Here is a 57339-nt window from a genome sequence, read left to right as displayed (position 1 = left end):
ACCGCAGCAGGGGGCTGGCGACGGATCCGGAGCAGATCATGGTCACGATCGGCGCTCAGCACGCCATCGCCCTGCTCGCACGGGTGATGCTGGGTCGCGGCGACCGGGCGCTGATCGAAATGCCGACATACCCGCACGCGTACGAAGCGCTCCGCTCCGGGGGAGCCCGGTTGGTGTCCGTGAGTGTTTCCGCGCCCGATGCGAGTGCTGGCGAAGAGGGCGGCTGGGACGAAACGGCGCTCCTGCAGACGCTGCAGCGCAGCAATCCGGTGCTCGGATATCTGATGCCCGACTTCCACAATCCGACCGGCCAGACCATGCCCGTCGACCAGCGCGAACGGGTGCTCGCCGCTGCGGGGCGGCAAGGGACCGTTCTGCTCATCGACGAGACCATCGGCGAGTTCAACATCGACAGGGCGGGCGAGTTCCTGCCGTTCGCCGCATATGCGGACCCCGCTATGCCGGGAACAACGGTGTCGATCGGTTCGGTCGGCAAGACCGTGTGGGGCGGACTCCGCGTCGGCTGGATCCGGGCGGAGCGACCGTTGATTCGCAAGCTCGTCGCCGCCAGATCGGCGAACGACCTGGGCACGCCGATTCTCGAGCAGCTAATGGTGACCAGACTCCTTGCCGACATGCCGGCGATCATCGCGCAGCGGAACGCCCAGCTGCGCACCAACCGTGACCATCTCGAAGTCGCGCTGGCCGAGCGTTTCCCCGAGTGGAGGGTGCCGCACGTCGACGGCGGAATCACCACCTGGGTGAACCTCGGCCAGCCGGTCAGTTCGCAACTGGCGCTGGCCGCGCGCAACCACGGCCTGTTGATTCCGGCCGGGCCGCGATTCGGAATCGACGGCGCATTCGAACGCTTCCTGCGTCTGCCGTTCTGCTACCCGGCCGAAGAGACCGAGCGCGCCGTCGACGCATTGGCGCTTGCTTGGGGTTCGCTGCTACGGCATCCGTTGGCAGACACCGGCTATCTGGCCGACGTCGTCTGAGCCGGCTTGCGCGAACGGAGGAGAAGTCGACCGCAGACGGCGGATTCATCCTCCTCAGGGCGCAAGAGGAGAGATTCCTCCTCTTTTCGCTCAGTCGTCGAGAACGAACGTCACTTCGAGCGTTACGCTCCAGGCCGTGATGGCACCACCGACGACTTCGACCTTCTGCTCCTTGACCCAGGCGCCGGAGACCCCCCGCAGAGTTTTGTTCGCTCGGGCGATGCCTTGGGCGACGGCATCCTCGAACGATGTTTCCGAACGAACACTCAGTGTGGTGACGCGTGCAACAGACATGGTTCCTCCTCGTTGATGGACCGGTACTGCTTTCTGCCGAGCCTACGCGGGGCGGCCCCGGCGCGACACCCCCACTGAAATCGACGGAGATTCTGCCTCTCATCGGCCACTGACCCGTCGCAACGTGGTATCGGCACCACAATGTCCGTCGATCTCGAGAACGCGGCATTGTGCTTGGCCCGGTTCTCGGGCACAGTGAGCACATGGCATCAGCGTTGACGACCATCGGGCTCCCCGTCGCCCTCGGACTCATCATGTTCGGCCTCGGCCTTACCCTCACCGTCAGCGATTTCGCACGGGTCGGCAAACACCCGAGGGCCGTGATGATCGTGCTGGTCTGCCAGCTCATCGTCCTTCCTCTGGTCTGCTTCGGCCTGGTCGTGGCCTTCGCCCTCCCGCCGGTACTGGCGGTCGGCATGATGCTGCTCGCAGCATCGCCAGGCGGCACAACGGCGAACCTCTACAGTCACCTGTTCCGGGGCGACGTCGCCCTCAACATCAGTCTCACCGCCATCAACTCGGTGATCGCCGTCGTCACCCTCCCGATCATCGTCAACCTCTCGATCGCCTTCTTCCTGCCCGGCAATGACACCGTCGGCCTGCAACTGGGCAAGGTGCTCGAAGTCTTCGCGATCGTACTGCTCCCCGTTGCACTCGGGATGCTGGTGCGGCGTTGGCGACCGCAATTCGCGGATGCGATGGACAAACCGGTGCGCATCGCATCCGTCGTCATATTGATTGTCGTCATTGCGGGTGCCGTGGTCGCCAACATCGACATCCTCGTCGAGAACGTTGCGAGCCTGGCCGCAATCACCGTGCTGTTCTGCCTGATCAGCCTGGGCATCGGTTTTCTGGTGCCACGGATGCTGCGGGTCGGCCGGGCGCAGTCGGTCGCCAGTTCATTCGAAATCGGAATTCACAACGCAACCCTGGCGATCGTGATTGCGCAGACGGTTCTTGGCAGCGTCGAAATGTCGCTGCCGGCAGCGGTATACGGCGTGCTGATGTTCTTCGTCGCACTGGCCTTCGGATTCCTCATCCGCGATCGTAGTCGCGCGCGCGTGCCGGCCGCGGCCTGAGTTCGGCCGCCCAACGGCAGCCGCCGCCGGCCGCCGCGTTCAGGAATCGTCCATCTCCCGGCTACCGAGTGGCCACCGAGTCGACACCGCACCGTTCCCGCCGCCGGGCACTGTGAGCCTGCACGGTTCACAGTCGACGATCGAAATGGGACAGTCATGCGGATTTCCAGGGTGGCGCGCGGTTCCGCGCTTCTAGTCGGGGCGGCGCTCGCCGCCGGTGTGCTCGCAACGGGGCCGACGGCATCCGTGCCAGCGCAGGCGGACGAAGCGGGCCAGGCCTTCCACCGCACCGCGACCTACCCGGTATTCCAGAACGTGCCGGCGGGCGTCGACCCCGCCGAGCCGACCGTCGCTGAGATCTCTGCGGTCACCGCAGACGGCAACACCATGATTTACACGGACGCCCTGGGCAAGCGAATCGGATTCCTCGATATCTCGGACCCATCGGCCCCGCTCGGCGCCGGAACCCTCTCGCTGGCCGAACTCGGTCACGCAGACGACCAGCCAACCTCTGTCGCGGTATACGGCGACTACGTGCTCGTCGTCGTTGACGAGAGCGGCGGCGACTTCGTGAACCCGAAGGGCCGCCTCGACGTAGTGCGCGTCAGCGACCGCGAACGGATCGCCAGCATCGACCTCGGCGGCCAGCCAGACTCGATCGCCATCAGCGCAGACCAGGCCTACGCCGCCATCGCCATCGAGAACCAGCGCGACGAGGAGTTCACGCCCACGGGAGGCGAGGAGGGCGACCTCCCGCAGCCGCCCGCCGGTTTTGTGCAGGTCATCGACCTCAACACGGACCCCAACAGCTGGGTAGCCACACCGGTCGACCTGGTGCAGGAGAACGGTGACGCCCTCCCGGCGCTCGTCGACGCCGGACTCGATTCGCCGACCGACCCTGAGCCCGAATACGTCGCCATCAACGCCGACAACGAGCTCGCTCTCACACTTCAGGAGAACAACGGCATCGCGATCATCGACCTTGCCACCCGCGAGCTCACCCGCGTCTTCTCGGCCGGCACAGTCAGCGTCGACGGCATCGACGTCAAGAAGGACAAGCGCATCGACCTGACCGGGTCGATAACGGATGTTCCGCGCGAACCCGATTCGATCGTCTGGGTCGACGGCACCCACGTCGCGACCGCCAACGAAGGCGACTGGAAGGGCGGCAGCCGCGGATGGACCATCTTCGACGCGACCACCGGTGATGTCTCCTGGGACGCCGGCAACAGCTTCGAACACCTCGCCGTCGCCCACGGGCTCTACAACGACGACCGCGCAGGCAAGAAGGGCTCGGAGCCTGAGGGCCTCGCCGTCGCCGAGTACGACGGCACCACCTACGCCTTCGTGGCCTCTGAGCGCAGCAACTTCGTCGCGGCCTACGACCTGAGCGACCCGACGGCGCCGGTCTTCGAGCAGCTGATGTTCGCCACCAACGGACCGGAGGGCCTGCTGCCGATTCCGGCCCGCGGGCTGCTCGCCGTGTCGAGCGAGACGGACGAAGCTGAAAATGGCGTGCGCGCATCCGTCGCCCTCTTCGAACTCGGCGACGCGGTACCCGGCCAGCCCAGCATCGTGTCCGACACGGCCGCTGCGACCGATGGCGGACTGCCGATCGGCTGGTCTGCGCTCGGCGCGTTGAGCGCGGTTCCGGGCGACTCCGACCACCTCTACACGGCCAGCGACTCCGCGCTGAAGCCGAGCACGATCTTCACCGTTGATGTCAGTGGTGCCGTGACCGGCGCCCCGGCGCGCATTACCGACAGTCTCGTCGTCACTGCTGATGCCAAGCCGGCAGAATTCGACGTTGAAGGCCTCTTCGCCCGGCCGCAGGGGGGCTTCTGGCTCGCTTCAGAGGGCGCGACCGGTGCAGAGAACCAGCTGCACCGCACGGATGCCGCCGGTGCCGTCGTTGAAACCGTGTCACTTCCTGCTGACATCAGCGATCACATCGCGAAGTGGGGCTACGAGGGTGTGACGGCGATCACAGACAAGTCCGGTGCAGAGCAAGTGTGGGTCGCCCTGCAGCGTCCGCTCTGGGCAGACCCGGCGGATGTCGGTGCGACGGTCGACGGTGACAACATCACCAGGCTCGGCCGATACGACGTGACGACGCAGGCCTGGTCATGGTTCGGCTACGAACTTGACGCCACAGAGGCTGACGGAGACTGGGTCGGCCTGTCCGAAATCGTTGCCGTCGACTCCGACACCCTCGCGGTGATCGAGCGCGACAAGCTGAACGGCCCGGCCGCGGCGAACAAGCGAATCTACACGGTCGAGATTCCGGCCGACGCTGCAGGTGCCGACGCACTCCAGGTGCTGCCGAAGACCCTGGCCTACGACGTGCTGCCCGACATGCAGGCCGTGAACGGCTGGACCCAGGAGAAGCTCGAGGGCCTCACCATCGGTGCCAACGGTTCGGTGTATGCAGTGACAGATAACGACGGTCTGAAAGATGCCACGGGCGAGACCGTCTTCCTGAATCTCGGCCAGGCGAGTGACATCTTCGGCGCAGACGAGCCTGCGCCGGTCGCAACGGTGACGCTGGGTGCAGGCCAGGTCGTGCAGGGCGGAAACCTCGAGGTTTCCGGGGCCGGATTCCCGGCTGGCGACATCATGATCGTGTTGAACTCCGATCCGGTTCAGCTCGGAACAGCGACGACGGATGCAGTCGGCGCGTTCTCCGGAACGTTCGCGGTTCCGGCATCCGTCACGCCCGGTGCTCACACCGTCGTCGTGACCGGCGCGGAAGGCGTGAGCGCCGAGGCAGCGGTCACGGTCACGGCGGCGGCGCCCGGCGGCGGTGCGGGTGACGGCCAGGGCAACGGATCGGACCCCGCTGGAACGAAGCCCGGCGCGAACCTGGCATCCACCGGAGTCGACGGATTCGGCGTGTGGCTCGGTGGGGCACTCGCCCTGCTCATGGCCGGCGCGGGCATCGTGCTCTTCCGCCGCCGCGCCTCCCGCTCCTAACGGAAGCAGCGCCTAGTAAAGCAGACAGGCAGCACCCTAAGTGTCGGGTGCTGCCTGTCTGTGGATGGGGTGCGGTTTGCTCAGCGCTGTTCCTCTTGTTGGCGTGGTTATACCGAGTTATACTGGGTGTATGAAAACTGCGATCTCGCTCCCGGACGAGACCTTCGACCGTGCGTCGCGTCGTGCGAGAGATCTGGGAATGAGCCGATCAGAGTTCTTTGCGCGTGCGGCACAGCGCTATTTGGAAGAGCTGGACGCTGAATCCGTGACGCAGCAAATTGATGCTGCACTGGACAGGATTGGCGCGGTTGATGTAGCGAGTCTCGCTGCCGTCGAGGCCGGACATCGGCTCCTGCTCGATGCCCCAGACGAATGGTGACGGAGCGCGGCGGAGTGTACTGGGCCGAGTTGGGCCCAGTCGTCGGCAGCCGCCCCGCGAAGCGCCGCCCAGTCCTGGTGATCCAGTCGGACGCGTACAACTCGAGTCGGCTCGAAACCGTACTGGTCGCCGTTATCACTTCCAGCACGGCGCTCGCAACGATGCCCGGCAACGTATTCCTGCCGTCATCGTCCACAGGGCTGCCTCGCGACTCCGTTGTCAATGTGACCGCTGTCGCAACGCTCAACAAGCCTGATCTCGTTGACTACAGCGGTCAGGTCCCCGAGAGCCTGCTGGACGAGGTCGACCGCGGGCTCCGCCGCGTACTGGGACTCTAACCACTTGACGTCCCGATCATCGCTTGAAAGGTGCGCTGCCCACTGACGACAGCTGACGCAACGGCAACCGATGTCTCGCCATCATCTGCCCCCAGTTCGCACTGGCTTCTGATGTTGTGACCAGTTCGGCTGGGCGAGGGCTTCGAACGGCGCCAGCGTGACCATGCCGTTGACCGCGTGCGCAAGATCCACCTCGCCGGTCACGAACGCATCGGCCTGCAGTTGTGCGACCGCGATGTATTCTGCCCGTGGCGTGACCCAGGTGGGTGCTGCTGATTCAGCCTCAGAAATCCGGCGAGATTTCTGCACCCTCCCCTGGGCGGAGCGGGCGCAGCGTCGCCGGGGCTGGGAAGCCGAGCGAGTAGTACAGCTGCGGTACGCCACCGCACCGAAATCATCCTTCTTGACCCTGATGATGTCGGGGCTCACCTCGGCGATGCGCACCCTGAGATCGCGGCCGTCCTCGAGCGCGAGCATGTACAGGTCCGCCAGGTATCCGATGCCGAGATCCTCGAGCGTCTCCTCGGCGGTGAGCCAGTCGACCGCGTTGCTCCGTTCACGACCGAGGAGGTCAACCACCACGAAGTCTTCGCCGCGGGGAATCATCCAGCCAACGAGCTCGCCGTCGCCGCGTCGATGCTCGATCCAGTCGTTTCCCACCATGAGAGGTCACGTTAGCAGCGACGCGACAACACTGCGACTCTATGTCGCGTCGCGCATTGCGCAGGTTGAACCGGAGTACAGCATCCGTTCATCAGCCGGTGGGATACTATGCCGGTGCACTTTCTCTCCGTCCTGAGTATGAAGAACAGGGCGCTGATCGCGCTCTTCACCATTGTCGCCGCCGTCTTCGGCAGCCTGGCCCTGACCAGCCTGAAGCAGGAGCTGATTCCGTCGCTGCAACTGCCGCAGCTGCTGATCTCGACCAGCTACCCCGGCGCGTCACCAGAGGTGGTCAATGACGACGTCTCGACGCCGATCGAAACCGCCATTCAGGGCGTTGAAGGCCTCGAATCAACCTCGACAACGAGCAGTACAAACTCGTCGCTGATCAACGCGACCTTCACCTACGGCACCGACCTCGCCAAGGCCGAGTCGAAAATCAGCCAGTCCATCAACCGCATTAAATCGACGCTTCCAGAAGACATCGACCCCCAGGTCATCAGCGGCAGCATTGACGACTTCCCTGTGCTGTCGATCGCGGTCGCCGGCGGAGACACCGCCACCCTCGCTGATGAACTGAAGCGCAACGTGCTCGGCGACATCCGCGACGTCGAAGGGGTGCGCGATGCCGCGCTGGTCGGAGACATCGGCCAGCGCGTGACCATCACCCCGGATGACGCCGCCCTCGCCCTCGCCGGGCTCAGCAGCCAGTCCATCCGCGACGCCCTGCAGCAGAACGGGTCACTGATCCCGGCCGGCTCACTCACCGAAGGTGACAAGACCCTCTCCGTGCAGGCTGGCTCCAAGCTCGGGTCTGCGGAAGACATCGCCGCACTCCCTCTGGTCTCGCGCGTGCCTGGCGCATCCGTCACCACCATCGGCGACGTCGCCACCATCGCCCTCGCCGAGAACCCCGTCACCAGCATTTCGCGCGTGAACGGCGAGCCTGCGCTCACCATCTCGGTCACCAAGGTCCCGGCCGCGAATACGGTCGACGTGTCGAAAGCCGTCCGCGCCCTGCTGCCCGACTTCGAGGCGGCCGTCGACGGGGCCACCTTCACGATCGTGTTCGACCAGGCGCCGTTCATCCAGCAGTCCATCGACGCGCTCACCCAGGAAGGCCTCCTCGGTCTCATCTTCGCCGTGCTGGTGATCCTGGTCTTCCTGCTCTCTGTTCGCGCCACCCTGGTGACCGCGATCTCGATCCCGACGTCGGTGCTGATCACCTTCATCGGCCTGCAGGCCGTCGGCTACTCGCTGAATATCCTCACCCTCGGCGCGCTCACGATCGCGATCGGGCGCGTGGTCGACGACTCGATCGTCGTCATCGAGAACATCAAACGCCATCTCATCGCCGGACGCGATCGTTCCGAGACCATCGTCGCCGCTGTGCGCGAGGTGGCCGGGGCGATCACCGCCTCGACAATCACGACCGTCACAGTGTTCTTGCCGATCTCCTTCGTCGGCGGTTCCACCGGCGAACTGTTCCGGCCGTTCGCCCTCACCGTGACGATCGCGCTGCTTGCCTCGCTGCTGGTCTCCCTCACCATCGTGCCCGTGCTGGCGTACTGGTTCCTGCGCACGCCGAAGCCCGCTGCGCACACTGCCGCGCTCGAGGCGGCCGCCGATGTTCGCGAGCCTGTCGAAACCAACACCGCAGGAGCCGATGCCGCGGTAACCAGCTCGACCGAGTCGCAGGCGGCAACGGATGCCGAGGCCGGCCAGGCAGGCGAAGTAACGTCCAGGCGCACCAGGCACGCGGCATCCGTCGCAGTCCAACTCGACGAGCTCGAGCATCCGAGCCGGCTGCAGAAGGGGTATCTGCCGGTCATCCGCTGGACCCTGAAGCACGCCGTCGCGACCCTGTTGCTGTCGGTGTTGGTGCTGGTCGGAACCGTGGCGCTGGTGCCGTTCATGAAGGTCAACTTCCTCGGGTCCACCGGCCAGGACACATTCCAGGCGACCCAGACGCTGCCCGTCGGCACCAGCCTTGCGGCGCAGGACGACGCGTCTGGCGCCGTGGAAGACGCGATCAGGGCCATCGACGGCGTCGATGTCGTTCAGGTGTCGATCGGTGGCGGCGGCGGCATGGCCGCGGCGTTCACGGGCGGCGCTCCGTCGTCGAGCACCGTGACCTACTCCGTCACGACCAGCGATGACGCCGACCCCGACAAGGTGCAGGAGGTCGCCCGCGAGGAGCTGGCCGACATCGACGACGCCGGCGAGATCTCGGTGTCAGCGGCCAGCGGGTTCGGCGCGTCGAGCGACATCGAGGTCGACATCACGGCGGCGTCGAGCGAAGACCTGACGACGGCGACGGATGCGGTGCTCGCCAAGGTGCAGACGCTCGATTCCATCACCGAGAGCACCAGCAACCTGGCGGCATCCCGCCCGTACATAGCGGTGACGATCAACCGTGACGCCGCGGCGGAGGCAGGGCTCAGCGAACTCGCCCTCGGTTCGCTGGTTTCACAGGCGATGCAGCCGAGTGCGATCGGAAAGATCGTCATCGAGGACGCGAACCTGTCGGTCTACCTGCAGGATGCTGCGCCTCCTGCGACGATCGCTGAACTGGCCGCGCTGCACGTGCCGAGCGCTGCCGGGCCGGTCGCGCTCGACACGCTGGCGACGGTAGAGCAGGTCGACGGACCGTCGACCATCACCACCATGAAGGGGCTGCGCACCTCGACCGTGTCGGCAACGCCGAACGGTGACGACCTCGGCACGGCCAGTGCCGAAATGTCCGCGGCGCTCGCCGAGACCGACCTGCCTGCTGGTGCGACGGCGTCGCTCGGCGGCGTCACGGCCGACCAGACCGACGCCTTCCAGCAGCTCGGCATCGCAATGCTCATTGCGATCCTGATCGTCTACATCGTCATGGTGGCGACGTTCCGCTCGCTGCTGCAGCCGCTGCTGCTGCTGGTGTCCGTGCCGTTCGCGGCGACCGGGGCGATCGCCCTGCAGGTGATCACCGGCATCCCGCTCGGCGTGGCCTCGCTGATCGGCGTGCTGATGCTGATCGGAATCGTGGTCACCAACGCGATCGTTCTGGTCGACCTGGTGAACCAGTATCGACGGCGGGGAATGAGTGTGGGTGAGGCGCTGGTGCACGGCGCATCGCGCAGGTTGCGGCCGATCCTGATGACGGCGCTTGCCACGATTTTCGCGCTGCTGCCGATGGCGGTGGGACTGACAGGTCACGGCGGGTTCATCTCGCAGCCGCTCGCACTGGTGGTGATCGGCGGGCTGGTCTCGTCGACCGTGCTGACGCTGGTCGTGCTGCCGGTGCTGTACTACCTGGTCGAGGGTGCGCGCGAGCGTCGCGCCGGCCGGCGCGAGAAGCGCGCAGTCGCGGTCGGCGCTCCCGAGCCTAGGGCCGGCTGATGGCCACCCCCGACTTCGTCCTGGAACTGCGCAAGAAGATCGGGCACGCACCGCTCTGGCTGAGCGGCGTGACCGCGGTCGTGTTCCGGGGCGAGGAGGTACTCCTCGTGCGCCGCGCAGACTACGGCACCTGGACGCCGGTCACCGGCATCATCGACCCGGGCGAGGAGCCGGCGGATGCCGCTGCCCGCGAAGTCCTGGAGGAGGCCGGCGTTAACGCCGAGGTTGAGCGCCTCGCCTGGGTGCACGTCATCCCGTCGCTGGCCTACCTCAATGGCGACCAGGCCCAGTACCTCGACCTCGTCTTTCGCTGCCGCTGGATCAGCGGCGAGCCCTATCCCGCCGATGATGAGAACACGGATGCCGCCTGGTTCCGTCTTGACGCCCTGCCAGAACTGCCCGGAGACCACGCCGAGCGCATCCGTCTCGCCGCAGATGCCAGCGGTGCCGCGCGCTTCGACCGCCGCCAGTAGTCCGAGGCCACGTGAGGTGCCAGCTTTTGCTAGTCCCGCGGCGGGCAAAGTCATACGGAAAGTTGACCCCTCACAGTGCCAGGGTCCGGGATGCGAGACAGGAAACCCGGCGAACGCGAGGTTGGGGAGCGCGGGGTTGATACTGTCGGTCTCGTGACCGACGCGACGCTGCCCCATGACCCGCTCTGGCCAAGGATGGGCGGCTGGCGGACGGCCGATTCGCTGCCAGACGACATACGGCTCGACCTCGCACTGCTCGGGGTGCCGACCTGGCGCACCTCCATCTCGACGACCGGCGCGGGCGAGACGCCCGCCGCCATTCGAGCCGCCCTTCGGCGGTATTCCGGCGGCATCATGGCCGACCGCGGGGTGCGCGATCGCCCCGGTTCCATCGACGATCTCACCATCGCCGACTTCGGTGACGTGACGGAGCCAGACGGCGAGGAGGGTGAGGCCCGAGCGCGAAAAGCGTCGGCGGCGGCATCCCTTCGCTCGCGCGTTGTTGTCGCCCTCGGAGGCGACAACTCGCTCACGGTACCGGTCGCGCTCGGCGCCTGGGGAGAGCGGATGCCGGCGGCTGGGTTGATCACGCTCGACGCGCACTACGACCTGCGCGACGGCGTTTCGAACGGCAGCCCGGTGCGACGACTGATCGAGGCCGGGCTTGACGGCAGGCGCATCGTGCAGATCGGGATCGCTGACTTCGCCAATTCCCGCGAGTATGCAGAGCGCGCCCTGGACCATGGGATCACCGTCGTGCACCGCGACGAGCTGCACCGCAGGCCGATGGACGATGTGTTCGCCGAGGCGTTGGAGATTGCGGGTTCGGCCGGCGGGCCGATCCACGTCGACCTGGACGTCGACGTCTGCGACCGTTCGGTGGCTCCCGGATGCCCCGCTTCGGTTCCGGGCGGAATCTCGGCTTGGGAACTGCGCCAGGCCGCGCGCGCTGCCGGCGCCGACCCGCGAGTGCGTTCGGTCGACCTGGCCGAGGTCGACGCGACGGCTGACGTGGCGGACGGCCGCACCGTGCGACTCGCCGCGCTCTGTGTGCTCGAGGTTGCCGCCGGGGTGCTCGTGAGGCCAGACGGCACCCGCTGAGCGAACGTTCGCGACCGAGCTATCGCCGCCGCGCTATCACGACCGAGCTTTCACTGACCGTCGCCGAGACGCCCGAATATGCTCTTCCCGCGCGGGCTTAAGAACGTATTTCGTCCTCTCGACGAGCGAGCACACCATTTTTCCACACTCGCTCTACCAGCGGCACGCCGGGGCGGTAGGCGAGGTGCACGTACGAATCGGCGGTGAGTTGCACGAGGTCGGCCTTGGCGCCCGGCTCGATGCGCCCGATGTCGTCCCTCCGAAGGGCGGCGGCTCCTCCGGCGGTCGCCGACCACAGTGCCTCGGCAGGCGCCATGCCCATGTCGCGCACCGCGACGGCGATGCAGAACGGCATCGACGACGTGAACGACGAGCCAGGGTTGCAGTCGCTGGCGATGGCCACGGTGACGCCGGCGTCGAGCAGGCGGCGCGCATCCGGATACGGCTGCCTGGTCGAGAATTCGACGCCGGGCAGGAGCGTTGCGACGGTCGTCGACCCTGCCAGCACCGCGACATCCTCGTCGGTCAGGAACGTGCAGTGGTCGACGGATGCTGCGCCGAGTTCCACAGCCAGCCTCACGCCGTCGCCGGGGCCGAGTTGGCTCGCGTGCACACGCACACCGAGACCGCGAGCGGCACCGGCGGAAAGTATGCGCCGACTCTGTTCCACAGTGAAGGCGCCCGTCTCGCAGAACACGTCGATCCACTTCGCTTCTGGCGCGCAGGCGTCCAGCATCTCGCCGACGACCAGGTCGACATAGTCATCCGGTCGGTCGGCGAACTCGGCCGGAATCACATGCGCCCCGAGGAATGTGACCTCCTCGGTGACCTCGACTGCGAGGCGAACCAGGCGCGCTTCGTCGGCAACGGTGAGTCCGTAGCCGCTCTTGATCTCCACGGTTGTTGTTCCCTGTGCCAGCATCTCGGCGAGCAATCCACTGGTTCTGGCGCGCAGATCGTCGTCGGAAGCCGTTCGCGTGGCCGCAACCGTTGAACGGATGCCGCCGGCGGAATACTTCTGACCAGACATCCGTGCTTCGAACTCGGCCGCCCGGTCGCCGCCGAACACGATGTGGCTGTGACTGTCGACGAAGCCGGGAATCACGCAGCGACCCTGCGCGCCAGTGACGGTCTCTGCGGGTGATACGGCAGGGGCATCTGTTGCCTGGCCGACCCAGGCGATACGTCCGTCGTCGATGAGCACCGCCGCGTCGCTGATGATGCCCAGCCGGTCGATGCCGGTCGCGGCGTCGCCGGCGGCAGCGTCGCCGGCACTCGCGTTGGTGACCAGCTGGCCGATGTTCGTCAGCAGCTCGCGAGTCATAGCGTCGCAGTGCCTTCCGTCGCAGTACCTTCTGACGCTGCGCCTTCCGACGCAATACCTTCTGACGCAGTGCCTTCCCACATCGGCACGCGCAGGCCTCGTTCGCGGGCCACCTCCGCGGCGCGGTCGTAGCCGGCGTCGACGTGGCGCATGACGCCCGTGCCGGGATCGTTGGTGAGCACGCGTTCGATCTTCTCGGCGGCGAGCGGGGTGCCGTCGGCAACGATCACCTGACCGGCGTGGATTGACCGGCCGATGCCGACACCGCCGCCGTGGTGGATCGACACCCAGGTCGCGCCGGAAGCGGTGTTCAGCAGTGCGTTCAGCAGCGGCCAGTCTGCGATGGCATCTGAACCGTCTGCCATGGCCTCGGTCTCCCGGTAGGGGGAGGCGACGGAGCCGGAGTCGAGATGGTCGCGGCCGATCACGATCGGAGCGCTGATCTCGCCAGAGGCCACCATTTCATTGAACTTCAGCCCTGCGAGGTGCCGCTCCTTGTAGCCGAGCCAGCAGATGCGAGCCGGCAGCCCCTCGAAGTGCACCTTCTCGCCAGCGGCGGTGATCCAGCGGCGCAGGTGCTCATCTTTCGGGAAGAGTTCGACGATGGCTTTGTCGGTGGCCGCGATATCGGCCGGATCGCCGGAGAGGGCGGCCCAGCGGAAGGGTCCCTTGCCCTCGGCGAACAAGGGGCGGATGTAGGCGGGCACAAAGCCGGGGAAGGCGAATGCCCGGTCGAAGCCGCCGAGTTCGGCCTCGGCACGGATGGAGTTGCCGTAGTCGAAGACTTCGGCGCCGGCGTCCTGGAAGCCGACCATGGCCTCGACCTGCTTCGCCATCGAGGCTCGGGCGCGGTCGGTGAAGCCGGCGGGGTCGGATGCCGCGAAGCCGCGCCACTCGTCGACGGTCACGCCCTCAGGAAGGTAGGCGAGGGGATCATGCGCTGAAGTCTGGTCGGTGACGATGTCGATCGGCACCTTGCGGCCGAGCAGGTCGGTGAAGACCGTGGCGGCGTTCCCGACCAGCCCCACCGAGAGCGGGCGGCGCTCTGTTTTTGCGGCCAGCACGCGCTCGACGGCGTCATCGACATCGGTCGCCAGCTCGTCGAGGTACCCCTTGTCGACGCGGCGCTGCAGGCGACTCTGGTCGACGTCGACAATGAGCACGACGCCTTCGTTGAGGGTGACAGCCAGCGGCTGGGCACCGCCCATTCCGCCGCAGCCGCCGGTCAAGGTGAGCGTTCCAGCCAGCGTGGCCTCGATCTGCCCCTCTGGCGCACCGTTGCGGGCGGAGAGTTTCGCGGCAACGGCTGCGAACGTCTCGTAGGTGCCCTGAAGGATGCCCTGGGTGCCGATGTAGATCCAGGATCCGGCGGTCATCTGCCCGTACATCGTCAGCCCGAGCGCTTCAAGTCGGCGGAACTCCGGCCAGGTTGCCCAGTCTCCGACGAGGTTCGAGTTGGCGATCAACACGCGTGGCGCCCACTCGTGGGTGCGGAAGACACCGACCGGTTTGCCCGACTGTACCAGCAGGGTCTCGTCTTTCTCCAGGGTGGTGAGGGTGCGCACGATGGCGTCGTAGGCCTCCCAGTTGCGGGCCGCCTTGCCCGTTCCTCCGTAGACGACGAGCTCCTCAGGGTGCTCGGCGACCTCGGGGTCGAGGTTGTTCATGAGCATGCGCAGCGGCCCCTCGGTCTGCCAGCTCTTCGCGGTCAGGGTGCTGCCGCGCGCGGCACGAACGGTGCGTGGTTCAGTCATACTGCGATTGCACACCACCCCGCGGGCGTGGGCAACCTGCTTCTCCCGCCTACTGTCTGGTATCCAAGACGCGCGGATGCTGTCGCCTCGCCCGCGCCACGGCATCCGTTCCCCGTTGTGCCTGTTCTCTCGGTGAGGTGGTTCCGCCGTCTCCCGGGGGCTAACTCAGGAGAGTCAGTGCGCTGCGATGGGGACACTGCATGATTACGCGGGTCACGCTGACCTCGGCGCGGGATCTCCTGAGTTAGCCACACAAACAGGATGCGAGTGGTAGGCAGTTTCGCGGCGACGGTGGATGGAGCTAGCCGCCGAGGACTACGCCGCGCTGGGCCATGAACGGCTCGGCGTCGACGCGAGTACCGTCGATTCGCACCTCGAAGTGCAGGTGGCAGCCGGTGGATGCCCCGGTGCTGCCGACGCCGGCGATGACCTGTCCTGCCGCGACGGCATCACCGACCGAAACGAGAGTGGCGCCGTCGGCGATGTGCGCGTAGCCGGTTTCGACACCGGCACCGTGGTCGATGAGCACCCAGTTGCCGTACGACCCATTAGGGGCGGCAGCCTCGACCACGCCGCCGGTGGCGGCGTAGATGGCCGACCCGCACGGCGCGGCGATATCGGTCGCATAGTGGAACGGATTGACGCCGGCGATCGGCTGGTTCGGCCTCGGTCCGAATCCATCCGAGATCGACCCCCCGGCCACCGGATTCGCCCAGCCCTGATCGCTGAGCTGACCGGTGTCGGCGTTGAGGAGATTCGAGATCGGGGTGACCGACTCCGCAGCAGCGGATGCCGCCTGCAATTCGGCCAGGCGATCGGCGGCCGCGTCGTAGACGACCTTTGCCGCCTCCATCTCGACCCGTGACTGCTCAAGCGGAATGCCGTTCACGACCGCGATGGCGTCTTGCTCCTGGGCGAGGAGGGCCTCGGCTCGGGCTTGGTCGGCGTCGGCTTTGTCCCGTACGGAGGCGACGTCACCCGTCAGTTGCGAGAGCTGGTCGAGTGTTCCGAGCTGGGAGAGGAGATCGTCTGCTGCCTGATTATCGAAGAGTGCATCGACGGTCGCGGTGCCATTGCTCTGTTGTGCCAGGGTGCGCGCCAGGGAGCCGACGATGCGCTTGGACGCGTCGGCTTCGACGACGGCATCAGCGGCGAGCGAATGCAGGTGATCAGCGCGGGCATCCGCGGAATTGTATTGCTCCTGGAGGGTCGCGTTGGCGCGCTTGGCGTCATCCCATGCCGTCTTGGCCGCCGCGAGAGTGGACCTGGCCGCTGCGATGGCTGCGGCCTCCTGCACGATCGCCGGCCTCGTGGTGGGTGTGGTGCTCCCCCGTGGTGCAGGGGCGGTGACAGGGGCGGGATCCGCTGGAGGTGCGACGACGGGTGGCTCCGTCGGGACGACGGGTGGCTCCGTCGGTTCGGCCGGTGGGACTGTGGGCTCGACGGGTGGTTCGGTGGGGTCGACCGGTGGATCGGTAGGGGTCGGCGTCGGTGTGGGGGTCGGCTCGACGGGCGGCTCGGTCGGTGGGTCGGTGGGTGTCGGCCCCGGGGTCTCCGCCGGCGGCGGTTCGTCTGCGGGGGGAGTCTCGGCAGGGGGGTCGGCAGTCGCTTCCGCAGGGGGCTCGGTGGGAGCCGAGGTGGGAGTCGAGTTGTCAGTGGTCGACGTGCCGTCCGCTGGCGCCTCGTCAGCGAAGGCGGCGGAGGGAACGCCCGTGAACACGAGTCCGAGCGCCACCACAAGCGAGAGCGGGGCCGCCACTCTGCGCGGAGACTTCTCACCTCGAGGGTGCACTAAATGATCTATTTTCGGCTTTGAAAACATACTGTTTACGCAATCCATCTTCGGGTTATGGATAGCCGGCTCAGCAGGGTCAGCGTTTGGTCAGTATGGCATGCGGCAATCGGGCGCACAAGCACTCGAACAGAGGCGCACAGGGCACTCCCAGCCCGGTGCCATGCGGCCCATTGCCCGTCAGTGAAGCGGTCCGGTGACGGATGCCGCAGCATCCGTCACCGCGCCCGTCGCGACCAGCGTGACGATCGCCTCGATCTCTGGCGAGAGAAAACGGTCATGGCCAGGTCCATCGGCAACGGTGCGCACCAGGTCGCGCACGGCGCCGGTTGCCTGTCCGGGAATCAGGGGCGCCCGCAGATCGAGTGAGCGTGCCGCTGTCATGATCTCGATGGCGAGCACGCGGCCGAGACCGTCGATTGAACGTCGTAGCTTTCGTGCCGCGGACCACCCCATCGACACGTGGTCCTCCTGCATGGCAGACGAGGGAATCGAATCGACGGATGCCGGCACGGCCAGACGCTTCAGCTCTGACACGATTCCGGCGGCCGTGTACTGCGCAATCATCAGGCCGGAATCGACCCCGGCCTCGTGGGCGAGGAACGGTGGGAGGCCCTTGTTCCTGGCCACGTCGAGGTGCCGATCGGTGCGGCGTTCGCTCATGCTGGCGACATCCGCCGCCACGATCGCGAGAAAGTCGAGCACGTAGGCGATCGGGGCGCCGTGGAAGTTGCCGTTCGATTCGACGCGGCCGTCCGGGGTGACGACCGGATTATCGACGGCGCTGGCCAGTTCGCGGCCGGCGACGAGCGCGGCGTGGGTGGCGGTGTCCCTGGCGGCTCCGTGCACCTGCGGTGAGCAGCGCAGGGAGTAGGCGTCCTGCACGGTGGTGTCTTCAGGGCCGGCATGGCTGGCGACGATGGGGGAACCGTCGAGCAGCGCCCGCAGGTTCGCCGCACTATCTGCCTGGCCGGCCTGCGGCCGAAGCGCCTGAAGGTCGGCGGCGAACACGGCGTCGGTGCCGAGCAGGGCCTCAACGCTCATGGCAGCGGAGATGTCGGCCGTCACCAGCAGGGTGGCGAGGTCGTCAAGGGCGAGCACCAGCATCCCGAGCATGCCGTCTGTTCCGTTGATGAGGGCGAGCCCCTCCTTCTCGGCGAGCACAACGGGCTCGATGCCGGCCGCCTTGAGGGCGTCACCGGCGTTCATGAATGTGCCGGCGGCATCCCGCACCTCGCCCTCTCCCATCACGGCAAGCGCGCAATGCGCCAGGGGAGCCAGGTCGCCGGAGCAGCCGAGCGAGCCGAACTCGCGCACGACCGGCGTGATGCCGGCGTTCAGCACCGCGGCGTAGGTGCGGGCGGTGAGCGAACGGATGCCGGTGCGCCCGGTCATCAGCGTCGAGAGTCGCAGCAGCATGAGGGCGCGCACGACCTCGCGCTCGACCTCTTGTCCGCTGCCGGCCGCGTGCGATCGCACCAGGCTGGCCTGCAGTTGGGCGCGCCGGTCGGCGGTGATGAAGGTGGTGGCGAGGGCGCCGAAGCCGGTGGAGATTCCGTAGTGCGGGTCGACGTCGCTGGCGAGGGAGTCGATGATGCCGCGCGTCGCGTCGACCCCGGCGATGGCATCGGTGTCGAGCTCGATGCGGGCATCATGCCTGGCAACCGCGACGACGTCGGCGAACGAGACCGGGCCGGCGCCGACGGTCACGGTGCCGGTGCCGGTGCCGGTGCCGGTGACGGTGCCAGTTTCGGGGGTCTTGTCTGTTGAGCCCCCGCCGGCAGCTCCGCTGGTTGAGCTTGGCGAAACCGAGGTGTCCTCAGCGGACGAGTGTGCGGGGTGAAGCGATTCGGGAGAGACCATACCTCGATTGCAGCGCACGCAGCACGCGGCGGCAACGCCCCGAGACTCGGATCTGTCCGGTATCGCAGACGAAGCGCTGCGCGTGGAAGCGCTGCGTCAGGGGGTTTTCGCCACCGTCAGCAGGATCACCGAGTTTTCCAGCGCGTCGAGCGTGTGCGCGGCCTGTGGCACGATCAGCAAATCGCCGATCCAGCCCGACCAGGAGTCATCCCCGGAAGACAGAAGCACTCTCCCCTGAAGCACGTGCACGGTTGCTTCGCCCGGATTGTCGTGTTCGGCCAGACTCTCGCCGGCGCGCAGGGCGACAATGGTCTGACGCAAAACTCGCTGATGGCCCCCGTAGACCGTCTTGGCGCTGCGGCCGCTGGGCCGGCCGGTCGCGATCTCCAGTTCATGCCGTGCCAATGCCGTGAGGGACGTCTTTTCCATTGTGGTCTCCTGGGTGTTGCGCCGGCGCCGTCGTCGTGAGCGCTGAAGTCCGCGCATGTCGGTGTCCCTCCCAACCTAGGCGCTCGCCGCCGTCGCGGCGCGTGCTGTCTCGATTGTTGCGCCCCCCCGATTGTTGGCATCGCGGTCGCGAAGGGGACCCGCGATTCTCCTGCCGCGCAGGACTTCCTCAACCAACATCGGCGCACCGGTAGCGCCCGTAGACTCGGACTTGTCCGGTATCGCAGACGAAGCGGAGAATGCTCGGCGGGATGGAGTGTACGCGTGTCACAGTCGAAGGTGCCGGCGGCCGACAACACTCTGCGCATCCTGTCGCACCTCGCGTCTCAGCGTGGGCCGGCCCCGGCATCCGCCATCGCCACGGCACTCGGCCTCCCGCGATCGAGCGTCTACCACCTGCTCGCCGTGCTGGTCGAGCGCGGATTTGTGGTGCACATCCCCGAGATGCGCCGCTACGGTCTCGGCGTCGCCGCGTTCGAGCTCAGCACCGGGTTCTCGCGTCAGCAGCCCCTGTCGAACCTCGGTCGGCCGCTCGTCGCCGCGCTGGTCGACCGCCTCGGCGAGAGCGCACACCTCGCTGTGCTGCACGGGCGTGACGTGATCTACCTCGTTGAGGAGCGCGCGCCCAGGCGGCCGTCGCTGGTGACGGATGTCGGGGTGCGGTTGCCGAGTCACCTCACCGCCAGCGGGCGCGCGATGCTTGCCGCGCTGCCCGCAGCGCAGCTGCGTGCGCTGTACCCGAACGCTGCCGCCTTCGAGTCCCGTGACGGGCAGGGACCGTCGAGCTACGCCGAACTGCGCCGGCTGCTGGAGCAGGTGCGGTTGGACGGGTTTGCGGTCGAAGACGGCGAGATCACCGCCGGGATGGCATCCGTCGCCGTCGCTGTGCTTGACCACGCCGGGTGGCCTGCCGCGGGGATCGCGGTCACCTTCCCGCGCGAGACCGTGGCCGACGCCGACCGGGCAGCGCTCGCCGAGCGCATCGCCGGCACCGCTCGGGAACTCTCCCGTCGCATCCGCGGTCGCGCTTGACCGACGGCAGCTCGTGCCGGGTCGCGCACACGAGCGGGAGTTCGGAGTGGTGGCATGATCGACGTCATGCCGACTTTCACCACGCCTGACGGAACAACGCTCGCGTACCACCTCAACGGATCCGGCAACCCGCTGATCTGCCTACCTGGTGGTCCGATCCAGGACTCCGCCTACCTCGGCGATCTCGGCGGTCTGTCAGAGCACCGCCAGCTGGTGCTGATCGACACCCGCGGCACTGGCGAGTCAGCGAACCTGACGGATGCCGGCTCCTACCGTTGCGACCGGCTGGTCGACGATGTCGAGGCGCTGCGCCTGCATCTCGGCCTTGAGTCGATCGACCTGCTCGCCCACTCGGCGGGCGCGAACCTGGCGACGCTGTATGCCGCCCGGTTTCCCGACCGGGTCGGCAGGCTCGTGCTGGTCACCCCAAGCACCATGGCCGTCGGAATCGCAGTCACCGGAGAGGACCGGCTCGCGCTTGCCAAGCAGCGGTCGACCGAATCCTGGTACCCGGCGGCGTCGGCGGCGCTCGAAAGAATCGTGGCCGGCATCGGCGGCGATGCCGACTGGGCAGCCGTCGACCCGTTCTTCTATGGGCGATGGGATGCTGCGGCGAAGGCCCACCACTCGGCTCAGGACGGTCATCGCAACCCCGACGGCGCATCCGTCTTCGCCGCCGACGGCGCGTTCGACCCCGACGCGACCCGCTCAGCGCTCGCCGAGTTCACCTCTCCGGTGCTGGTGATCGCCGGAGAGGTCGACCTCAACTCGGTTCCCACTGTGGTGGCGCAGTTCGCCGAGTTGTTCCCCAACGCTGAACTCGTCATCCAACCGGGAGCAGGTCACTTTCCGTGGGTCGACGACTCAGCCCGGTTCGTGGCGGCGTCTGCGGCCTTCCTCGGCTGAGGAGTGTGCTGAAAGGAGGAAAAGTCGTGCGTGAGAGCGCGATCCGTCCTCCGTTCGGCACTCCGGCGACGGTTCTTCCTATTTGTAGCCGCAGGTGGGCAGCGAGCTGGTGCCGGTTAGCCGAGATGAGCGTGCAGGAAGGCGGCGACCTGTGCGCGCATGCCTTCGTCGAGGATGCCGATCGAGTGCAGCACACCCGGTACGGCCTGGAGCTCGTGAGGGATTCCGAGCTCGGCGAGTGCCGCGGCGTAGCCGGAGGACTGTTCAAGCGGGATGAACTCCTCCGTCGAGGCGCCGATGAACACCGGCGGGTCGGTCGGGTCGAGGGCGGTGATCGGGGAGGCGTCGTGCGCCTGTGCGCAGTCGTCGAAGCTCGCACAGCCGAGGTAGTCGAGCACGATCTTTCGTAGCCCGGGTGATGCCTGCCCCGCAATGAGGGAATCGAACTCCAGGTCGACAGGTCCTGACAACTCGGCGACGGCGGCCACACGTGCTCCTTCGGTCAGCGACCCGCTGCCACGTGCGCCGAGAAGCGCGGCCAGGTTGCCTCCGGCCGAGCCGCCGAACGCGCCGATCCGGTCGGGGTCGATTCCGAAACGCGCTGCGTTCTCGGGGTCTCGGATCCATTCAACGGCCAGTGAGACATCGTCGATCGCTGCCGGGAAAATGGCGTCCGGCACCAATCGGTAGTTCAGAGAGAAGGCGACAAATCCTTCGCTGGCGAACCACTCGCAGACGCCGCGCCAGTCGCTGTTGCCCTTGTCTCCGCGCGCCCAGCTGCCGCCGTGGATCGAGACGACGGCAGGGCGAAGGACGTCTTCGACTGCCACTGCGGCTTCGGCCGCCGTGACCGACACCGTGGCGTCTGCGCCGGAATCGACCGCCAACGCGGGAGCCTCTGGCGGGGAGCAGATGTCGAGCGTCAGCATCGCGCCGTCTTCTTTGGTGCCGTAGACGGCATCCGTTTCAACACGGATGTCTGCCGGTGGCGTGAACGTGCGAATTCCAACGATCTGGGTGGTCTCCAATTCGCTCTCGGCTGCGCCCGGTTCGTCTGGCGTGACCGAACGGAGCCCCGTGTGGAAGCCGGACAGGAGGATGGGCGCAATGATCGCCAGGGCGGCGGCGCAGGCGATGGCCGCGACGCGGACAGGCCGCACGCGACGCCCCTGTCGACGGGTGCCAGGGATCACGGGTGCTCCGGGTGGTGTTCGGGAAAACTGTATGGCTGAGTTGAGGATAGTTCGCGGTTGCCTTACTGGCGAATCCGGCTTCAGAACGGCTTCGTACCGTCAGTCTCCTGTTGTCGGTGAATTAAAAGGACTAGTCTGCAGTTAAAGCCGTGCACGTTCATCCAAACCGCATCCAGGGAGACCAATGACGTATGTGATTGCGGAACCCTGTGTTGACGTGATGGACCGCGCCTGCGTGGACGAGTGTCCCGTCGACTGCATTTATGAGGGCGCCCGGACGCTCTATATCCAGCCGGATGAATGCATCGACTGCGGAGCTTGCGAGCCGGTGTGCCCGGTTCAGGCGATCTTCTATCAGGATGACGTGCCAGCGGAATGGACCGAGTACACGGAGGACAACGCGCGCTTTTTTGAAGCGACCCTGCCGGGACGCGCTGCCGGGGTCGGCTCCCCCGGTGGTGCGGCCAAAGCGGGCCCGATCGGCGTCGACACACCCCTGGTCTCCAGCCATCCGCCGCGCGACGTTGCGAACCAGACCGGCGGGATGCCATGACCGCAACGTCCCAGGCGGGTCCCGTCGCACCCGTTCCGAATGCCCCGACGATCGAGGAGGGGCGCTAACCCATGAGCACCACCACAGCGCCGGCCCCGACGCCGGCCCCCGCCGCTCCTCCGCTCGGCTCACCGAATGCGCAGCGTAAGGGCAACATCCTGGTCAAGTGGGTCACCTCGACCGACCACAAGGTCATCGGCTACCTGTACCTGATCACGTCGTTCATCTACTTCTGCCTCGGCGGGGTGATGGCACTGATTATCCGTGCGCAACTCTTCGAGCCCGGCCTCGAGATCGTGCAGACCAAGGAGCAGTACAACCAGCTGTTCACGATGCACGGCACGATCATGCTCCTCATGTTTGCCACCCCACTCTTTCTCGGGTTCGCGAATGCGCTGATGCCGCTGCAGATCGGCGCGCCAGACGTGGCGTTCCCGCGGTTGAACGCCTTCTCGTACTGGCTGTTCAACTTCGGCAGCCTGATCGCGGTCGCCGGGTTCCTGACTCCGCAGGGCGCGGCATCCTTCGGCTGGTTCGCCTATCAACCGCTGGCCAGCACCACGTTCTCTCCAGGGGTCGGCGGCAACCTCTGGATGGTCGGCCTTGGGCTGTCTGGATTCGGCACGATTCTCGGTGCGGTCAACATCATCACAACCGTGATCACTTTACGTGCACCGGGTATGACCATGTTCCGGATGCCGATCTTCACGTGGAACGCGCTGCTCACGTCGGTTCTCGTGCTGATGGCGTTCCCGGTGCTCGCCGCTGCACTGCTCGCCGCGGCCGCCGATCGAATTTTCAACGCGCATATCTACGACGCAGCGACCGGGGGAGCGATCCTCTGGCAACACCTGTTCTGGTTCTTCGGGCATCCGGAGGTCTACATCATCGCCTTGCCGTTCTTCGGCATTGTTTCAGAGGTGTTCCCGGTCTTCAGCCGAAAACCGATCTTCGGCTACAAGACGCTGATTTACGCCACCATCGCCATCGCTGCATTGTCTGTGAGTGTCTGGGCGCATCACATGTATGCCACCGGTTCCGTGCTGCTGCCGTTCTTTTCGTTGATGTCGATGCTGATCGCGGTACCGACCGGTGTGAAGATCTTCAACTGGATCGGCACCATGTGGCGGGGATCGATCACGTTCGAAACCCCGCTGCTGTGGGCGCTCGGCTTCCTCGTCACTTTCACCTTCGGGGGCCTGACCGGGGTGATCCTGGCGTCGCCGCCGCTGGACTTCCATGTGACAGATACCTATTTTGTGGTGGCGCACTTCCACTACGTCGTGTTCGGCACCGTGGTGTTTGCCATGTTCAGCGGGTTCTACTTCTGGTGGCCGAAGTGGACCGGAAAGATGCTTAATGAGAGTCTCGGGAAGTGGCACTTCTGGCTATTGTTCATCGGATTCCACACGACGTTCCTGGTGCAGCACTGGCTCGGCGTGTCCGGGATGCCACGCCGTTATGCCACGTACTCGCCCGATGACGGATTCACCTGGATGAACCAGCTCTCGACGCTCGGGGCCATGCTCCTCGGCGTATCGATGATCCCGTTCTTCCTGAACGTGTACATCACCGCTCGCAGGGCGCCGAAGGTGACGGTGAACGACCCGTGGGGATACGGCGCCTCCTTGGAATGGGCGACGTCCTGTCCGCCGCCGAGGCACAACTTCACCTCGATTCCCCGGATCCGTTCCGAACGGCCGGCCTTCGAGTTGAATCACCCGGAGACGGGAGCACGAGAGCCCGAGCTGCCGGTGCGCTCTGATATCTGAGCGTCACCGGCGTTCCGGAGACCGACCAGCGCGGAGCGCATGCGGTGCGTGCATTGTGCGAAGTTTTGGACGATGACGCGTGACAAAGTGCATGGCATCGGGTAACGTAGACAAGTCGGCTCTTGACACCGCGCGGTTTTCACGTGTGCGCGGATGGGTTTGTAAGTCAGGTGGGCCGGTTTCCCAGCAGTTCTGCTGGTGAAAAATCACAGTATGTGAACGGTCCCGGCCATTGACTGCCCGGGTTCTCAGGTTGCGTCGCTTGTGCGGCGTTGTTCTGCCATGTACCTCAATACAACCCAGGAATATGTCTATGCCCAAGAGCAAGAAGCCCGCCGCCGGTAGAGCGGCCAAGAATTTCGATCCCGGCTACGCCACCGGCGGGCCCCGTAAGGGTGCGCCGAAGTCCGGCAGCAAGAGCCCTGGTCACCGCGGATTCCGCGCTGACGAAGGTGCGCCGAAGAAGCAGCGTTGGAACGCCGACGAGCGTGCATCGCGCGCCGCCGGCCGCTCGGCCGGTGACCGCAACGAGCGTCCGGCATACGGCGACCGCGCAGACCGCAACGAGCGTCCGGCATCTGGTCAGCGCAATGAGCGCCCGGCATATGGACAGGGCAGCGAACGTCCGGCTCGGGGAGAGCGTCCCTCGTACGGAGACCGCCCGAACCGCGGAGAGCGCACCGAACGACCCTCCTACGGTGATCGTGCACAGCGCACCGAACGCCCCTCATACAACAACGACCGCCCGAATCGGGGCGAGCGCACCGAGCGCCCGTCGTATGGCGACCGCCAGGACCGTGCCCCGCGCACCGAGCGCCCGTCATACGGTGACCGCCCGAATCGCGAACGCCCGTCGTACAGCGACCGTGCCCCCCGCACGGATCGCCCATCGTATGGAGACCGCCAGGACCGCGCACCGCGCACCGAGCGCCCCTCATACGGCGACCGTCCGAACAGCGACCGCCCGAACCGCGAGCGTCCGTCTTACAATGACCGCGCCCCGCGCACGGACCGCCCGTCGTATGGCGACCGCCCGAATCGGGGCGAGCGCACCGAGCGTCCGTCATACGGCGACCGTCAGGATCGCGCACCGCGTCGCGACTTCGACAACGATCGCCCGCGCCGCAATTCCGACGAGCGTCCTCCGCGCCCGGACTTCGACCGCGACCACCGCGCGCCGCGCAGCGAAGGCGGCGACAGCAAGTTCTACCCGAGCCGTGAAGAGAAGGGTCGCTTTACCCCAGAAGACGACGTTGTGCTCGAGCGCCTTGAGGCCGACGCCATCGAGGCGAAAGACGTCGAGGGTGTGAGCTTCGGAGACCTCGGCCTCGGCGGCAATATCGTGCGCGAACTCGGACTGCTCGGAGCGGCAAGCCCGTTCCCGATCCAGGCTGCCACCATTCCCGACGTGCTCGCCGGTCGCGACGTACTCGGCCGCGGCCGCACCGGTTCAGGCAAGACCATCGCCTTCGGCGCTCCTCTCGTTGAGAAGCTGATGGAGAACGACGGTGGCAAGAATCGCCAGCAGGGCCGCAAGCCCCGCGCGCTCATCCTTGCGCCGACCCGCGAGCTGGCGCTGCAGATCGACCGCACCGTGCAGCCGATCGCCCGCAGCGTCGGCCTGTTCACCACCCAGATCTACGGCGGCGTTCCGCAGTACCGCCAGGTCAGCGCACTCCAGCGCGGTGTGGACATCATCATCGGCACGCCCGGTCGTATTGAAGACCTCATCGACCAGGGCCGGCTCGACCTCAGCGAGATCACCATTACCGTTCTCGACGAGGCCGACCACATGTGCGACCTGGGCTTCCTCGAGCCGGTGCAGCGCATCCTGAAGCAGACCAAGGACGGTGGCCAGCGGCTGCTGTTCTCTGCGACGCTCGACAAGGGTGTTGCCACCCTGGTCAAGCAGTTCCTCACCAACCCGAGCGTGCACGAGGTTGCGGGCGAAGACCAGGCGTCTTCGACGATCGACCACCGGGTGCTGCTCATCGAACACCGCGACAAGGGCGCCATCATCGAGCAACTCGCGAACCGTGAGGGCAAGACGCTGATCTTCAGCCGCACCCGTGCATTCGCCGAGCAGCTCGCCGACCAGCTCGAAGACGCCGGAATCCGGGCGACCAGCCTGCACGGCGACCTCAACCAGTCGCGTCGTACGCGCAACCTCGGTCTGCTGACCAGTGGTCGCGTCAACGTGCTGGTGGCAACGGACGTCGCGGCCCGCGGCATCCACGTCGACGACATCGACCTGGTGATCCAGGCCGACGCGCCAGACGAGTACAAGACCTACCTGCACCGCTCGGGCCGCACCGGCCGCGCTGGCAAGCAGGGCACGGTCGTGACGCTCATCCCGAAGCAGCGTCGTCGTCGCATGGACGAACTTCTCGGCCGCGCCGAGATCGAGGCGAGCTTCGCAAACGCAACACCGGGCGGCCCGGCCGTCACTGAATTGGCCAGCATCTAGCAACCGCTGAATCCGAAAAACAGGGGCATCCACCGTTCGGTGGGTGCCCCTGTTGCGTTTCGCGGGCGGATCACCCGCGACCCTGCCGTGTGCGGCGGTAGATCGAACAGGTTTGTCACCCAGGGGTTGACAACGGCAAAACGTGCAGAGATACTGGATTTATGAGTAGTAAACCCCGGGGTGACAGAGCGCAGGTGAATCCGAGCCTCCACGCAGAATGGACGCGTGCACTCGAGCACCGCTCGCCCGACGCTCCGGGCTTCGACGAGGTGATCGAGCGCTTGGTCGCCAGTGACATCGCGCCGAGCCAGTTGCAAGAAGTCCTCGCCGACGGCGGCGACGCGCTCTACGCCGCCGCGGCATCCGGCGAACCGAACTGGACCGACGCGTTCGGCGGCCCACTGGCCGTCGCCCTACTGGCAGCGGAGGTCAGTGCCCTGGCCGCCCACCTGAATTCGAGGGCATCCGGAGTGCGCTCCGTTGCCGTCGACCAGCTACTCGACGAGTACAGCGCGGTCACGGTTGCCGTCGAACTCGGTGTCTCGCGCCAGAAGGTGTATGAGATCGCCAGAGGCGGCCTCAAGCCCCCCTATCTAGACACAGTTCCCTGGAGAAAATCATGAAGACCATTCGCGAGGCAGTCGACCTGCCTGATGCCGCGACGCAGCCTCTGGTGCATCCGCTCGACCTCCCAGAGGCCCGCAGGCCCTTCGTCGTTACGTGGTGGCTTTCGGTCCTGACCCTTCCCACGGTGTTCTTCGCGCTCGCCGCGATCCTGTGGTCAGTCAGCAACAACTACGTCACGCCGATTCTGGTTCCCGTTGTTCTCATCGGCGGCTCGATCTTCGCGCGCAGGCACCTGGAGTCTGAAGCGTGGGCTCACATCCCGCGCAAGCGGCAAGACCGAGGCCGGCGGATGCCGGTGGTCTGGTCGATCCTGAAGGCCGCGATCTCCGCACTCGCGCTGCTCATCGGGTTGATCCTGATCATCCTCTGGCTGGTCGGTCGCGATCTGCAGGCGGAGGTGACCGCCTACATGGCGGGGATGGGTGCCGGGGTTGTGGTGGTCATGCTCGTGACTCTGCTGTGGACCCTGTTCGCCCCGGCCAGGTTGACCGGGGAACTCGGCGGTTGGGCGCCCCAACTGGTCAGCCTCGTCGTCGTCGCTGCGACCCTCTGGTATGGCTACATCACGCTCGGAGAGGTCAGCGGTGCCGACCAGTGGGCGGCCGCCGACGTCGTGAGCGGAGCGGCCATCATCATCGGCGTCCAGGTGCTCTGGTCGCTGTTCAAGCTCTGGTCGGCGCGCAGAAGCGCTCGGGCAGAGCCGACCACCTCCGACTGACCGTCACTCTCACCCGGCTGCGCTGACGCCACACAAACAGCGCGCCACTATCCATTGATCTGCAGGCGCTGCAGCCTGCCTGAAAGGCGCCAGCATGCCCATTATCGAAGCGCGCAACCTGCGCAAGACCTTCGCAAAAACCATTGCCGTCGACGACGTCAATCTCAGTATCGAGGAGGGCGAGATCTTCGGAATCCTCGGCCCGAACGGAGCAGGCAAGACCACCACAGTGGAATGCCTGACCGGCATGCAGAAGGCCGACAGCGGACACCTTCGGGTACTCGGCCTCGACCCGGCCACGCACGTCGCAGATCTCCGCCGCCAGGTGGGGTACCAACTTCAGTCGACAGAACTGCCAGACGCCATGCGTGTCGGCGAGGCGATTGATCTCTTCGCGTCGTTCTATCCCGAACCGCTGCAGCCGGCAGAGTTGTTGGACACCGTCGGGCTGAGCCGGCTTCGAAAGAGCGCATTCGGCACACTCTCGGGCGGCGAGAAGCAACGGCTGTCTATCGCTCTCGCTCTCGTCGGCGACCCGCGCATCGCCGTTCTGGACGAGTTGACCACCGGTCTCGACCCGCAGGGCCGGCGCGACATCTGGCGACTGATCGACGGCATCCGTCACCGCGGTGTCACGGTTGTGCTTGTGACGCACTTCCTCGATGAAGCGCAGGCACTCTGCGACCGGCTTGCCATTGTCGACCAGGGTCGCACCATCGCCACCGGCACCCCGCCCGAGCTCATCGCCCACGCGGAGATGAGCGCACCGGGAATCAGCCAGGACGCACGCCCAGTGAACCTCGAAGACGCCTATCTGGCGATCATCGACAGCACTGTCGACGCCCCGGAATGGAAAAAAACATCATGACGGCACTTATCGCGCTCACTCGAAGTGAGGCAACACTGCTCTCCCGCAATCCCACCGCGATCTTCATGGCGCTGCTCTTTCCCGCGGCCCTGTTGTTGATGCAGGGCCTAGTGATTCCAGGAACGGATGCGCTGATCGGCGGCGATGATCCGATCTTCGCGCGCCTCCGAACCATCGACCTCTTCGTACCGATTGCGCTCACCGTGGCGCTCGGCAGCGTGAGCCTCACCAACTTTCCGTCCGCCATCGGCGGCTATCGCGAGAAGGGAGTTCTTCGACGCCTGGCGACAACACCGGTCGGACCTCACCGCGTGCTCTTCGCGCAGGTGATCATCAGTGGCCTGTCGCTCGTCGCCGGCGCGGTCATCGCTGTGTTGGCGGCCATGGTGCTGCTGCACGCCCAGGCACCTCAATCCGCCCTCCTCGTCACCGGCATATTTGTGCTCGCCGCAATCCAGATGCTCGCCGTGGGGTCGCTGATCGCTGCGAGGGCGAGTTCAGCCCAGAATGCCAACGGCATCGGGATGCTGGTGTTCTTCGCCTCCCTGTTCACCGCGGGTGTCTGGACGCCGGGGCCGATGATGCCGGAGCCGCTGCAGCAGATCTCCGGATTCACTCCCCTCGGCGCTGCATCGCAGGCGCTGACCGCGGGCTGGTACGGGCAACCGGTGCCCCTGGTGCCGATCGTCGCCATGTCGCTGTGGACGATCGTGCTGATCCTTCTGGCCGTTCGCACCTTCCGCTGGTGTTGAGCGCAGGTCGTGACGAGCGCGGTCGACGGGAGTGCGGAGGGTGCAGCGGTCAGCGGCTCCGCAGAATGGTCACGGCACTCACCGTCGCGTAGCCGCGCCACTCGAGTGCAGCGGCGGGCGACGCCGACGCGAAGCCCACCGGCCAGCCGCCGTCCGCCTGCTGCAGGCGTGCCAGCCGCTCGAAGTCGGCCTCGATGACGTCGTTCGAGAAGAGGTCTCGCACCGCACCGGGCGCCGGCGCGAAGTCGAGGGGATGCAGTACTTCTCCATCGATCCCGCCTTCGACCGGAAGCGGACCGTCGGCGGGCAGGTACTGGCCGAGGTGCGCGTCCAGGCCCTCGGCATCCGTCACCGTATCGCCGGCGGCATCGAGAAAACGCAGCGCGAACAGCAACTCGTAGGCGTGCGGCCGGTGGTCGATCTGCCGGATGGCGTCGACACAGTAGGCCGTCGCCGGCGCGAGCCACGGATGTTCGGCGACCATGGGCAGGTGCCGCGCGAGGATGTGCGCGTTCGCGACGACCTGCGTCGTCATCTGCAGCGACGAAACCGTCGGGTCTGCCTGCACCCAGAACGGCGCGCAACCGGCCGTTTGTGCGATCGGCAGCGCGAACGGAAGGCCGCCGTCGGCAAGAGTTCGGTCGTCGAGCCAGTCGCAGAGGATCACTGCTTCTTCGCTGATGTCCGGCACCTCCTGGGCGACCTCGACGAGTACCTCGAGCGCATGCATGGCAGCCGCCGGCTGGCTTTCGGATGCGCGGAGGTCGGGTTCGAGCCCCCAGCCGTAGCCGCCGTCGTGATTGCGATACGCGCCCAGTGCCGCAATCACCTCGGTGGGGCCTCCGTGGCCGAGCAGCCGCTCAAGTCGTCGGCGGTCGAGAACCCGGCCGTGCGTGGCCAGGAATGATCGGGCTGCCGGGGCATCGATGTCCATTTTCACAGCGTATCTGGCGTTCAGCTCGGGCAGGATGTCGTCGCTGGTCAGCCGTGTACTGTCTCGCCGCGCTCCAGCATCCCGACGAACTTCTCGATGCGCCGGGCGCGCGTCTCCTCGCGCTTCGCCTCCTGCACGCGGTAGTAGATTGCGTACCGGTTCTGACTGCTGAGGGTGGTGTAGAACTCGGATGCCGCGGGATTCTTCGCCAGCGCTTCCAGGAAATCGGGGTGCGGCTCGGCATTCTTCGGCCCTTCGTAGGCCCGCTCCCATCGTCCGTCGGCCTTCGCGCGCTCGACTTCTGCGAGGCCTTTCGGGGCCATCCGTCCCTCGGCGATCTTCGCCTCGACGATGGAGCAGTTGCGAACGGACCAGGGGCTCTGCGGGCGGCGCGGGGTGAATCGCTGCATGAAGGCCTTCTCGTCGATGCGGCGGGATTGGCCATCGATCCAGCCGTGCTCCAGCGCCGCATCGACGGCTTCGGCGTAGGTCACGGTCATCAGCCCTGAGTCTTTCTTGGCGACGGCCACCCAGAGTCCGGTCGAGGATTCGTCGTTCTCCAGCAGCCAGGCGCGGAAGGCATCCGCTGTATCGAACCACGTCGGTTCGGGAGCGACGGGTGTGGTGTCAGCTGGCATTGCCCAACACCTCCAGGTAATGCGCGTTGTACATGACGCCCAGTATGTTGCCGAACGGGTCGATGACGGATGCGGTGACGAAGCCGGGTCCGCGTTCGGTCACCGCCTCGTGCTCTGTGGCGCCGAGTGAGATGAGCCTCGCGAATGCCGCCGTGACATCGTCGACGGCCCAGTATGCGACCACTCCGCCCGCAGCATCCGTCGCCGGTGTTGGCGCATACCGGCTGTCGATGAGGCCGAGTTCGTGTTGGTAGTCGCCGATCCGAAACTCGACGTACGCCGGCGGTCCGACCTCCGGTCGCACGAAGTATGGCGCCGTCTCGAGGAGGTCGGAGTACCACTTCGTGGCGGCCTCGACGTCGTCGGCGAAGTAGTTGATGGTGGTGAGTCCTCGCAACATGATGTGCCTTTCGATGGGTGTTCGTCTCGAGTGTTTGTTGGTGATAAATCCATACTGCTCCTCTAAAGTGCTCATCCAGTGACTACTTTGTGGGGAATACTGGAAATATGCGCGCCGACCGTCTTGTTGCCACCCTGCTGCTGATGCAGGCGCGCGGTCGCGTGACCGCCGGTGAACTTGCCTCCGAACTTGAAATCTCCGTCGCGACCGCTCGGCGTGATCTGGAAGCGCTGTCGTCTGCAGGCATCCCGGTGTATCCGCGGCCCGGCCGTGGTGGAGGGTGGTCGCTGCTCGGCGGCTCCAGAACCGATCTCAGCGGACTGAACTCGAGCGAGGCTCGCGCTCTGTTCCTGCTCATCGGGCCGGCGGCATCCGTCAACCCTGAAGCGAAGTCTGCACTTCGCAAGCTGGTGCGTGCGTTGCCAGAGACCTTCAGGGCCGACGCCGAGGCGGCGGCGGACGCCGTCGTGATCGACCCGACGCGCTGGGGTGCGCGCGACCCTGAGCCTTCGGGTCTGGTGGATCTGCTTCAGGATGCCGTCGTGCGCCGACGCCGGGTGCGGTTGACCTACGCGGCGTGGAATCGCGAACCGACCGAACGGCTCGTCGACCCGTGGGGTATGGCAGAGAAGAACAATGTCTGGTACCTGATCGGGGGAACGGATGCCGGCCAGCGCACCTATCGGGTCGACAGGGTGACTGCTGTGTCGGTCACGGATGACGCGGCGGAACGGCCGCACGACTTCGAGCTGGGCACGGCCTGGGATCGCGTGGTCGGCGAAATCGAGGAGCAGCGCTCGGGCGTCTGGGCGCTGGTTGTCGTCGATTCCGCCTGGGTGCCGACGCTGCGCAAACAGTTCGGTCGGCAGTTTGTCATCGACGATGAGGTCGACTCCGGGCGCACCCGCGTGAGGGTCGCCGCGTCGACGGCCGGCGTTCTCGCCAGGCAGATCGCCGGCTGGGGTGCTCACGCTGAGGTTCTCGAACCCGAGTCGGTGATCGCCGAACTCGCGACAATCGGTGCGCAACTAGTCGCGAAGTACGGGGACTGATCGCCTGCCGTCGCCCCGCGGCGTAGACCTGTGCCGGCTTGGTCAGTGGGCGGGAACCGAACGCGAGGAATCCTGACTTAACGCTGGCAGAAATGACCCGGCATACGATGGGAGTGTCACGCCCGATTCTTCGACGGGAGTCGTCATGGTTCAGGTTCGCATTCTCGGTGTTGCCCTCGATGCCCTGCAGCAGCACATCGTCCTGCTCACACCGTTGCCCGAGGAATCGGACGAGGCGCGAGTGCTTCCGATCTGGATCGGCGAGCAGGAGGCGACCTCCATTCTCATCGGCCTCTCGGATGGGCAGGCACCTCGGCCCCTGTCGCACGACCTCATGAAGACGCTGCTCGACACGCTGGGGGCACAGGTCGAGCAGATAGAGGTGACGCGCATCGAGGACGGCACCTTCTACGCCGAAGTCACCTTGGCGACACCCTTCGGACCGCGAACCGTCGATGCTCGACCGTCGGATGCCATCGCTCTCGCCGTTCGGTTTGCGGCGCCCATCTTCGTAGCGGATCAGGTTCTCGATGAGGCAGGGATTCCCGCCGCGATGGTCGACCGGGGCGCGACGCAAGACGAAGCGGAAGACGAGCAGCGTCTCGATGAGTTCAAGCAGTTTCTTGAGAACGTGGATCCAGAGGACTTTCAGGGCTGAAGTACTGCCGGAGCCTGCAAAGCGACTAGATCGACGTTCGGTGGCTGGTGACATGTTCGAAGGGTTCACGACGGAGCCCATCTGAGCAGCGGTAAGACTGAGCAGCGGTAAGACTGAGCAGACGGTAACGTGGAACCGTCACCTGCGAGGAGAAACTATGACCACACGCTGGGCACGCTTCGCCCGCGGCTGGGTCGTCGCCGGAATCTCCACTTTTGTTGCTGCTCTCTCGCACACGTTCGGCGGTGGCGCAGCCCCTGGCGCACTTGCCGTCATTGTTTCGCTCGCCTTCGCCGGAATCGTCTGCATCGGCCTGTCCGGCCGCACGCTTTCGCTGTGGCGCGTCATCATCTCGGTGCTGACCAGCCAGCTGATCCTCCACGGGCTCTTCTCGTTGGGCGCGCCAGGCGGCCTTCTCCAGCCCGGCACAGCAGCGGCAGCGGCAACGGCAACGGATGCGGCCGCGACGGGCGCGCACCAGCACGCGACCGTCACCGGCACGCTCGTTGACGGAGCCCTGGCCGATGGAGCGATCGCTTCCGCGCACGCCGCGGGCAGTCACGGTGCAAGCATGTGGCTTGCGCACCTCGTTGCCGCCGCGGTCACGATTGTTGCGCTTCGCCACGGTGAAGCAGCCTTCTGGAGTCTCTTCGCCAACGCGCGCCTGGTCATCCGTTCACTTTTTGCGCCGGTGCTCACGGCCATTGCTCCGGCCTCAATGCAACGTATTCCGAACACGGCATGTGTATTCGAACCGCGCGATCTCGGGGTGTTGCTCTCCACGATGCGGCACCGTGGGCCACCGGTGATTTCTGTCGCCTGACCTCCCGGCGACGGCTTCACCAGACCATTTTCCCCACCGCACCGAATCACCTCGCAGGCGTCGTCCTGCCGGCGCACGAGACACGGCGCTCGGTGCACCCACACGTTGAAGGACAAACCATGAAATTCCAAAAGACCACACTCGCCGCATCCGCCATCGCGGCCGGCGCCCTGCTCGCCATTTCCGCCCCGCTGTCGGCCAGCGCCCACGTGAGCGTCGGGCCATCATCCACGGCCGCTGGCTCGTACACCGTGCTCACGTTCTCACTCGGCCACGGCTGTGAAGGCGCGGCCACCACCGCGCTGACCATCGACATCCCGGAGTCGATCGCCAGCGTCACTCCCACCGTGAACCCGAACTGGGACGTCTCGAAGGTTGACGTCGACCTCGACGAACCGCTGAAGGATTCCCACGGAAACGAGATCACCACCCGCGTCGGCCAGATCGTCTACACCGCCAAGACGCCTCTCGCCGACGGGTTCCGCGACACTGTTGAGCTCAGCCTCCAGCTGCCGGCGGACGCCGCCGGCGAGACACTTGCCTTCCCGGTGCTGCAGTCCTGCGAAGTCGGCGAGACGAACTGGAACGAGATCGCCGAAGAGGGCGCGGAAGAGCCGGAGAGCCCCGCGCCTGTCATCACTGTGACGGAGGCGACCGATGACGCACACGGTCACGACGCGAGCGCAGACTCCGGAGAGACCGTGGCGGAGAATGCGGCCGAAACGGATGCCGCATCCGGTGACGTTCTCGCCCGCGTTCTCGGAATCGGCGGCCTGGTGGTCGGGGCTGTCGGCATTGTGCTCGCGGTCACCGCGCGCCGCAAGACGAGCGCGTAGGCTGCCGCCATGCGACGCATAACCTCTCGAACTCCGCACCAGAACCTGGGCGCCAGTTTCGGCCTGGCCGCGTTCGGGGCGATCGTGATTGTCGCCGCGCTTGGGCTCTCCGCAGCCCCGGCGTCGGCGCACAACTACGTCGTCTCCACCTCGCCTGAGGCCGACTCCGTCGTCACCGTGCAGCCGGCGACCTTCTCGGTGACGACGAACGACAACCTGCTGGATCTCGACGGCGCAGGCTCGGGCAGCGCCATCCAGGTGCGTGGGCCGGAGGGTGCTCCGGAGCCGCTCTACTACGGCGACGGCTGCGCGAGCGTTTTCGGCCCGACGGTCGAAACCGAGGCGCAACTCGGCGAAGCGGGCGTCTACACGGTGGTCTGGCAGGTTGTCTCGACGGATGGTCATCCGGTGTCTGACGAGTACACGTTCACCTGGCAGCCAGACGCCGCGCAGGAGCAGGCGGAGGGGGCGACGACCCCGCCGGACTGCGGCGGTACTGGGCAGGACTCTGCCGGTGACGATTCGGCGGGGCAGGCAGGCGACAGGCAGGCCGGCGACGGGCAGGCCGGCGATCAGGCGACGGATGCTGCCGGTGACGACGCATCCGCTCCCACCGGTGCTGCGCTGGCCGACGTCGTCTGGATCGGCATTGCACTCGGCGCTGTGGTGCTCGCGGTGCTCGGTACCCTGCTGGTGGTGTTGCGCAAGCGCCCGACGCCCCCTGCTGGCCCGCCTGCCTCGGGTGCCCCTCCGCGCGAGTAGCCCGGGGTAGCCGAGTGCCCGAATCGAGCCACGGATTCTCGTTGCGTGGCCTGTCCTTCATTGGCGACGCGCCAATTACGCGCGAATGCGCCACGCGCGCATGGTGCATTCGCGCGTTACTGGCGCGCACCACGGAATGCCTCGCGATGCTCGCGGGGGGAACGTCATGCAGCGGGCGAGCGGCGTGCTGCACGGGGAGTCACCGTCGGCGGCCGCGGGTAGGCTTGCCCGGTGAGTTGGAACGCCGAAATGCCGTGGGACCCAGACGAACTCGTGCCACCAGAAGATTTGGACGCAGCCGAGTTCGACGCCCCGCCGCCGCCCGACTACGACCACCACTCTGGCACTGGCACAACCGCGCGGCCACCAGCAGGCACCCCGGTCCGCACCTCGGCCACCACCCAGCCCCACCCTCCGACCGCAACTCCCCGGCGGGCAACCGCGAAGTTCGCCGCCCCGGCCGAGGCACTCCACACAGTCTTCGGCTACGAATCCTTCCGTGGCGAGCAGGCCGAGATCATCGACCAACTCGTCGGTGGCGGAGACGCCGTTGTGCTCATGCCGACCGGCGGCGGCAAGAGTCTGTGTTACCAGATCCCGTCCCTCGTGCGCGAGGGAACCGGCGTCGTCATCTCGCCGCTGATCGCCCTGATGCAAGACCAGGTCGACGCCCTCACGGCGGTCGGCGTGCGCGCTGCCTTCCTCAACTCCACGCAAGACGCCGCCACCCGAGCCCAAGTGGAACGCGACTACCTCTCCGGCGACCTCGACCTCCTCTACGTCGCGCCGGAGCGGCTCTCCTCCGAGGCCACCAAGCGCTTCCTCGAACGTGGCACCATCGCCCTCTTCGCCATCGACGAGGCGCACTGCGTGTCGCAGTGGGGCCATGACTTCCGCCCCGATTACCTGGCTCTCTCCGAGCTTGCAGACCGTTGGCCAGACGTTCCGCGCATCGCGCTCACCGCCACGGCGACGGATGCCACGCACAAGGAACTGACCACCCGGCTGCAGCTGGGGGAGGCGAAGCACTTCGTCGCGAGCTTCGACCGGCCGAACATCCAGTACCGCATCGTCGGCAAGGCGGAGCCGCGCAAGCAGCTGCTCTCCTTCATCCGTGCAGAGCATCCGGATGACGCCGGCATCGTCTACGCGCTCAGCCGCAAGACCGTGGAGGCCACGGCCGAGTTCCTGCAGGCGAACGGGCTCAATGCGCTGCCGTACCACGCCGGACTCGACGCCGGTCTGCGGGCGCGCACCCAGGCCAGGTTCCTGCGCGAGGAGGGCGTGATCATCGTCGCCACCATCGCGTTCGGCATGGGCATCGACAAACCAGACGTGCGCTTCGTTGCGCACATCGACCTGCCGAAATCTGTCGAAGGCTACTACCAGGAGACCGGGCGTGCGGGCCGCGACGGCCTCCCGTCGACGGCTTGGCTGACCTACGGACTTCAAGACGTCGTGCAGCAGCGCCGCATGATCGATGAGTCGCCAGGCGATCTCGCGCACCGCCGCAAGCTCTCCGCCCACCTCGATGCCATGCTCGCCCTGTGCGAGACCGTCGACTGCCGCCGGGTCAACCTGCTTCGCTACTTCGGCCAGGCCAGCGAGCCGTGCGGCAACTGTGACACGTGCCTCGTGCCGCCAGAGGCCTGGGACGGAACGGTTCCAGCACAGAAGCTCCTCTCCACGATCGTGCGCCTGCTGCGCGAGCGCAACCAGCGGTTCGGTGCCGGGCACCTGGTCGACATCCTCCGCGGCAAGGTCACGCCGCGCACCACCCAGCATGGCCACGATCGGCTTTCCACCTGGGGCATCGGCCAGGATCTCAGCGACCAGCAGTGGCGCGGCGTCGTGCGCCAGCTCCTCGCGCAGGGGCTCCTCGCCACCCACGGCGAGTACGGCACGCTGACGCTGACGGATGCCGCGGCAGAGGTGCTCTCCGGCCAACGGAACGTGCAGCTGCGAACCGAGCCTGATCGCCCGGTGCGGTCCGGCGGGTCAAAGAGCGCGGCGAAGGCAAAAGTCGCCGACCTCAGTCCGGCGCAGGAGGAACTGTTCGAGGCTCTTCGTGCCTGGCGTTCTGGCCAGGCGCGCGAGCAGGGCGTGCCGGCTTACATCATCTTCGGCGATGCGACCCTGATCGCGGTGGCGCTCGCGCGTCCGGCATCCGTCGCCGCCCTCGACGGCATCAGCGGAATCGGCGCCAAGAAGCTCGAGGCCTACGGGGAGCAGTTGCTTGAGGTCGTGGCCTCCGGCGCCTCGGCGACGGTCGAATAGGCGCGTCGAATAGGCGCGTCGAATAGGCGCGTCGAATAGGCGCGTTGACTAGCGCGAGGTCAGCAACTTCTGCAGGGTCCGGAGATTGCGTGTCGTCGTGGTCGCCTTGTGCCGGGCTTTGGCCGTCTGCTTGGCGAAGACGCTGCCGAGGGTGTTGCCCCGTTCGACGGTCCAATAGATGACGCCATCGCTGCCACGGATGCTTTCCTCCGCCTCGCCGAGGGAAGCCTGCAGAGCGAGCAATTCGGCGGCGAGCACCGGGTCGAGCGTGAAGATCACGTAGGGGTGCCAGCCCTCGCGCTCGGCGTCGAACGGAAAGGCGTCGACGATCTTCTCGATGGCCGCGAGGCCCAGCACGTGCACCCAGGCCTCGTAGCCGAACCGGTCGCGCATGGCCGCCTCGATCTTTGGCTTCAGAACGGATGCCGCGGCATCCGAATCGAAGAGCACGTTGCCGCTGGCGAGCACCGTTTTCACGTTCTCGAGGCCGGCGTTCTCGAATACCGTCTTCACGTCGGCCATCTTCAGATTGATGCCGCCGACATTCACGCCTCGCAACAACGCCGCATACCGAGTCATCCCGCGAGACTACCGCGCCGCGTCGACCGTACCGCGCCCCTCAAACTCGCCCCTCAAACTCGCGCCCCTCAGCCTCGCGCCCTATCTCGTGCCTTCCGATATCGACGGACATTCCCGAGTGTTGCCCCTCATCCGCTCGAAATCAGTCCCTTTCGGGCATGATCTCCGTCGAATTCGGATGAAGCGGCGGGATTTGTCGACGACAGCATGCCGGAACTAGCTCCGCCTGTGGAAACCTACAGAACGGATGCGGACCCGGCATGCTCCTTTGTAGCCGGTTCACGCACTATTTCCACACCTGAGCGTCCGCCCCTAGCGTGGAGGCAGACCCCCGTATTCGCGCGACAGAAGAGGACCGACGATGGTTGACACCGCCCAGCGCTCCGGATCGAAGAAGACGCCGGCAAGCAAGACGCCGGCAACGACGCCCAGCCCGAGCACGGCCGGTGGCAGTTCCACCTCGCTCGACCCGAGCGTCGACACCGGCCCGATCAAGATCGCCGGCGACCCGACGGCTCCCCGCGTCGATCTGCCATCGCTCGGCCGCCAACTCCTCGGAACCTGGGCAGACATCCGTATCGCGGCGCGTGAAGTCAGCGCGCGGCCGGACATGCAGCGCATCGACGGCCTGTCGATGGAAGACCACCGCGCTCGCGTGTTCACGCAGCTCCAGACGCTTGCCGACAACGGCCATGTGCACCGCGCCTTCCCGAAGGAGCTCGGTGGAGCAGACGACCACGGCGGCAACATCGCCGGGTTCGAAGAACTGGTGATCGCCGACCCCAGCCTGCAGATCAAGGGCGGAGTGCAGTGGGGCCTGTTCGGCGCAGCCGTGCTTCACCTCGGCACCGAGAATCACCACAAAGCCTGGCTGCCAGACATCATGAGCCTGAAGACGCCTGGGGCGTTCGCGATGACCGAGATCGGCCACGGGTCGGATGTCGCCAGCATCGGCACGACGGCGACCTACGACACAGAGACCGAAGAATTCGTCATCCACACCCCGTTCACCGCGGCGTGGAAGGAGTTCCTCGGCAACGCGGCGAACGACGGCATCGCGGCTGTGGTCTTCGCGCAGCTCGTGACCCGGGGCGTGAACCATGGTGTGCACGCCTTCTACGTGCCGATCCGGGATGCCGCCGGCGAGTTCCTGCCTGGCATCGGTGGAGAGGACGACGGACTGAAGGGTGGCCTGAACGGCATCGACAATGGCCGTCTTCACTTCACGAACGTGCGTATTCCACGCGAGAACCTGCTCAACCGCTACGGTGACGTCGCGGTCGATGGCACATACAGCAGCCAGATTGAGAGCCCGGGCCGGCGCTTCTTCACGATGCTCGGAACCCTGGTGCAGGGCCGGGTGTCACTCGACGGCGCCGCCACCGCGGCATCCGCTCTCGGCCTCACCATCGCGATCACCTATGGTGGCCAGCGTCGCCAGTTCACGGCCGGAAGCGACACCGACGAAGAGGTGATCCTCGACTACCAGCGCCACCAGCGCCGCCTGCTGCCGCGCCTGGCGACCACGTACGCGCAGACCTTCGCGCACGACGAATTCCTGGTGAAGTTCGACGAGGTCTTCAGCGGCAAGGCCGACACGGATGACGATCGTCAAGACCTCGAGACGTTGGCAGCGGCCCTCAAGCCGCTCTCCACCTGGCACGCGCTCGACACTCTGCAGGAGGCGCGCGAGGCCTGTGGCGGAGCCGGCTTCATGGCGGCGAACAGGCTGGTCGGGCTGCGAAGCGACCTCGACGTCTATGTCACTTTTGAAGGCGACAACAACGTGTTGCTGCAGTTGGTCGCGAAGCGTCTGCTCACCGATTACAGCAAGCAGTTCGCCAAGGCCGACGCAGGCGCACTGGCTCGGTACGTTGTGAAGCAGGCGGCGGATCGCGCGTACCACGGCACTGGCCTTCGTCGTCTGACGCAGACCGTGGCCGACTTCGGTTCGACGGCTCGTTCGGTCGAGGCGCTACGCGAGACGAATGTGCAGCGGGAGTTGCTCACTGACCGCGTCGAGACGATGATCGCGGAGGTGGCGGGAGAGCTTCGAGCCGCAAGCAAGCTACCGAAACACGAGGCAGCCGACCTGTTCAACTCCCACCAGAACGAGCTGATCGAAGCGGCCAGGGCGCACGGTGAGCTGTTGCAGTGGGAGTCATTCACGCGGGCAGTCGAGAGCACGGACCACGCGGGCACCAAGCAGGTACTGACCTGGTTGCGCGACCTGTTCGGGCTCGGCCTGGTGGAGAAGCACCTGGCTTGGTACCTGATCCACGGGCGGCTCTCCGCACAGCGGGCACAGGCCATCACCGCGTACATCGACAGACTGATCGCCCGCATCCGGCCGCACGCGCAGGATCTCGTCGACGCGTTCGGTTACACGCAGGAGCACCTGCGCGCCCCGATCACGAGCGGCATCGAGCGCGAGCGCCAGGAAGAGGCGCGGGAGTACTACCGGGCGCAGCGGGCATCCGGCACCGCGCCGGTCGCCGAGAAGTCCGCGCGCAAGAAGTAGCCAGTCTCGTAGCTCCTGCGGCGCAGTCCCTTTGCGTCGACCTGTTCATCGACCCAGTGTGGCTAACTCAGGAGATTTCGTGCGGCATCCGCTGGGCGCCGCACTGGTTCGCGGATACGCCGGCCGGCCGGTGCCGGATCTCCTGAGTTGGCCACCGGCGCCGGCGCTCGCACGGCCGTGCCACCACCGCAGGACCGCACTGCCGCGTCATTGTCATACCTGGGTATGAGGCGACGCCCGGCACAAACATCCTCGCGACGGACGCGCCGCGTCATCCGTCACTCGTAACGTCATGAGTGGGGCCGCTGGCAGGCTTCCCAGCCGGCCCCACCAGAGCCAATCACCAGCGACGTGAAAGAGGAAAACGGATGATTCAGGCACAGTCCCTGACGAAGACATACGGCAAGAAGACGGCGGTCGACGGCGTCGACTTCACGGTGCAACCGGGAAAGGTCACCGGCTTCCTTGGCCCGAACGGCGCGGGCAAGTCGACGACCATGCGCATGATCGTCGGGCTCGATCGTCCGACCGAGGGCGAGGTGACAGTCAACGGCAAGCTTTACCGCGAGCACCGTGCCCCACTTCGCGAGGTCGGTGTTCTGCTCGATGCCAAGGCCGTGCACACCGGCCGCTCGGCAAACAATCACCTGCTGGCGATGGCGGCGACCCACGGCATCCCTGCCAGCCGCGTCCGCGAGGTCATCGAACTCACCGGCCTCGAATCGGTCGCCCGCAAGCGGGTCGGCGGCTTTTCGCTCGGAATGGGCCAGCGCCTCGGCATCGCCGCTGCACTGCTCGGTGACCCGGCCACCCTGATTCTCGACGAGCCGGTCAACGGACTTGATCCGGAAGGCGTGCAGTGGGTGCGCCACCTGGTGCGCCAGCTTGCCGCCGAAGGCCGCACGGTGCTGCTCTCCTCGCACCTGATGAGCGAGATGGCCCAGACCGCAGACCACATCATCGTGCTGGGCCGCGGCCGGGTGATCGCGGATGCCCCGGTCGCCGACATCATCAGCCGCGCCACCAGCAGCACGGTACGGGTGCGCAGCCCACACTCCAAACACCTGGCCACCCTGCTCGCCCGGCCCGACGTGACGGTCACCAATATCGAGCAGGACCTGCTTGAGATCGTTGGCGTCACTGCGCCCGAGATCGGCGACCAGGCCGCCCGCGCCGGCATTGTGCTGCACGAGCTGACCACCCTCTCCGCTTCGCTCGAAGAGGCATACATGAACCTGACCCAGAACGACGTCGAGTACCGCACCGGGCAGCCAGCTGCGTTGGCTGGTGCCGCGGCGACGGATGCGACGGGCCCAGCATTGCAGGAGGTATCACGATGACCACGACAACACACTCACACTCGGCAGCACCGGTTCCGGCGCAGGCGAGGGCCTCGTTCATTCCGGCGGGCTCCCGCTCTGGTCTGACCTTCGGCGGGATCCTCCGCTCAGAGTGGATCAAGCTGTGGAGCGTGCGCTCGACTGCCTGGTCGTACGCCATGGTTGTGCTCATCTCACTCGGCATGGCCGCCATCATGTCGATGGCGCTCGACCTGCAAGGCGGTGCGTCGCTGGCCGTCGACGAGCAGGCCGGTCTACTCGTTCAAGCGTCGACGTTCGGTGTGTTCTTCGGGCAGCTGGTCGTTGCCGTGCTCGGTGTGCTGGTGATCAGCGGCGAGTATTCCACCGGAATGATCAAGTCGACGCTCACCGCCGCACCAGGGCGGCTCGGCGCGCTCTGGGGCAAGGCTGCGGTGCTGTTCGTGACGACGTTCGTTGTTGGGGTGGTCGCAACGGTCGGGTCATTCCTGGTGGCCTCGCCGATTATGGCGCAGGATGGCCTGAGCGCCAACCTGTTCGACGGCGCGGTGATCCTGCCACTGCTCGGTGGGGCGCTCTTCCTCGCGCTGCTTTCCGTCGTGTCGCTCGGAATCGGTACGATCCTTCGGTCGAGCGCCGGTGGCATTGCAGCCGCACTCGGTGTGGTGCTGCTGCTTCCCATCGTCCTGGGAATGATCCCGGCGCAGTGGGCCATGGACCTGCTGCCGTACACGATCTCGAATGCCGGTATGGGCATCATGGGGCTGGGCGGAATGGGACCGGAGTCGTTCGAACCATGGCAGAACCTGCTCATCGTGCTCGGCTGGCTGGCCGTCAGCCTCGCCGGGGCGGCCATTCTGTTGAAACGACGCGACGCATAAGCACCGGCCCAAGCACGGGGTGGCGTGCGCCTCAGTCACCATCCGAAGCACACAGTAGAGTCCACACCATGACGAAGCCCAGAATCTCCCCCGAGCGACAGGCGTCGCCCGGGGGAGACCTGCGCCTGCCCACGCCTCCAGGGGTGATCCGGCGGTTCTGGGCGCGGCATCCGTGGCTGGCAGACTCAATCGTCGCCGGCCTGTATTTCGTGCCGATGATGGTCGGCCTCCTCTCGGCGCTGTCGGTGGGAGAGGTCAGCGGTCCGCTAGAGGTGCTGCTGGATGCTGTGCTGATCTGTGTTGCCGGTGCGGCACTGCTGTTCCGCCGACGCAGACCGGTGCTCGTCTTGGCGATCACCTGGCTTGGTCTTGTGTTCGGCTTTCAGGCGGAGTCACAGAACGGGTTCATTCCCGTCATGATTGCCCTGTATTCGGTCGCCGTATACGTCGGCGTCCGCAGCGCCTGGATCGGCCTCGCGGCATCCGTTTCGTTCGGCATCATCGGTTCCGTCGTCAATCAGCCGGGGCCAGGCGATCCGTGGCCGGCCGTGTCGATCCAGTATGCGATCGCGCTGCTGATTGCCACGCTGATCGGCATCAACATCGGCAACCGCAAGCGCTACGTCGCTGCCATCATCGACCGCGCGTCCCAGCTCGCCAGGGAACGTGACCAACAGGCGCAGCTCGCCCGCATCACCGAGCGCTCCCGTATCGCCCGCGAGATGCACGACATCATCGCGCACAGCCTCTCGGTGATTGTGGCGCTCGCCGACGGTGCAGACGCCATCGCCGTCAAAGACCAGGAGCGGTCTCGCGCGGCGATGCGCGAAGTGGCCCAGACCGGCCGCAGTTCCCTGGCCGAGATGCGCAGGCTGCTGGGTGTGTTGAGCGACGAACCGGTGCCGAACACGTCGAATGCAGCCACTGACGAGGCCACTGACGAGGCCACTGACGAGGCCACTGACGAGGCCGCCGACGAGGCCACTGACGAGGCCGCTGACGAGGCCACTGACGAGGCCGCCGACGAAGGCCGCCCCGCGGCATCCGTTGCCGAACCCGTATTGCTCGCCCCGCAACCGGGCACGGCAGAGCTCGCCGACCTCGTCGAGTCGTTCCGGTCCGCGGGATTGCCGACCAGGATCGAGTCGACTGGCCGCATGCCGGAGAGCCCCGGCATCCAGCTGACGATCTACCGCATCGTGCAGGAGTCGCTGACTAATGCGCTGCGCTATGCCGACCAGCCGACGCAGGTCACCGTGCGGGTGAATGCGCGAAAGGGTGACGTCTCCGTGACCGTCGCAGACGACGGTCGCCGCCGCGTTGGCGTGCCATCGCACGGTTCCGGTCGTGGCCTCATCGGCATGAGGGAACGCGTCGCGCTCTATGGCGGCACACTGGAGGCCGGTGCCGCACCGGGCAGGGGATGGCTGGTGAGGGCGACGCTCCAGATCGAAGACGACCCCGATCCGCACGATGAAGGAGAACTCGACGAATGAGCGCAATCCGGATCATGCTGGTCGACGACCAGGTGCTGCTGCGAATGGGCTTTCGCATGGTGCTCGACGCCGAAGACGACCTCGATGTGGTCGCCGAGGCCGGCAACGGCGCAGAGGCGATCGCGCTTGCCGCCAGGGAGCAACCCGATGTGATCCTGATGGACGTGCGCATGCCGGGCATCGACGGCATTGAAGCCACCAGGCGCATCACCGCGGAGCGGCCGGAGAGCAGGATCATCATCCTCACCACGTTCGACCTCGATGAGTACGCGTTCGGCGGGTTGCGAGCGGGTGCGAGCGGGTTCCTGCTCAAGGATGCGAAACCGGCCGAACTCATGGCCGCCATCCGCGCGGTCGGCTCCGGCGAGGCATCCGTCTCACCACGGGTGACCAAACGGATGCTGGAGCTGTTCGGTTCGAAGCTCCCCTCTCCGGTTTCGACAGAACACGAGACCGATCGGCTCGCGGTGCTGACCGAGCGTGAACGCGAGGTGTTCCTGGCAATTGCCGAGGGGCTTTCGAACACCGAACTGGCCGGGCGGTTCTTCCTCTCAGAGTCGACGGTGAAGACCCACGTCGGGCGCATCCTGGCGAAGCTCGAGCTGCGCGACAGGGTGCAGGCGGTGATCCTCGCCTATCAGCTCGGTCTCGTCGGCGGCTGACCCAGCACCGCGCTGACGAGCCGTTCTGCGATTCCCGGCTCGGCCGGGGCGCGGCTGAGCGCGCGGAGGATGACCGCACCGACCAGCGCCTCGCCCATTTCGTCCAACGGTGCATCACTGCGGAGCTGGGAGATCTCGACAGCGGACTGCAGACGTGCGGTGACGGAAGATTTCGCGCCGAGGCTCTCGTGCAGTCTCCGTCCAACGTCGGCGTTCTCTGCCGCCGCCGCGATGAGTGAGCGGATCAGGCCCTCTCCGCCCGGTTGCTCCAGGACAGCGAAGACCTCGCCGAGCCAGGCGACGAAGTCCGCGTGCACGTCGCCGGTGTTCGGAGGAGTGAGCCGATCGGGGAGCAGGAGGCCTTCCAAGAGGCAGTCGGCGACAAGGGCACCCTTCGACGGCCACCAGCGGTAGATGGTCTGTTTCGAGACCCCGGCTTCTGCTGCCACCCCTTCCATCGTCAGGTTGTCATATCCGCGCACTCCGAACAGGCGTGCGGTCGCCTCGAGAACGGCGACCCTGGCCGCTTCACTGCGAACCGGACCCTCTCGATGCGCGGACATGGTTCACATCCTATGTTCACTTTCGTAGACGAGACGTTGCGTATGATCAAACTGCTGATCGAGAGGATGTCATGGCCGAGTTGCTGTACCGTTTGGGCACGTTTGCCGCACGACGAGTGTGGACGGTGATCTGTGCGTGGATGGTTGTGCTGGCTATCGCGGTCGGCGGCTTCCTGGTGGGATTCACCGGACTGACCTCGAGCTTCGACGTTCCAGGCACCGCCTCGGGAGAAGTGACAGACGAGCTTCAGGAGAAACTCCCCGACTTCAGTGGCGCCTCGGGGACCGTGGTCTTCACGACGACGGATGGATCGGCATTCAACGCTGGCCAGACTGCGTCGATCAGAGCGCTCGTGGCCGACGGGGAAGACCTGTCGGATGTGGCCAGCGTCGTCGACCCATTCGACACAGAGGAGGACCGCAGGGCCCAGGCGGCCCAGCTTGAAGGAGGTCGAGCGCAGATTACTGACGGCCGGTTGCAGCTCGATGCCGGACAGGCGCAGCTCGATGCCGGTCGTGCGTATCTCGATGAACAGACGCTGAGCGAACAGCAGGCCGTTCTCGATGCGTCGCGTGAGACGCTCGAGGCGCAGAGCGACAAGCTCGAACTCGGAACGACGCTGATGGATCTCGCCGACGGCATCCGTTTGATCTCAGAGGACGGATCGACCGCCTTGGTGAACGTGGCGTTCACTGAGCCGAGGCTCGAACTGTCTGAAGACTCGAAACAGGCCGTGATCGCCCACTTCGAATCGGATCCGGTCGACGGGGTGGAGGTGGCGTTCTCCACCGATATCGCCCAGGGCGTTCCGCAGATATTCGGTGTCGGCGAGGTGATCGGCGTTGTCTTTGCCGCGATCGTGCTGCTGGTGATGCTCGGCGCGCTGATGACGGCCATGCTGCCGATTCTCACCGCCATCGTCGGAGTCGCCATTGGTGTCGTCGGAACGCTCGCCTTCTCCGGAGCGGTGCAGATGGCATCCGTCACCCCCGTGCTCGGCGTCATGCTCGGTCTCGCGGTAGGCATCGATTACTCGCTGTTCATCATTAATCGTCACCGCAAGCAGCTCCTCCAAGGAGCCACCGTGCGCGAGTCGATCGGCCTCGCCAACGGAACGGCGGGCAACGCTGTCGTCTTCGCCGGCGCAACGGTTGTGGTGGCGCTGCTCGCTCTCAACGTGACCGGCATCCCATTCCTCGGCCTGATGGGCACGGTCGGCGCCGTCTGCGTTGCGATCGCTGTGCTTATCGCGATCACCCTGACTCCAGCGCTGCTCAGCCTGCTGGGGGAGCGGGTGCTGACTCGGCGTGCGCGAGCCAGGATCGGGCGGGAGCGGGAGCGGGCCACGAAGCGCCGCGCCGCTCGCCCGATTCCCACTTTGCGCGCGATTGTCACGGTCATCGCTAGCGTTGCCGTGCTCATGATCGTCGCCGCGCCGGCACTGTCGATGCGGGTCGGCCTCCCGGATGGATCGTCTGAACCAGAAGGGTCTGCCTCGTACCGCGCCTTCACCATCACCGATGAACAATTCGGTGGGGGCGCCAACGGAACGCTTCTCGTCACCGCACAGTTGCCTGCCGGGCTTGATGACGACGAGGTGCTCGAGAAGCAGGTACTCGTCGCCCAGACGATTGCCGACCAGGATGATGTCGTGGCGGCCCTGCCGATCGCCGTTTCAGATGACAATCTGCTGGCCGCATTCCAGGTTGTTCCAGAAGATGGCCCGAACAGTCTGTCGACCGAACAACTGGTGCGCGACCTTCGCGACCTTCCGGCGCTGGATGGAGGCATCACCCTCGGAGTTGCCGGTCAGGCCGCCATCAACATCGATATCTCTGAGGGTCTTGCGGACATCCTGCCGATCTACCTTGTTGTGGTCGTCGGCCTCTCGCTGCTCATCATGATCCTGGTCTTCCGTTCGATTCTCGTGCCGCTGATCGCGACAGGCGGCTTCATTCTTTCGTTGTTTGCCACCTTTGGCGCCATTGTCGCGGTGTTCCAGTGGGGCTGGTTTGGAAGCGTGCTCGGTATCCACAGCACGGGGCCCATCCTGAGCTTCCTTCCGGTCATCCTGACCGGCATCCTGTTCGGTCTCGCCATGGACTACCAGCTGTTCCTGGCATCGGGGATGCGGGAGGCGTACGTGCACGGAGCGCCGGCACGTCTCGCGGTCGTGCAGGGAGTGCGCGCCGGCCGATCGGTCGTGATCGCCGCCGGACTGATCATGGTCGCCGTCTTCGGCGGGTTCGTCTTCTCCGAATCGACCATGATCAGGTCAATCGGGTTCGGGCTGGCGTTCGGCGTGCTCGTCGATGCGTTCATCGTGAGGCTGCTGCTGATGCCGGCGCTCATGCACCTTCTAGGAACGTCGGCGTGGTGGCTGCCGGGCTGGCTCGACCGCGTGCTGCCCAATGTCGACGTTGAAGGTGCCGCGCTAGAGCGCAGGCATCACCTCTCCTGAGGCCGCGGGGGAATATGCTGGCCGAATGCGAGACTTCTTCCCAGAAATAGAGCCGTACGAGAGCGGGATGCTCGACGTCGGCGACGGTCAGAGCCTCTACTGGGAGGCCTCGGGCAACCCAGACGGCAAGCCTGCGGTCTACCTGCACGGTGGCCCAGGCGGTGCGTCGAGTGCCAACCAACGCCGGGTCTTCGACCCCGAGAAATACCGAATCATTCTGTTCGACCAGCGCGGATGCGGGCAGAGCACGCCGCACGCGAGCGAAGCGGATGTCGACCTCAGCGTCAACACCACCTGGCACCTGGTCGACGACCTGGAGAAGCTGCGCACGCACCTCGGCATCAAGAAGTGGCTCGTGTGTGGTGGGTCATGGGGCAGCACCCTCGCCCTCGCCTACGCAGAAGCCCATACCAAGCGCGTCACGGAACTGGTGGTGCGCGGAATCTTCACGCTGCGGCCGATCGAGCTCGACTGGTTCTACGAGGGCGGTGCTGCAGCGATCTACCCCGACCTGTGGGAAGAGTTCATTGCACCGGTGCCGGTTGAGGAACGCTCCAGGCTCATTCAGGCGTACGGTCGACTGCTGCACGACGCAGACCAGTCGGTGCGCGAACGTGCGGGGGTGGCCTGGTCGACGTGGGAGTCGTCAACCATCACCCTGTTGCAGCAGCCGGACACCATCGCAAAGTTCACCGAACCGGCTTTCGCGGTGGCCTTCGCGCGCATCGAGAACCACTACTTTCAGAACAATGGCTGGTTCGAGCCGAACCAGTTGATCGAGCGCGCCGGCACGCTGAAGGATGTCCCCGGCGTGATCGTGCAGGGGCGTTACGACATGTGCACGCCGGCCTTCACCGCCTGGGACCTGCACAAGGCCTGGCCCGAAGCCGAGTTCATCCTGGTTCCCGATGCCGGCCACGCGTTCGACGAGCCGGGAATCCTTAACGCGTTAGTCGAGGCGACAGACCGCTTCGCGGGGTAGTTTCTCTACTATGACGTTCAACGACAACGCGAACATCAGCGGCGGGAAGGTCTCCAGGCGCGGCCGGAACACCGGAATCGCCATCGGCGGTGGGGGCCTCGGCGTCATCGTGCTGTTCGTCCTGTCGCAGTTCCTCGGCGTCGACCTGACCGGGCTGGCCGCCGGAACAGCGCCGCAGCAGGACTCCGGCACCACCTCCGCGATCGAGAACTGCGACACCGGCGCGCAGGCGAACGCGAACGTCGACTGCCGGATGAAGGGTGCGGCCGCATCCCTGGATGTCTTCTGGTCGTCTGCCCTGCCGCCGCTCGGCGCCGAATACCACTCACCGACTGACCTCGCGCTCTTCACTGACAGCGCAGGAACCGGCTGCGGAACCGCGTCGAGCGCGACCGGCCCGTTCTACTGCCCGCCAGACGAGACGATCTACATCGACACCGCTTTCTTCGACGAGCTCAGCAGTCGGTTCGGATCCAACGGTGGACCGCTGGCTGAGATGTATGTGGTCGCGCACGAGTGGGGCCACCACATCCAGAACATCACCGGCATCCTGGAGCGTTCGCAAGACGGGCAGACCGGCGCGGGATCGAACGCGGTCAGGGTCGAGCTGCAGGCCGATTGCTTCGCCGGGGCGTGGGTCGCCGCCGCGTCGCAGACCAAGGACGAGAGCGGGGTGCCGTTCCTGAAAGCGATCACGCAGCAACAGATGCAGGATGCCTTGAGCGCGGCATCCGCTGTCGGTGACGACCGCATCCAGGAAGCGACGCAGGGGCAGGTGAACCCAGAGGGCTGGACCCACGGCTCGAGCGAACAGCGGCAAGGCTGGTTCATGACCGGGCACGACCAGGGTGCGGCCGCCTGCAATACCTTCGCTCCTGACGACTCGCAACTCTGACGCACGCAACTCTGACGCACGCAGCGCTGACGGTACCGAGCCACGCAGTGCAGTCAGGACCTGGAGCGTGCAGCCCGCGCGCGAGCGAAGGTTCCCCTGGCAGTTCGCACGAGCGCGAGCGGATGTGCCAGCCCGAGTCGGGCGAGCCGGAACCCGCTGAACCTCGGCACCCGGGAACCGGTCAGCATCGTTCCGGCCAATCGGCCGAGCAGGGTTTCCCGGCGCTTCCTGTGCGTGGGTTGCACAGCGGCGAGGTCGGCGATGTCGATGGGCCGCACGATCAACACACCGGCAGCGATCGCATTCTCGACCGCCTCCCATCCGCGCCGAGTCCGAGCGATCAGGGCGCTGACCCCCTCGCCCTCTGCGAACACGGGAGAGCCGCCCTCGTCCGTTTTCCACAGGTCTGCCGCCGAGATGTCCGCGCTCTCGCCGACGCCGTCCGGGCACAACTTGCACCGCCACTGGATGGTCGGACCAAGGTGTTCCCCCCACGAGTCGGCGTACGGCGAACTGACGGATGTTCCGTCTTCTCGAACAGCGGTGAAGCGACCCGGCCACCCCCTTCCGCGGTACCACAGGTCGCGCAGGGGCAGAGCGGGGTCTACGCCGAGGGATTCGAGGAGCTGGGTCGTCGCGCTCTGGCGTGGTGTGCCCGCGCAGTAGAACGACAGCAGAAGCGGCGGCTCCTCCCCTCGTGCTTCCGCGAGCGCGCGCAGGGCAGAGATCTCACACGGCTTCCCAACGACTGAAGAATTCGGGTCGATGGCTGCCGGGTTGGCGGCAACGGATACCGGTGCGTACCGTGATCCCGCCGATCGGAGCGCCTCATCCCTGGACATGATCGTCACGCTCACCGTTCTTCGCGGATTGGCAGGCTCCGCTCCGGCCGCGACAACGCGCGTGGAGGAGCCGGACGCAACCAGCCACTCAGACAACGCGGTGAGTGCCCCGCCGCTGCTGCCGAGTCGACGCACCTCGGGGTCTTTCGCCCACGCTGCCCAGATTCCGGTCACCGGGCCCATGGTGGGATGCCACGTGGAACCGTCAGGGCGCTGGGCGGCGACGCGTTTTCCAGGGCAAGCGTTCCTGAATCGATCGAGTGCATCGGCGTCTCGCTTCCCCGACGCTGTCCTGGTCGGTCTGCTGTACCCGTCGCCGGTGATCTGCATCGTCAGGCCGCTGTCGAGGATGGCACACATTCCACAGCCAGAGCAGTTGCCAGAACGTACAACGGAGCCGACTTCAGCATCCATTTGCTGTGACGTGATGTTCCGTGAATTGGTGTCGCTTGACGTGGTGCTGCGCGGTGCAGGCCCTGGAGGCTTCGGCAGGCTGGACACGACGGCATCCTCTCTCTGGCGGCGACAGAAATCGCGGCAGTGGGTGTGAGAACGTGCACCGATGCTAGCGGCGCTGCCCGTGGTTATGAAGAGACAGGGAACGGATCACCCCTATTCGGGGGAGCAAATCCGAGGTGCCCGCCTACCCGCCTGCTCTTCCCTGTGCACTCTTCCAGGCCTAGCATGGGGCCATCGTCGGCCAACCCGGGGCCGGTCGACCAACCGCGTTGGGTGGTGTTCGATGACCGTCTCCCGGCCGCTCACGATTTCGGTGGCGATGCGCGTCTACAACAGTTCCCGGTTTGTCGGCGAACAGCTGGCATCGATCCTCACCCAGTCGTCACCGCCGGAACAGATCGTCATCGGCGACGACGGATCAGACGACAACACACTTGCGCTGATCACCGCCATGATCGAGACAGAACAGCAGGCTCGGCCGTCCTGGAAGACCGAGGTGACGATCCTTTCGTCTGGGCACGTCGGCATCACGGCCAATATCGAGCGGACCATCGCAGCGTGCACGGGGGACATCGTCATCATCTGCGACCACGACGACCGGTGCGCGCCCACGCGGTTCGAATGGATTCGTGCCGCCTTCGAGCAGCAACCCGAACTCCTGTTCATCCACAGTGACGCGACTCTCATCGATGAGGGTGGTGATCCGCGCGGTGTGCTCCTCACCGAGCGGCAGCTGGTCACCGGGTGGGAGCGCGAGCGCTATCGTGGCGGCGCGGCATTTCCGGTCTTGATTCGCCGCAATATCGTCACCGGTGCAACCGCGGCCTTTCGGCGGGAACTCGTGTCGCACGCCGTCCCGTTTCCACGCAGCTGGGTGTACGACGAGTGGCTCGGCATCGTCGCTGCCGGCATGGGAAGGCTGTCGTTTCTCGAAGAGCCGCTGCTTCAGTATCGGCAGCACAGTTCGAACAAGCAGGGAGTACGGCGCCGCAGCGCGCGGGAGAAAGCGGGGATGCTGCTCGCCGTGGGAAATGGTCGAAACGAGCGCTTGCAGGCCAGGGCTGCTGTGTTGGTCGAACGACTCAGCGGCCTCGGTGCGCTCGTGCCGCCTCAGAATCTCACCCTAGCGAACGCGAAACTCCGCCACGAGAGTGCCCGCGCGCGACTTCCCCGGAACCGCTTCCTGCGGGCGCTTCCGGTGTTGCGGGCGGCGGGCTCTGGGGCGTACGCGCGTTTTGCCCGTGGCCGGAAAGACATCGTGCTCGACCTGATTCAGCCGCGCGACTGAATCAAAGGCGGATGCCACGACCGGGGAGCGTGGCCGCGGCGGTTTCACGGGCGAACGCCTGCGGAAAGGGCAGCGCCCTGCAACGATTCGAGGTTTTCGAGGGCGCGGCGAAGTGCCGTGCTCGAGGTGTGCACCGTGTACGGGAAATACACGACCTCCACACCGACTTTTGCAAACCGTCGTTCCAGTCGAACACCGCGCTCTGTGCCCCGCCAGTCATCTCCCTTGAAGAAAACGTCGAACCGCACGTCCCGCCAGGTTTCCAGCTTGTCGGGTACCACCTCGGCGCGGGCCTCGTCCACGAACGCGATGTTCCTCACGATCTCCAGTCGCTCGGCCAGAGGAACGATCGGCAACGAGCCCTTCGCCTGCAGGAGCATGTCGTCTGAGACGATCCCGGCGATGAGGTAGTCGCACTCGCGCCGCGCCTGGCGCAGCAGGTTCAGATGGCCGACATGAAACAAATCGAAGGCACCGGCGGCATAGCCGATCCGCAGCGATGAGCGGGGCGAAGCAGTTGGCATCGTTCGGGTTCCTCTCTGCCGGCGGCGAATTGCCATCGGATCGGATGTGAGAGATCCTCAGATAGTAGCCGCTCCGATTGCGCCTGGCTAGGGCTGGGGTTCATCCAGGGGAAATACCGTCAGCTGCGCCCGACCGACGAGATCGGCGATCTCGGGACGATCCGGCGTCTCGGCAATCATCGTGAACTTGCCGTCGTCGCGTTGGTAGAGACCGGCACGTGGACCCATTCCCGGGATGCGGGAGTTGTCCACGATCAGCAGGTAGGCGCCTTCTGTAAGGCTTCCGAGGAGCGTCTGGAGCGCCGAGACGATCACCTCGTCGCTGAAGTAGAGTCGCCGCAACAGGTTCGCGACTTTCACGACGGTCGGCGCCGGGCCGTCCCACGGTGTGAAGATGTCGTGCACCCGGTAATTGATCCGCTGGTCGCGGCGCATCAGTTCCCTGGCTGCCGGGCCCAGCAACAGGGCGCGCTTCTGCGGCATCCCCGGTCGGCGGGCGCGGCGCTCTGAGCGGCCGAACACCAGGCGCACCAGTGCTGAGTCGGCCGGCCAGGCGAGAATACGGTGGCCGACCGTCAGGATCCAGTTGCCGTCGTTATCAAAGAACACACTGTGCCTGCCCACCTCGACCACGTCGATCTCGAAGAAGAGGTCGGCCATGATGTAGCGCGCGAAGTCGTCGAGTTTTCGGATCAGGTCAACGGAGGTCGAGCCATCAGACGCCCCGATGTCGACGATGGTCGCGCCGGAGAGTTCGACGTTCTCGATGAGGAGGTCGTCGGCGACGGGATGGCGGTCCCTGCCGGTGATCTTGATGGTGTCTCCGACGTGGATGGCCGACATGGCGGCCCGGAAGTCTTCTTCGGAGACGTCGTCGCGCAGGATGACCAGGGGGTCAGACCAGACGAACCTCGAAAACCACCGTTCCAGGGGCCGCGGCCAACTCCCCTTCAGGAGCCTGATCGGGAGCAACATCTGCTCAATATAGCCTTCAGCGCCAAAGCCGTCACCTGGGCGGTCACCTGCGCCGGGTTCGCAGGTGAGGGAGCAGCCGCGCGATCCCGACCACTGCCGTGATGTCGCGTCGGATCGGCGGGACCAGATATCCCAGGCCATAGGTCAGGAGTCCGGCCCCGAAAGCAACGAGCACCTGCACCAGGGCATGCTCGGTGTCCACTGCGAGGGTCGCTGCCCAACCCGCCCCGGCCGCGACCCCGACGACCAGCAGGATTCGGAACGCACCGGCATAGAGTCGACGGGTCGGAATATCGGTGCGGCGGGAGAGCCAGGTCAACGAGATCGGCCAGGCCAGCGCAGGCGCCAGGGCATACCCGGCGGCCACCCCGACGATCCCGAATGAGGCACCGATCACGATGCAGGTGATCTTGATTGCCGACGTGACGAGGGTGTATCGAAAGAGATCGGCCGTCAGGCCGCGCGAGAGGTAGATCCAGTAGCCGACATAGGCGATCGTCTGGAAGATCCCGGCAATCGCGAGGAGTCGGAGGATGGGCGCAACGGCCGTCCACTGGTCTCCGAGCAGGATCGCGGTCAGCGGCTCCGCCGCCGCAATCACCAGGCCGAGCCCGGCAACCAACGTGTAGCCGAGCGCCTGCTGGCCGCGCACCACGAACTCGCCGAACCGGGAACGGTCGTCACTCAGGCGCGACAGAACCGGAAGGGCGATCCGGGTGGTCGGTGAACGCACTTGGCCGAGCGGCTGCATCAGGAGCTGGAAGCCGCGATTGTAGATGCCGAGCTGGGCGGCCCCGAATCGTGTGCCGATGATGACAGAGTCGATGTTGTTGCTGACGTAGCCGATGAGCTGGGTTCCGACCAGGTGCCCCCCGTAGCGAAGCAGACCCGACATCGGCGCGGAGCGATCCGGCAGATGCGGAAGCCAGCGGGCACTGGCCACCAGAATGACGAGCCCGACCACGCATTGCACCAGTTGTTGAACCGCCAGGGCCCAATACTCCCAGCCGGCCACTGCTGCGGCGACCGCGCAGCCCAGTCCGATCACGGCGGCGGCGATGTCGCTGACAGCGAGGACCGTGAACTTCATGGTTCGATTTCGGTCGGCCCGGTACTGCGTTGTCAGGCCGTTGATCACAAAGGTGATCGACAGCAGCTGGGTGAGGGGCACGAGCTCGGATTCGCCATACAGCAGGGCAATCAGCGGTGCGCTGAGGAAGACGATCAGCGAGAGGACGAGTCCGATTCCGGCGTTCAGCCAGAACAGGTTGTCGCGCTGGCCACGCGAGAGGGTGGGAGCCTGGATCGCGGCGGATGACAGGCCGAAGTCGCGGAAGATCTCGCCGATGCCGACAACCGTCAGAACCATCGCCAGCAACCCGTAGTCGTGTGGGGAGAGGAGGCGCGCCAACACCACCACCGACACCACCTGAACGCCGATCCGGGCACTCTGTCCGGCCAGGGTGACGGCAGCGCCTCGCGCCGCCCGGGTTCCCAGCCCATCGGACGCTCGCTGCGGCGGCTCGCTCATACCAGCGCCCGGAGGCCCAATCTGGCACGCTGCAGCGAAACAGCGGCACGCTCTGTCACATCACTCACGCCGGATGCGAGACCGGGAGCGTCCAGGTAGGCGAGGACTTCACCAACAGGGTCCTCTGCCGTGCGCATGTCGACGGTGGCGGCCCAGCCGAGGTCCTCGAGGAGCGGGGCGAACTTGCGCGAGTAGGCCAGGGGAATCGCGGGGACGCCGACCGAGAGGGCATTCAGGCACGCGTGCATCCGGGACCCGATCACAACGGATGCCGAGGCGACGACAGCTCGAGAGCGCTCGAGCGACGTCGGCTCAATCACCTCCACTGAGCTCCCGGCACTCTCGGCCAGGGAGCGAACCGCGTACAGATCGTTGTCCGACGAGGGGGAATCCAGTACGTGAGCCAGGAGGGAGACCTCGCGTCCGGATTCGAGGAGTGTGCGCAGCAGCCGGCGGATCGTGTGCCGGTACCGTTCGGAATCGACGTGCGAATTCTCCTGCCAGAGCAGACCAGAGGCATTGAGGACGACATCGCGCGTGTGGGCGACAGAAGGAACCGGAATCGCGAAGACGACATCCGTTGTCAGGGTGTCAACTGGTCGTCCCAGTTTCACGGCATAGCGAGCGCTCTCAGAATCGCGTGCCATGACCAACGCGGCTCGACGGAGTGAGAAGCCGGCGAGCCGTCGACCTCGCCGGCTGTCGAACGGGCCGATCGTCTGCGGTCCGAGCACGACGGGGGTTCCGGCCTCGGTTGCGCATTCCGCGACGGCACACATCATTGACAGTCGGCGCAGGCCGTAGATGTCGGTGAAGCTGTCACCTGAGCGGGTGTCGATAACAACGTCGAAGTTGCCGAGCCAGCGCTGCATTCCGTGGCGACCCGTCACGCGCTCCCGCGCAAGTGACCGGAAACGTCCGACCGGCAATTGGCGAATCGGCCGACCGAAGTTGTGGAACACAATTTCACAGCCAGGCCATACCTGTGCCACGAGCGCGGCAGTCCCGGCCGCGAGACTGCGCACCCCCAGGTTGGGAGAGTGGGAATCCGCCCACAAAACGAGCGCCTTCATGCACGAGAGACTATCCGCTGCCACCCTCCTCGAATAATCTTCATTTTTGCGTTATCGGAATGTGACATTTGCTTCTCGACCGGTTAGGGTCCCTTGATACCCCCGAACTAGTCACGTCCCCACGTGCTGACAGATCGCGCCCCTACGCGTGTCAAGC

The 57339-nt window shown here is 66.1% G+C and carries 50 protein-coding genes (1 of these 50 only partly in view); 32 read left to right on the top strand and 18 right to left on the bottom strand.

Annotated elements, in window-relative coordinates; translation table 11 throughout:
- Window positions 1-998, top strand: partial view of a MocR-like transcription factor YczR gene (gene yczR, locus K323_RS0101400; RefSeq protein ID WP_022883501.1) — the 3' portion only. 460 nt of this gene lie to the left of the window's left edge; only the last 998 of its 1458 coding nucleotides appear in the window; the start codon falls outside the window, past its left edge; the stop codon is at window positions 996-998.
- 90 nt (window positions 999-1088) lie between these two features.
- Here yczR and K323_RS0101395 read toward each other — a convergent pair whose 3' ends face one another.
- Window positions 1089-1292, bottom strand: a complete 204-nt coding sequence (locus K323_RS0101395) for a dodecin family protein (RefSeq protein WP_022883500.1) — start codon at window positions 1290-1292, stop codon at window positions 1089-1091.
- 170 nt (window positions 1293-1462) lie between these two features.
- Between K323_RS0101395 and K323_RS0101390 the strand changes: the two genes are divergently transcribed.
- From K323_RS0101390 to K323_RS0101375, 4 genes are all read left to right on the top strand, one after another.
- Window positions 1463-2371, top strand: coding sequence for a bile acid:sodium symporter family protein (locus K323_RS0101390; RefSeq protein ID WP_022883499.1), 909 nt, complete (start codon window positions 1463-1465; stop codon window positions 2369-2371).
- Window positions 2372-2527: 156 nt separating this feature from the next.
- Window positions 2528-5344, top strand: a complete 2817-nt coding sequence (locus K323_RS23610) for an esterase-like activity of phytase family protein (RefSeq protein ID WP_022883498.1) — start codon at window positions 2528-2530, stop codon at window positions 5342-5344.
- A 130-nt stretch (window positions 5345-5474) separates the two neighbouring features.
- A complete protein-coding gene (locus K323_RS0101380; protein ID WP_022883497.1) occupies window positions 5475-5723 on the top strand; it encodes a ribbon-helix-helix domain-containing protein in 249 nt (82 codons plus the stop codon).
- Window positions 5717-6061, top strand: a complete 345-nt coding sequence (locus tag K323_RS0101375; RefSeq protein ID WP_022883496.1) for a type II toxin-antitoxin system PemK/MazF family toxin — start codon at window positions 5717-5719, stop codon at window positions 6059-6061. The genes K323_RS0101380 and K323_RS0101375 overlap by 7 nt, the downstream gene beginning before the upstream one ends.
- 81 nt (window positions 6062-6142) lie before the next feature.
- Here K323_RS0101375 and K323_RS28345 read toward each other — a convergent pair whose 3' ends face one another.
- A complete protein-coding gene (locus K323_RS28345) occupies window positions 6143-6724 on the bottom strand; it encodes a hypothetical protein (protein ID WP_342662990.1) in 582 nt (193 codons plus the stop codon).
- A 114-nt stretch (window positions 6725-6838) separates the two neighbouring features.
- On the opposite strand from K323_RS28345, the gene K323_RS28670 reads away from it, so the two are divergent.
- The 3 genes from K323_RS28670 (at window position 6839) to K323_RS0101350 (ending at window position 11682) form a co-directional block, all read left to right on the top strand.
- Window positions 6839-10108, top strand: coding sequence for an efflux RND transporter permease subunit (locus tag K323_RS28670; protein WP_051147159.1), 3270 nt, complete (start codon window positions 6839-6841; stop codon window positions 10106-10108).
- Window positions 10108-10581, top strand: coding sequence for an NUDIX hydrolase (locus tag K323_RS0101355; RefSeq protein ID WP_022883493.1), 474 nt, complete (start codon window positions 10108-10110; stop codon window positions 10579-10581). Before K323_RS28670 ends, K323_RS0101355 begins: the two co-directional genes overlap by 1 nt.
- A gap of 195 nt (window positions 10582-10776) precedes the next feature.
- On the top strand, window positions 10777-11682 hold the full coding sequence (locus K323_RS0101350; RefSeq protein ID WP_051147158.1) for an arginase family protein: 906 nt from the start codon (window positions 10777-10779) through the stop codon (window positions 11680-11682).
- A gap of 97 nt (window positions 11683-11779) precedes the next feature.
- Here K323_RS0101350 and hutI read toward each other — a convergent pair whose 3' ends face one another.
- The 5 genes from hutI to K323_RS0101320 form a co-directional block, all read right to left on the bottom strand.
- Entirely contained in the window at window positions 11780-13006 is a 1227-nt protein-coding gene (hutI, locus tag K323_RS0101345; RefSeq protein ID WP_022883491.1) for an imidazolonepropionase, read from the bottom strand.
- Window positions 13003-14760, bottom strand: coding sequence for a urocanate hydratase (hutU, locus tag K323_RS23590; RefSeq protein ID WP_022883490.1), 1758 nt, complete (start codon window positions 14758-14760; stop codon window positions 13003-13005). The genes hutI and hutU overlap by 4 nt, the downstream gene beginning before the upstream one ends.
- 301 nt (window positions 14761-15061) lie before the next feature.
- Entirely contained in the window at window positions 15062-16519 is a 1458-nt protein-coding gene (locus K323_RS0101335) for a M23 family metallopeptidase (RefSeq protein ID WP_022883489.1), read from the bottom strand.
- 213 nt (window positions 16520-16732) lie between these two features.
- Complete coding sequence (hutH, locus tag K323_RS0101325; RefSeq protein WP_022883488.1) at window positions 16733-18415, bottom strand: histidine ammonia-lyase; 1683 nt, start codon at window positions 18413-18415, stop codon at window positions 16733-16735.
- A 96-nt stretch (window positions 18416-18511) separates the two neighbouring features.
- Window positions 18512-18844, bottom strand: a complete 333-nt coding sequence (locus K323_RS0101320) for a cupin domain-containing protein (RefSeq protein WP_022883487.1) — start codon at window positions 18842-18844, stop codon at window positions 18512-18514.
- Window positions 18845-19126: 282 nt separating this feature from the next.
- Here K323_RS0101320 and K323_RS0101315 point away from each other — a divergent pair, with 282 nt between their 5' ends.
- Window positions 19127-19894 (top strand): IclR family transcriptional regulator, encoded by a 768-nt coding sequence (locus K323_RS0101315; protein ID WP_022883486.1) that lies wholly within the window; start codon window positions 19127-19129, stop codon window positions 19892-19894.
- Window positions 19895-19948: 54 nt separating this feature from the next.
- On the top strand, window positions 19949-20800 hold the full coding sequence (locus K323_RS0101310) for an alpha/beta fold hydrolase (RefSeq protein WP_022883485.1): 852 nt from the start codon (window positions 19949-19951) through the stop codon (window positions 20798-20800).
- 116 nt (window positions 20801-20916) lie between these two features.
- Here K323_RS0101310 and K323_RS28665 read toward each other — a convergent pair whose 3' ends face one another.
- Window positions 20917-21960: an alpha/beta hydrolase gene (locus K323_RS28665; protein WP_022883484.1), complete on the bottom strand. Its 1044-nt coding sequence runs from the start codon at window positions 21958-21960 to the stop codon at window positions 20917-20919.
- 217 nt (window positions 21961-22177) lie between these two features.
- Here K323_RS28665 and fdxA point away from each other — a divergent pair, with 217 nt between their 5' ends.
- The 7 genes from fdxA (at window position 22178) to K323_RS0101270 (ending at window position 29750) form a co-directional block, all read left to right on the top strand.
- A complete protein-coding gene (fdxA, locus tag K323_RS0101300; protein WP_022883483.1) occupies window positions 22178-22546 on the top strand; it encodes a ferredoxin in 369 nt (122 codons plus the stop codon).
- 71 nt (window positions 22547-22617) lie between these two features.
- Window positions 22618-24318 carry an aa3-type cytochrome oxidase subunit I gene (gene ctaD / locus K323_RS0101295; protein ID WP_022883482.1) on the top strand — a complete coding sequence of 567 codons (1701 nt, stop codon included), beginning with the start codon at window positions 22618-22620 and terminating at the stop codon, window positions 24316-24318.
- Between the two features lie 313 nt (window positions 24319-24631).
- Entirely contained in the window at window positions 24632-26785 is a 2154-nt protein-coding gene (locus K323_RS0101290; protein WP_022883481.1) for a DEAD/DEAH box helicase, read from the top strand.
- A gap of 161 nt (window positions 26786-26946) precedes the next feature.
- Complete coding sequence (locus K323_RS0101285) at window positions 26947-27408, top strand: hypothetical protein (protein ID WP_157509311.1); 462 nt, start codon at window positions 26947-26949, stop codon at window positions 27406-27408.
- Entirely contained in the window at window positions 27405-28130 is a 726-nt protein-coding gene (locus tag K323_RS0101280; protein WP_022883479.1) for a hypothetical protein, read from the top strand. The genes K323_RS0101285 and K323_RS0101280 overlap by 4 nt, the downstream gene beginning before the upstream one ends.
- Before the next feature lie 94 nt (window positions 28131-28224).
- Window positions 28225-28998, top strand: a complete 774-nt coding sequence (locus tag K323_RS23580) for an ABC transporter ATP-binding protein (RefSeq protein ID WP_051147145.1) — start codon at window positions 28225-28227, stop codon at window positions 28996-28998.
- Entirely contained in the window at window positions 28995-29750 is a 756-nt protein-coding gene (locus tag K323_RS0101270; RefSeq protein ID WP_026851083.1) for an ABC transporter permease, read from the top strand. Before K323_RS23580 ends, K323_RS0101270 begins: the two co-directional genes overlap by 4 nt.
- A gap of 49 nt (window positions 29751-29799) precedes the next feature.
- Here the strand turns inward: K323_RS0101270 and K323_RS0101265 are convergent, their stop codons facing one another.
- Genes K323_RS0101265 through K323_RS0101255 form a run of 3 tightly spaced genes read right to left on the bottom strand, consistent with a single transcriptional unit; the run spans window position 29800 to window position 31722 of the window.
- Entirely contained in the window at window positions 29800-30684 is an 885-nt protein-coding gene (locus K323_RS0101265; protein WP_022883478.1) for a hypothetical protein, read from the bottom strand.
- 47 nt (window positions 30685-30731) lie between these two features.
- On the bottom strand, window positions 30732-31322 hold the full coding sequence (locus K323_RS23575; RefSeq protein ID WP_022883477.1) for a YdeI/OmpD-associated family protein: 591 nt from the start codon (window positions 31320-31322) through the stop codon (window positions 30732-30734).
- Window positions 31312-31722: a VOC family protein gene (locus tag K323_RS0101255; protein WP_022883476.1), complete on the bottom strand. Its 411-nt coding sequence runs from the start codon at window positions 31720-31722 to the stop codon at window positions 31312-31314. Before K323_RS0101255 ends, K323_RS23575 begins: the two co-directional genes overlap by 11 nt.
- A 107-nt stretch (window positions 31723-31829) precedes the next feature.
- Here K323_RS0101255 and K323_RS0101250 point away from each other — a divergent pair, with 107 nt between their 5' ends.
- The 6 genes from K323_RS0101250 to recQ all read left to right on the top strand — a co-directional run bounded on the left by K323_RS0101250 (window position 31830) and on the right by recQ (window position 38130).
- A complete protein-coding gene (locus K323_RS0101250) occupies window positions 31830-32774 on the top strand; it encodes a helix-turn-helix transcriptional regulator (protein WP_022883475.1) in 945 nt (314 codons plus the stop codon).
- Window positions 32775-32919: 145 nt separating this feature from the next.
- A complete protein-coding gene (locus tag K323_RS0101245; RefSeq protein WP_026851082.1) occupies window positions 32920-33432 on the top strand; it encodes a bifunctional nuclease family protein in 513 nt (170 codons plus the stop codon).
- 157 nt (window positions 33433-33589) lie between these two features.
- Window positions 33590-34255, top strand: coding sequence for a hypothetical protein (locus K323_RS0101240; protein ID WP_022883474.1), 666 nt, complete (start codon window positions 33590-33592; stop codon window positions 34253-34255).
- Window positions 34256-34374: 119 nt separating this feature from the next.
- On the top strand, window positions 34375-35091 hold the full coding sequence (locus K323_RS0101235) for a YcnI family copper-binding membrane protein (RefSeq protein ID WP_022883473.1): 717 nt from the start codon (window positions 34375-34377) through the stop codon (window positions 35089-35091).
- A 9-nt stretch (window positions 35092-35100) separates the two neighbouring features.
- Complete coding sequence (locus tag K323_RS23570) at window positions 35101-35853, top strand: copper resistance CopC family protein (RefSeq protein ID WP_022883472.1); 753 nt, start codon at window positions 35101-35103, stop codon at window positions 35851-35853.
- 249 nt (window positions 35854-36102) lie between these two features.
- On the top strand, window positions 36103-38130 hold the full coding sequence (gene recQ, locus K323_RS0101225; protein WP_022883471.1) for a DNA helicase RecQ: 2028 nt from the start codon (window positions 36103-36105) through the stop codon (window positions 38128-38130).
- Between the two features lie 48 nt (window positions 38131-38178).
- On the opposite strand, the gene K323_RS0101220 is transcribed toward recQ, so the two are convergent.
- The gene (locus K323_RS0101220; RefSeq protein WP_022883470.1) at window positions 38179-38709 is read right to left on the bottom strand and encodes a DUF1697 domain-containing protein; all 531 of its coding nucleotides are present in this window, start codon (window positions 38707-38709) and stop codon (window positions 38179-38181) included.
- 361 nt (window positions 38710-39070) lie between these two features.
- On the opposite strand from K323_RS0101220, the gene K323_RS0101215 reads away from it, so the two are divergent.
- From K323_RS0101215 to K323_RS0101195, 5 genes are all read left to right on the top strand, one after another.
- Window positions 39071-41230: an acyl-CoA dehydrogenase family protein gene (locus K323_RS0101215; RefSeq protein ID WP_022883469.1), complete on the top strand. Its 2160-nt coding sequence runs from the start codon at window positions 39071-39073 to the stop codon at window positions 41228-41230.
- A 368-nt stretch (window positions 41231-41598) separates the two neighbouring features.
- Window positions 41599-42570 (top strand): ABC transporter ATP-binding protein, encoded by a 972-nt coding sequence (locus K323_RS0101210; RefSeq protein WP_022883468.1) that lies wholly within the window; start codon window positions 41599-41601, stop codon window positions 42568-42570.
- Entirely contained in the window at window positions 42567-43430 is an 864-nt protein-coding gene (locus tag K323_RS0101205; RefSeq protein ID WP_022883467.1) for an ABC transporter permease, read from the top strand. The genes K323_RS0101210 and K323_RS0101205 overlap by 4 nt, the downstream gene beginning before the upstream one ends.
- 68 nt (window positions 43431-43498) lie before the next feature.
- Window positions 43499-44926 (top strand): histidine kinase, encoded by a 1428-nt coding sequence (locus tag K323_RS28660; RefSeq protein WP_022883466.1) that lies wholly within the window; start codon window positions 43499-43501, stop codon window positions 44924-44926.
- The gene (locus tag K323_RS0101195; protein WP_022883465.1) at window positions 44923-45588 is read left to right on the top strand and encodes a response regulator; all 666 of its coding nucleotides are present in this window, start codon (window positions 44923-44925) and stop codon (window positions 45586-45588) included. Before K323_RS28660 ends, K323_RS0101195 begins: the two co-directional genes overlap by 4 nt.
- Here the strand turns inward: K323_RS0101195 and K323_RS0101190 are convergent.
- A complete protein-coding gene (locus tag K323_RS0101190) occupies window positions 45564-46151 on the bottom strand; it encodes a TetR/AcrR family transcriptional regulator (protein WP_022883464.1) in 588 nt (195 codons plus the stop codon). The two genes, K323_RS0101195 and K323_RS0101190, sit on opposite strands and share 25 nt — an antisense overlap.
- A gap of 71 nt (window positions 46152-46222) precedes the next feature.
- Here K323_RS0101190 and K323_RS0101185 point away from each other — a divergent pair, with 71 nt between their 5' ends.
- Genes K323_RS0101185 through ypfJ form a run of 3 tightly spaced genes read left to right on the top strand, consistent with a single transcriptional unit; the run spans window position 46223 to window position 50490 of the window.
- Window positions 46223-48613: an MMPL family transporter gene (locus K323_RS0101185; RefSeq protein WP_022883463.1), complete on the top strand. Its 2391-nt coding sequence runs from the start codon at window positions 46223-46225 to the stop codon at window positions 48611-48613.
- Between the two features lie 25 nt (window positions 48614-48638).
- Window positions 48639-49595, top strand: a complete 957-nt coding sequence (pip, locus tag K323_RS0101180) for a prolyl aminopeptidase (RefSeq protein WP_022883462.1) — start codon at window positions 48639-48641, stop codon at window positions 49593-49595.
- Between the two features lie 10 nt (window positions 49596-49605).
- On the top strand, window positions 49606-50490 hold the full coding sequence (ypfJ, locus tag K323_RS0101175) for a KPN_02809 family neutral zinc metallopeptidase (protein ID WP_022883461.1): 885 nt from the start codon (window positions 49606-49608) through the stop codon (window positions 50488-50490).
- Window positions 50491-50543: 53 nt separating this feature from the next.
- Here the strand turns inward: ypfJ and K323_RS0101170 are convergent, their stop codons facing one another.
- Window positions 50544-51692: a Coenzyme F420 hydrogenase/dehydrogenase, beta subunit C-terminal domain gene (locus K323_RS0101170; RefSeq protein ID WP_211219807.1), complete on the bottom strand. Its 1149-nt coding sequence runs from the start codon at window positions 51690-51692 to the stop codon at window positions 50544-50546.
- A 382-nt stretch (window positions 51693-52074) separates the two neighbouring features.
- Here K323_RS0101170 and K323_RS0101165 point away from each other — a divergent pair, with 382 nt between their 5' ends.
- Complete coding sequence (locus tag K323_RS0101165) at window positions 52075-53079, top strand: glycosyltransferase (RefSeq protein WP_022883459.1); 1005 nt, start codon at window positions 52075-52077, stop codon at window positions 53077-53079.
- A gap of 44 nt (window positions 53080-53123) precedes the next feature.
- On the opposite strand, the gene K323_RS0101160 is transcribed toward K323_RS0101165, so the two are convergent.
- From K323_RS0101160 to K323_RS23550, 4 genes are all read right to left on the bottom strand, one after another.
- Window positions 53124-53603 (bottom strand): FAD synthase family protein, encoded by a 480-nt coding sequence (locus tag K323_RS0101160; protein WP_022883458.1) that lies wholly within the window; start codon window positions 53601-53603, stop codon window positions 53124-53126.
- 87 nt (window positions 53604-53690) lie between these two features.
- Window positions 53691-54578, bottom strand: coding sequence for a hypothetical protein (locus K323_RS23560; RefSeq protein WP_022883457.1), 888 nt, complete (start codon window positions 54576-54578; stop codon window positions 53691-53693).
- 43 nt (window positions 54579-54621) lie between these two features.
- Window positions 54622-56109 (bottom strand): lipopolysaccharide biosynthesis protein, encoded by a 1488-nt coding sequence (locus K323_RS23555; protein ID WP_022883456.1) that lies wholly within the window; start codon window positions 56107-56109, stop codon window positions 54622-54624.
- Entirely contained in the window at window positions 56106-57182 is a 1077-nt protein-coding gene (locus K323_RS23550; RefSeq protein ID WP_022883455.1) for a polysaccharide pyruvyl transferase family protein, read from the bottom strand. Before K323_RS23550 ends, K323_RS23555 begins: the two co-directional genes overlap by 4 nt.
- Between the last annotated feature and the right edge of the window lie 157 nt (window positions 57183-57339).

Origin of the sequence: Glaciibacter superstes DSM 21135, from assembly GCF_000421145.1 — a bacterium.
GTDB lineage: Bacteria > Actinomycetota > Actinomycetes > Actinomycetales > Microbacteriaceae > Cryobacterium > Cryobacterium superstes.
This window is presented reverse-complemented; position numbering and strand designations above follow the sequence as displayed.

Bases quoted from the DNA above. Each gene is read 5' to 3' on its own strand.
- K323_RS0101395 (WP_022883500.1), bottom strand. From the start codon at position 1,292: ATGTCTGTTGCACGCGTCACCACACTGAGTGTTCGTTCGGAAACATCG.
- K323_RS23610 (WP_022883498.1), top strand. From the start codon at position 2,528: ATGCGGATTTCCAGGGTGGCGCGCGGTTCCGCGCTTCTAGTCGGGGCG.
- K323_RS0101380 (WP_022883497.1), top strand. From the start codon at position 5,475: ATGAAAACTGCGATCTCGCTCCCGGACGAGACCTTCGACCGTGCGTCG.
- K323_RS0101375 (WP_022883496.1), top strand. From the start codon at position 5,717: ATGGTGACGGAGCGCGGCGGAGTGTACTGGGCCGAGTTGGGCCCAGTC.
- K323_RS28345 (WP_342662990.1), bottom strand. From the start codon at position 6,724: ATGGTGGGAAACGACTGGATCGAGCATCGACGCGGCGACGGCGAGCTC.
- K323_RS0101355 (WP_022883493.1), top strand. From the start codon at position 10,108: ATGGCCACCCCCGACTTCGTCCTGGAACTGCGCAAGAAGATCGGGCAC.
- K323_RS0101350 (WP_051147158.1), top strand. From the start codon at position 10,777: ATGGGCGGCTGGCGGACGGCCGATTCGCTGCCAGACGACATACGGCTC.
- hutI (WP_022883491.1), bottom strand. From the start codon at position 13,006: ATGACTCGCGAGCTGCTGACGAACATCGGCCAGCTGGTCACCAACGCG.
- hutU (WP_022883490.1), bottom strand. From the start codon at position 14,760: ATGACTGAACCACGCACCGTTCGTGCCGCGCGCGGCAGCACCCTGACC.
- hutH (WP_022883488.1), bottom strand. From the start codon at position 18,415: ATGGTCTCTCCCGAATCGCTTCACCCCGCACACTCGTCCGCTGAGGAC.
- K323_RS0101320 (WP_022883487.1), bottom strand. From the start codon at position 18,844: ATGGAAAAGACGTCCCTCACGGCATTGGCACGGCATGAACTGGAGATC.
- K323_RS0101310 (WP_022883485.1), top strand. From the start codon at position 19,949: ATGATCGACGTCATGCCGACTTTCACCACGCCTGACGGAACAACGCTC.
- fdxA (WP_022883483.1), top strand. From the start codon at position 22,178: ATGACGTATGTGATTGCGGAACCCTGTGTTGACGTGATGGACCGCGCC.
- ctaD (WP_022883482.1), top strand. From the start codon at position 22,618: ATGAGCACCACCACAGCGCCGGCCCCGACGCCGGCCCCCGCCGCTCCT.
- K323_RS0101290 (WP_022883481.1), top strand. From the start codon at position 24,632: ATGCCCAAGAGCAAGAAGCCCGCCGCCGGTAGAGCGGCCAAGAATTTC.
- K323_RS0101285 (WP_157509311.1), top strand. From the start codon at position 26,947: ATGAGTAGTAAACCCCGGGGTGACAGAGCGCAGGTGAATCCGAGCCTC.
- K323_RS0101280 (WP_022883479.1), top strand. From the start codon at position 27,405: ATGAAGACCATTCGCGAGGCAGTCGACCTGCCTGATGCCGCGACGCAG.
- K323_RS23580 (WP_051147145.1), top strand. From the start codon at position 28,225: ATGCCCATTATCGAAGCGCGCAACCTGCGCAAGACCTTCGCAAAAACC.
- K323_RS0101270 (WP_026851083.1), top strand. From the start codon at position 28,995: ATGACGGCACTTATCGCGCTCACTCGAAGTGAGGCAACACTGCTCTCC.
- K323_RS0101265 (WP_022883478.1), bottom strand. From the start codon at position 30,684: ATGGACATCGATGCCCCGGCAGCCCGATCATTCCTGGCCACGCACGGC.
- K323_RS23575 (WP_022883477.1), bottom strand. From the start codon at position 31,322: ATGCCAGCTGACACCACACCCGTCGCTCCCGAACCGACGTGGTTCGAT.
- K323_RS0101255 (WP_022883476.1), bottom strand. From the start codon at position 31,722: ATGTTGCGAGGACTCACCACCATCAACTACTTCGCCGACGACGTCGAG.
- K323_RS0101250 (WP_022883475.1), top strand. From the start codon at position 31,830: ATGCGCGCCGACCGTCTTGTTGCCACCCTGCTGCTGATGCAGGCGCGC.
- K323_RS0101245 (WP_026851082.1), top strand. From the start codon at position 32,920: ATGGTTCAGGTTCGCATTCTCGGTGTTGCCCTCGATGCCCTGCAGCAG.
- K323_RS0101240 (WP_022883474.1), top strand. From the start codon at position 33,590: ATGACCACACGCTGGGCACGCTTCGCCCGCGGCTGGGTCGTCGCCGGA.
- K323_RS0101235 (WP_022883473.1), top strand. From the start codon at position 34,375: ATGAAATTCCAAAAGACCACACTCGCCGCATCCGCCATCGCGGCCGGC.
- K323_RS23570 (WP_022883472.1), top strand. From the start codon at position 35,101: ATGCGACGCATAACCTCTCGAACTCCGCACCAGAACCTGGGCGCCAGT.
- recQ (WP_022883471.1), top strand. From the start codon at position 36,103: ATGCCGTGGGACCCAGACGAACTCGTGCCACCAGAAGATTTGGACGCA.
- K323_RS0101220 (WP_022883470.1), bottom strand. From the start codon at position 38,709: ATGACTCGGTATGCGGCGTTGTTGCGAGGCGTGAATGTCGGCGGCATC.
- K323_RS0101215 (WP_022883469.1), top strand. From the start codon at position 39,071: ATGGTTGACACCGCCCAGCGCTCCGGATCGAAGAAGACGCCGGCAAGC.
- K323_RS0101210 (WP_022883468.1), top strand. From the start codon at position 41,599: ATGATTCAGGCACAGTCCCTGACGAAGACATACGGCAAGAAGACGGCG.
- K323_RS0101205 (WP_022883467.1), top strand. From the start codon at position 42,567: ATGACCACGACAACACACTCACACTCGGCAGCACCGGTTCCGGCGCAG.
- K323_RS28660 (WP_022883466.1), top strand. From the start codon at position 43,499: ATGACGAAGCCCAGAATCTCCCCCGAGCGACAGGCGTCGCCCGGGGGA.
- K323_RS0101195 (WP_022883465.1), top strand. From the start codon at position 44,923: ATGAGCGCAATCCGGATCATGCTGGTCGACGACCAGGTGCTGCTGCGA.
- K323_RS0101190 (WP_022883464.1), bottom strand. From the start codon at position 46,151: ATGTCCGCGCATCGAGAGGGTCCGGTTCGCAGTGAAGCGGCCAGGGTC.
- K323_RS0101185 (WP_022883463.1), top strand. From the start codon at position 46,223: ATGGCCGAGTTGCTGTACCGTTTGGGCACGTTTGCCGCACGACGAGTG.
- pip (WP_022883462.1), top strand. From the start codon at position 48,639: ATGCGAGACTTCTTCCCAGAAATAGAGCCGTACGAGAGCGGGATGCTC.
- ypfJ (WP_022883461.1), top strand. From the start codon at position 49,606: ATGACGTTCAACGACAACGCGAACATCAGCGGCGGGAAGGTCTCCAGG.
- K323_RS0101170 (WP_211219807.1), bottom strand. From the start codon at position 51,692: ATGTGTGCCATCCTCGACAGCGGCCTGACGATGCAGATCACCGGCGAC.
- K323_RS0101165 (WP_022883459.1), top strand. From the start codon at position 52,075: ATGACCGTCTCCCGGCCGCTCACGATTTCGGTGGCGATGCGCGTCTAC.
- K323_RS0101160 (WP_022883458.1), bottom strand. From the start codon at position 53,603: ATGCCAACTGCTTCGCCCCGCTCATCGCTGCGGATCGGCTATGCCGCC.
- K323_RS23560 (WP_022883457.1), bottom strand. From the start codon at position 54,578: ATGTTGCTCCCGATCAGGCTCCTGAAGGGGAGTTGGCCGCGGCCCCTG.
- K323_RS23555 (WP_022883456.1), bottom strand. From the start codon at position 56,109: ATGAGCGAGCCGCCGCAGCGAGCGTCCGATGGGCTGGGAACCCGGGCG.
- K323_RS23550 (WP_022883455.1), bottom strand. From the start codon at position 57,182: ATGAAGGCGCTCGTTTTGTGGGCGGATTCCCACTCTCCCAACCTGGGG.